The 57,671-nt window shown below is 74.0% G+C and carries 42 protein-coding genes, 1 tRNA gene and 1 pseudogene (1 of these 44 running past the window's edge); 30 read left to right on the top strand and 14 right to left on the bottom strand.

The annotated features are described in order from the left end of the window. Positions 1 to 1,623, top strand: partial view of a DNA repair protein RecN gene (recN, locus tag ABTZ03_RS30385; protein WP_350516327.1) — the 3' portion only. It extends 111 nt beyond the left edge of the window; the window shows 1,623 of its 1,734 coding nt (coding positions 112-1,734); its start codon lies off the left edge, out of view; it ends in the stop codon at positions 1,621 to 1,623. Between the two features lie 168 nt (positions 1,624 to 1,791). Beyond that, positions 1,792 to 2,970 (top strand): glycosyltransferase family 4 protein, encoded by a 1,179-nt coding sequence (locus ABTZ03_RS30380; protein ID WP_350516312.1) that lies wholly within the window; start codon positions 1,792 to 1,794, stop codon positions 2,968 to 2,970. Positions 2,971 to 3,030: 60 nt separating this feature from the next. On the opposite strand, the gene ABTZ03_RS30375 is transcribed toward ABTZ03_RS30380, so the two are convergent. After that, positions 3,031 to 5,025, bottom strand: coding sequence for a glycoside hydrolase family 15 protein (locus tag ABTZ03_RS30375; RefSeq protein WP_350516311.1), 1,995 nt, complete (start codon positions 5,023 to 5,025; stop codon positions 3,031 to 3,033). A gap of 720 nt (positions 5,026 to 5,745) precedes the next feature. Here ABTZ03_RS30375 and pyrG point away from each other — a divergent pair. From pyrG to ABTZ03_RS30325, 10 genes are all read left to right on the top strand, one after another. Beyond that, complete coding sequence (gene pyrG, locus ABTZ03_RS30370; RefSeq protein ID WP_350516310.1) at positions 5,746 to 7,425, top strand: CTP synthase; 1,680 nt, start codon at positions 5,746 to 5,748, stop codon at positions 7,423 to 7,425. A 124-nt stretch (positions 7,426 to 7,549) separates the two neighbouring features. Beyond that, positions 7,550 to 8,179 carry an NUDIX domain-containing protein gene (locus ABTZ03_RS30365; RefSeq protein WP_502894637.1) on the top strand — a complete coding sequence of 210 codons (630 nt, stop codon included), beginning with the start codon at positions 7,550 to 7,552 and terminating at the stop codon, positions 8,177 to 8,179. 156 nt (positions 8,180 to 8,335) lie between these two features. Then, the gene (locus ABTZ03_RS30360) at positions 8,336 to 10,453 is read left to right on the top strand and encodes a tetratricopeptide repeat protein (RefSeq protein ID WP_350516308.1); all 2,118 of its coding nucleotides are present in this window, start codon (positions 8,336 to 8,338) and stop codon (positions 10,451 to 10,453) included. Between the two features lie 261 nt (positions 10,454 to 10,714). Next, entirely contained in the window at positions 10,715 to 11,830 is a 1,116-nt protein-coding gene (gene ald, locus ABTZ03_RS30355) for an alanine dehydrogenase (protein ID WP_350516307.1), read from the top strand. A 435-nt stretch (positions 11,831 to 12,265) separates the two neighbouring features. Further along, positions 12,266 to 13,333: a ParA family protein gene (locus tag ABTZ03_RS30350; RefSeq protein ID WP_030245868.1), complete on the top strand. Its 1,068-nt coding sequence runs from the start codon at positions 12,266 to 12,268 to the stop codon at positions 13,331 to 13,333. 41 nt (positions 13,334 to 13,374) lie between these two features. Further along, entirely contained in the window at positions 13,375 to 13,908 is a 534-nt protein-coding gene (locus tag ABTZ03_RS30345; RefSeq protein WP_400923832.1) for a hypothetical protein, read from the top strand. A gap of 180 nt (positions 13,909 to 14,088) precedes the next feature. Next, entirely contained in the window at positions 14,089 to 15,000 is a 912-nt protein-coding gene (locus ABTZ03_RS30340; protein ID WP_350516305.1) for a segregation and condensation protein A, read from the top strand. A gap of 290 nt (positions 15,001 to 15,290) precedes the next feature. Continuing rightward, a complete protein-coding gene (scpB, locus tag ABTZ03_RS30335; RefSeq protein WP_350516326.1) occupies positions 15,291 to 15,884 on the top strand; it encodes an SMC-Scp complex subunit ScpB in 594 nt (197 codons plus the stop codon). Positions 15,885 to 15,946: 62 nt separating this feature from the next. After that, positions 15,947 to 17,323: a pseudouridine synthase gene (locus ABTZ03_RS30330; RefSeq protein ID WP_350516304.1), complete on the top strand. Its 1,377-nt coding sequence runs from the start codon at positions 15,947 to 15,949 to the stop codon at positions 17,321 to 17,323. Between the two features lie 224 nt (positions 17,324 to 17,547). Then, a complete protein-coding gene (locus tag ABTZ03_RS30325) occupies positions 17,548 to 18,555 on the top strand; it encodes a helix-turn-helix domain-containing protein (protein WP_350516303.1) in 1,008 nt (335 codons plus the stop codon). Between the two features lie 39 nt (positions 18,556 to 18,594). Here the strand turns inward: ABTZ03_RS30325 and ABTZ03_RS30320 are convergent, their stop codons facing one another. Genes ABTZ03_RS30320 through ABTZ03_RS30310 form a run of 3 tightly spaced genes read right to left on the bottom strand, consistent with a single transcriptional unit; the run spans position 18,595 to position 22,911 of the window. Continuing rightward, on the bottom strand, positions 18,595 to 18,957 hold the full coding sequence (locus ABTZ03_RS30320; protein ID WP_350516302.1) for a DUF952 domain-containing protein: 363 nt from the start codon (positions 18,955 to 18,957) through the stop codon (positions 18,595 to 18,597). 54 nt (positions 18,958 to 19,011) lie between these two features. Next, complete coding sequence (locus ABTZ03_RS30315) at positions 19,012 to 20,559, bottom strand: DUF4139 domain-containing protein (protein WP_350516301.1); 1,548 nt, start codon at positions 20,557 to 20,559, stop codon at positions 19,012 to 19,014. A 3-nt stretch (positions 20,560 to 20,562) separates the two neighbouring features. Further along, positions 20,563 to 22,911, bottom strand: a complete 2,349-nt coding sequence (locus tag ABTZ03_RS30310; RefSeq protein WP_350516300.1) for a DUF4139 domain-containing protein — start codon at positions 22,909 to 22,911, stop codon at positions 20,563 to 20,565. Between the two features lie 476 nt (positions 22,912 to 23,387). Between ABTZ03_RS30310 and ABTZ03_RS30305 the strand changes: the two genes are divergently transcribed. From ABTZ03_RS30305 to der, 5 genes are all read left to right on the top strand, one after another. Next, on the top strand, positions 23,388 to 24,473 hold the full coding sequence (locus ABTZ03_RS30305) for a prephenate dehydrogenase (RefSeq protein WP_350516299.1): 1,086 nt from the start codon (positions 23,388 to 23,390) through the stop codon (positions 24,471 to 24,473). A gap of 55 nt (positions 24,474 to 24,528) precedes the next feature. Beyond that, positions 24,529 to 25,776, top strand: coding sequence for a DUF4419 domain-containing protein (locus ABTZ03_RS30300; RefSeq protein WP_350516298.1), 1,248 nt, complete (start codon positions 24,529 to 24,531; stop codon positions 25,774 to 25,776). Then, entirely contained in the window at positions 25,773 to 27,155 is a 1,383-nt protein-coding gene (locus ABTZ03_RS30295; protein WP_350516297.1) for a DUF4419 domain-containing protein, read from the top strand. Before ABTZ03_RS30300 ends, ABTZ03_RS30295 begins: the two co-directional genes overlap by 4 nt. Before the next feature lie 121 nt (positions 27,156 to 27,276). Further along, the gene (cmk, locus tag ABTZ03_RS30290) at positions 27,277 to 27,990 is read left to right on the top strand and encodes a (d)CMP kinase (RefSeq protein WP_350516296.1); all 714 of its coding nucleotides are present in this window, start codon (positions 27,277 to 27,279) and stop codon (positions 27,988 to 27,990) included. Positions 27,991 to 28,158: 168 nt separating this feature from the next. After that, positions 28,159 to 29,613 (top strand): ribosome biogenesis GTPase Der, encoded by a 1,455-nt coding sequence (der, locus tag ABTZ03_RS30285; protein WP_350516295.1) that lies wholly within the window; start codon positions 28,159 to 28,161, stop codon positions 29,611 to 29,613. A gap of 115 nt (positions 29,614 to 29,728) precedes the next feature. Here der and ABTZ03_RS30280 read toward each other — a convergent pair whose 3' ends face one another. Beyond that, on the bottom strand, positions 29,729 to 30,430 hold the full coding sequence (locus ABTZ03_RS30280; protein ID WP_350516332.1) for a hypothetical protein: 702 nt from the start codon (positions 30,428 to 30,430) through the stop codon (positions 29,729 to 29,731). A gap of 197 nt (positions 30,431 to 30,627) precedes the next feature. Further along, positions 30,628 to 31,473: a DUF8842 C-terminal domain-containing protein gene (locus tag ABTZ03_RS30275; protein ID WP_350516294.1), complete on the bottom strand. Its 846-nt coding sequence runs from the start codon at positions 31,471 to 31,473 to the stop codon at positions 30,628 to 30,630. Between the two features lie 593 nt (positions 31,474 to 32,066). Here ABTZ03_RS30275 and ABTZ03_RS30270 point away from each other — a divergent pair. The 7 genes and pseudogenes from ABTZ03_RS30270 (at position 32,067) to ABTZ03_RS30240 (ending at position 38,071) form a co-directional block, all read left to right on the top strand. After that, entirely contained in the window at positions 32,067 to 32,864 is a 798-nt protein-coding gene (locus ABTZ03_RS30270) for a transglycosylase family protein (protein ID WP_350516293.1), read from the top strand. A 149-nt stretch (positions 32,865 to 33,013) separates the two neighbouring features. Further along, a pseudogene (locus tag ABTZ03_RS30265) lies at positions 33,014 to 33,415 on the top strand (transglycosylase family protein); the annotation flags it as partial. Positions 33,416 to 33,583: 168 nt separating this feature from the next. Beyond that, complete coding sequence (locus ABTZ03_RS30260) at positions 33,584 to 34,261, top strand: alpha-ketoglutarate-dependent dioxygenase AlkB family protein (protein ID WP_350516325.1); 678 nt, start codon at positions 33,584 to 33,586, stop codon at positions 34,259 to 34,261. Between the two features lie 168 nt (positions 34,262 to 34,429). Beyond that, a complete protein-coding gene (gene tesB / locus ABTZ03_RS30255; RefSeq protein WP_350516292.1) occupies positions 34,430 to 35,290 on the top strand; it encodes an acyl-CoA thioesterase II in 861 nt (286 codons plus the stop codon). Positions 35,291 to 35,475: 185 nt separating this feature from the next. Next, positions 35,476 to 36,273, top strand: a complete 798-nt coding sequence (locus ABTZ03_RS30250) for a DUF1684 domain-containing protein (protein ID WP_350516291.1) — start codon at positions 35,476 to 35,478, stop codon at positions 36,271 to 36,273. Between the two features lie 332 nt (positions 36,274 to 36,605). Continuing rightward, positions 36,606 to 37,850: an MFS transporter gene (locus tag ABTZ03_RS30245; RefSeq protein ID WP_350516324.1), complete on the top strand. Its 1,245-nt coding sequence runs from the start codon at positions 36,606 to 36,608 to the stop codon at positions 37,848 to 37,850. A 147-nt stretch (positions 37,851 to 37,997) separates the two neighbouring features. Next, positions 37,998 to 38,071 (top strand) — tRNA-Pro (locus ABTZ03_RS30240). A 72-nt stretch (positions 38,072 to 38,143) separates the two neighbouring features. On the opposite strand, the gene ABTZ03_RS30235 is transcribed toward ABTZ03_RS30240, so the two are convergent. Further along, entirely contained in the window at positions 38,144 to 38,419 is a 276-nt protein-coding gene (locus ABTZ03_RS30235; RefSeq protein ID WP_502894634.1) for a tyrosine-type recombinase/integrase, read from the bottom strand. Between the two features lie 12 nt (positions 38,420 to 38,431). Here ABTZ03_RS30235 and ABTZ03_RS30230 point away from each other — a divergent pair, with 12 nt between their 5' ends. Beyond that, complete coding sequence (locus ABTZ03_RS30230; protein WP_350516331.1) at positions 38,432 to 38,605, top strand: hypothetical protein; 174 nt, start codon at positions 38,432 to 38,434, stop codon at positions 38,603 to 38,605. A 329-nt stretch (positions 38,606 to 38,934) separates the two neighbouring features. Here the strand turns inward: ABTZ03_RS30230 and ABTZ03_RS30225 are convergent, their stop codons facing one another. The 4 genes from ABTZ03_RS30225 to ABTZ03_RS30210 form a co-directional block, all read right to left on the bottom strand. Further along, the gene (locus tag ABTZ03_RS30225) at positions 38,935 to 40,296 is read right to left on the bottom strand and encodes a serine hydrolase domain-containing protein (RefSeq protein WP_350516290.1); all 1,362 of its coding nucleotides are present in this window, start codon (positions 40,294 to 40,296) and stop codon (positions 38,935 to 38,937) included. A 128-nt stretch (positions 40,297 to 40,424) separates the two neighbouring features. Continuing rightward, a complete protein-coding gene (locus ABTZ03_RS30220) occupies positions 40,425 to 40,838 on the bottom strand; it encodes a hypothetical protein (RefSeq protein WP_350516289.1) in 414 nt (137 codons plus the stop codon). A 63-nt stretch (positions 40,839 to 40,901) separates the two neighbouring features. Then, positions 40,902 to 43,664, bottom strand: a complete 2,763-nt coding sequence (locus tag ABTZ03_RS30215) for an FtsX-like permease family protein (protein ID WP_350516288.1) — start codon at positions 43,662 to 43,664, stop codon at positions 40,902 to 40,904. A 2-nt stretch (positions 43,665 to 43,666) separates the two neighbouring features. Continuing rightward, complete coding sequence (locus ABTZ03_RS30210) at positions 43,667 to 44,476, bottom strand: ABC transporter ATP-binding protein (protein WP_502894636.1); 810 nt, start codon at positions 44,474 to 44,476, stop codon at positions 43,667 to 43,669. A 374-nt stretch (positions 44,477 to 44,850) separates the two neighbouring features. Between ABTZ03_RS30210 and ABTZ03_RS30205 the strand changes: the two genes are divergently transcribed. Continuing rightward, positions 44,851 to 45,990, top strand: coding sequence for a sensor histidine kinase (locus ABTZ03_RS30205; protein ID WP_350516322.1), 1,140 nt, complete (start codon positions 44,851 to 44,853; stop codon positions 45,988 to 45,990). Further along, on the top strand, positions 45,978 to 46,640 hold the full coding sequence (locus tag ABTZ03_RS30200; protein WP_350516287.1) for a LuxR C-terminal-related transcriptional regulator: 663 nt from the start codon (positions 45,978 to 45,980) through the stop codon (positions 46,638 to 46,640). The genes ABTZ03_RS30205 and ABTZ03_RS30200 overlap by 13 nt, the downstream gene beginning before the upstream one ends. A 144-nt stretch (positions 46,641 to 46,784) precedes the next feature. On the opposite strand, the gene ABTZ03_RS30195 is transcribed toward ABTZ03_RS30200, so the two are convergent. Beyond that, complete coding sequence (locus ABTZ03_RS30195; protein WP_350516286.1) at positions 46,785 to 47,225, bottom strand: DUF8711 family protein; 441 nt, start codon at positions 47,223 to 47,225, stop codon at positions 46,785 to 46,787. A 51-nt stretch (positions 47,226 to 47,276) separates the two neighbouring features. Then, positions 47,277 to 47,483, bottom strand: a complete 207-nt coding sequence (locus tag ABTZ03_RS30190) for a hypothetical protein (RefSeq protein WP_350516285.1) — start codon at positions 47,481 to 47,483, stop codon at positions 47,277 to 47,279. A 270-nt stretch (positions 47,484 to 47,753) separates the two neighbouring features. Here ABTZ03_RS30190 and ABTZ03_RS30185 point away from each other — a divergent pair, with 270 nt between their 5' ends. Continuing rightward, positions 47,754 to 49,067 (top strand): MFS transporter, encoded by a 1,314-nt coding sequence (locus ABTZ03_RS30185; RefSeq protein WP_350516284.1) that lies wholly within the window; start codon positions 47,754 to 47,756, stop codon positions 49,065 to 49,067. A 75-nt stretch (positions 49,068 to 49,142) separates the two neighbouring features. Next, the gene (locus tag ABTZ03_RS30180) at positions 49,143 to 49,901 is read left to right on the top strand and encodes a thioesterase II family protein (protein ID WP_350516283.1); all 759 of its coding nucleotides are present in this window, start codon (positions 49,143 to 49,145) and stop codon (positions 49,899 to 49,901) included. Here the strand turns inward: ABTZ03_RS30180 and ABTZ03_RS30175 are convergent. Beyond that, positions 49,864 to 50,508, bottom strand: coding sequence for an ATP-binding cassette domain-containing protein (locus ABTZ03_RS30175; protein ID WP_350516282.1), 645 nt, complete (start codon positions 50,506 to 50,508; stop codon positions 49,864 to 49,866). The genes ABTZ03_RS30180 and ABTZ03_RS30175 overlap by 38 nt on opposite strands. 585 nt (positions 50,509 to 51,093) lie before the next feature. Here ABTZ03_RS30175 and ABTZ03_RS30170 point away from each other — a divergent pair. Further along, positions 51,094 to 57,671 (top strand): non-ribosomal peptide synthetase (locus ABTZ03_RS30170; protein ID WP_350516281.1); only part of this gene is annotated, 6,578 nt, incomplete at its 3' end.

Here is a 57,671-nt window from a genome sequence, read left to right as displayed (position 1 = left end):
CTCGGCCTGCTGCTCGGCGGACGCGCCGACCCCGGCCTGGTGCGCCACGGCGCCGGACGCGCCGTGGTGGAGGGCCGGCTGGAACTGCCCGCGGACTCCCCGGTGGCGGCCCGCGCGGCCGAGGCCGGGGCGGAACTGGACGACGGCGCCCTGCTGGTCAGCCGGACCGTCTCCGCCGAGGGCCGGTCCCGGGCGTACGTCGGCGGGCGGGCCGTCCCGGTCGGGCTGCTCACCGAGCTCGGCGAGGACCTGATCGCCGTGCACGGCCAGACGGACCAGCAGCGGTTGCTGCGCCCGGCCCGCCAGCGCGGCGCGCTGGACCGCTACGCGGGTGAGGCGGTGGCCGAGCCGCTGGCCCGCTACCGGGAGACCTACCGCGCCCTGCGCGAGGTCGCGGCCACCCTGGAGGAGCTGACCACCCGGGCCCGCGAGCGCGCCCAGGAGGCCGACCTGCTGCGCTTCGGCCTGGACGAGATCGCCGCCGCCGAGCCGGTGGCCGGGGAGGACGTCGAGCTGGCCGCCGAGGCCGAGCGGCTCGGGCACGCCGACGCGCTGTCCTCCGCAGCGACCCTCGCCCACGCGGCGCTGGCCGGCGACCCGGCCGACCCGGAGGCGCTGGACGCGGGCACCCTGCTCGCCCAGTCCCGGCGGGCCCTGGACGCGGTGCGCCACCACGACGAGCGCCTCGCCGCGCTCGCCGACCGGCTGAACGAGGTCGGCTACCTGCTGGCCGACGTCGCCGGGGACCTGGCCGGCTACGCCGACGACCTGGACGCCGACCCGGTCCGGCTGGCCGCCGTCGAGGACCGCCGGGCCGTGCTGGCCCAGCTGCTGCGCAAGTACGGCGGCGGGGAGAACACCCTCGCCGAGGTGATCGCCTGGGCCGAGGCCGGCTCCGCCCGGCTCGCCGAACTCGACGGCGACGACGACCGGATCGACCAGCTCGGCGCCCAGGAGACCGAACTGCGGGCCGAGTTGGCCGAGCTGGCGGCCGAGGTCTCGGCCGCCCGGCAGGCCGCCGCCGGGCGCTTCGCCGAGGCCGTCTCCGCCGAGCTCGCCGAACTCGCCATGCCGCACGCCCGGGTGACCTTCGCGATCAGCCGGGTCGACGACCTGGCCGGCATCGAGCTGGACGGCCGCACCGTCGGGTACGGGCCGCACGGCGTGGACGAGGTCGAGGTGTTGCTCGCCCCGCACCCGGGCGCCCAGCCGCGCCCGATCGCCAAGGGCGCCTCGGGCGGTGAGCTGTCCCGGGTGATGCTCGCCGTCGAGGTGGTCTTCGCGGGCGCCGACCCCGTCCCCACCTACCTGTTCGACGAGGTGGACGCGGGCGTCGGCGGCAAGGCCGCGGTCGAGATCGGTCGCCGGCTGGCCAAACTGGCGGAATCCGCCCAGGTCGTGGTGGTCACCCACCTTCCGCAGGTCGCCGCGTTCGCGGACCGGCACCTGGTGGTGGAGAAGACCAACGACGGCACCGTGACCCGCTCGGGCGTCAAGGTGTTGAACGACGAGGAGCGGGTGCGCGAACTCTCCCGGATGCTGGCCGGCCTGGAGGACTCGGAGCTGGGCCGCGCCCACGCCGAGGAGCTGCTGGCCGCCGCCCGGGCCCCCCGCCACCGGTAGTCGGAACCGGCGGCCCTCCCCGGCAGGACGGCGACGCGCCCCCGTGGCGCCGACTGTCCAAGAGGGCCGCCGACCTGGCATGGTGGCCGCTGGACACTGGCTTTCCAGTCCCGAGCGCCGCCCGGCGGGCAATCCTCGCGAAGCGGTGCGCGAACCCGATCGAGTCGGATGCGAGACGACGTGGACCATTCCGCCGCCCGGGCCACCGCGGCCGCCCCGGAACCGGGGCAGCTGCACGTGGTGCTCGTCCTGGCCGCCAGCACCGGCGGCATCGGTGCGCATGTGCGTTCGCTGGCCCAGGGCCTGGTCGCGCACGGGGTGACCGTCACGGTCTGCGCGCCGGCGGGTACGGACGCGCTGTTCGGCTTCTCCCGGACGGGCGCGCGGTTCCACACCGTCGACATCACCCCCACCGCGGGCGCCCGCAGCGACGCCACCGCGATCGGCGAGCTGCGCCGGGCCTTCACCGGCGCTGACGTGGTGCACGCCCACGGGCTGCGCGCCGGGCTGCTGTCCGACCTCGCGCTGCGCACCGCCGGCCGCTTCCCGGGCCTGCGCCCGGAGACCCCGCTGGTGGTCACCTCGCACCACGCGCTGCTGGCCACCGGGATGGAGCGGCGGCTGCAGCGGCTGATGGAGCGCCGGGTGGCGCGCGCCGCCGACCTGGTCCTCGGCGCCTCCTCCGACCTGGTCGCCCGGGCCCGTGAACTGGGCGCCACCGACGCCCGGTTGGGCCCGGTGGCGGCCCCGCCGATGCCCGAGGGCCGGCTCGACCGCGGCGCGGCGCGGGCCGCGCTGCTCGGCGACGGCCCGGACCGTCCGCTGGTGCTGGCGGTCGGCCGGCTCGTCCCGCAGAAGGCCTTCGGGCTGCTGCTGGACGCCACCGCCGAGCTGTCCGGACTGGACCCGGAGCCGCTGCTGCTGCTCGCCGGGGACGGTCCGGAGGCGGGCCCGCTGCGCGAGCGGGTGGCCGCCGAGAAGCTGCCGGTGCTCCTGCTCGGCTACCGCACCGACGTGCCCGACCTGCTGGCCGCCGCCGACCTGGTGGTGGTCTCCAGTCGCTGGGAGGCCCGCTCGCTGGTGGTGCAGGAGGCGATGCGGGCCGGCGTGCCGGTGGTCGCCACCGCCGTCGGCGGCATCCCCGAACTGGTCGGTGACGCCGCCGTGCTGGTGCCCTCCGGCGATCCGGTGGCGATCGGCCGCGCGGTGCGCGGGCTGCTCGCCGACCCGGACCGCCGGGAGCGGCTGGCGGCGGCCGGCCGGCAGCAGGCCGAGACCTGGCCGGACGAGGCCGCCACCGTCGCCCAGGTGCTCAGCACCTACGACGAGTTGGTGCAGCGCGGTTAGGGCCTGTCCGGCGGATCCTGCCGGACAGGCCCAGGCCCAGGCCCCGTCCCGGACCCTCTCCTAGACCGTCGCGCGCTCGGCCCGGTCGGCGGCGGGGCCGTCCGGCTGGGCCGACAGGTAGGCGGCGCCGCAGGCGGTCAGCCGCAGGGCGGTGTCGATCAGCGGGACGTGGCTGAAGGCCTGCGGGAAGTTGCCGACCTGGCGCTTGAGCCGCGGGTCCCACTCCTCGGCGAGCAGGCCGAGGTCGTTGCGCAGCGACAGCAGCCGGTCGAACAGCTCGCGGGCCTCCTGCACCCGGCCGATCATGGCGAGGTCGTCGGCCAGCCAGAACGAGCAGGCCAGGAAGGCGCCCTCGTGGCCGGACAGCCCGTCGACGTTGTTGCCGGACTCGTCGTGGGTCGGGTAGCGCAGCACGAAGCCGTCCTCGGTGGACAGTTCGCGCTGGATCGCCTCGATGGTGCCGATCACCCGCTTGTCGTCCGGCGGGAGGAAGCCGACCTGGGGGATGAGCAGCAGCGAGGCGTCCAGTTCCTTGCCGCCGTAGTACTGGGTGAAGGTGTTGCGCTCCGGGTCGTAGCCCTTCTCGCAGACGTCCCGGTGGATGGTCTCGCGCAGTTCGCGCCAGCGCTCCAGGTGGCCGCCGGAGGGGGCGTCCTCGGGGGTCTGCTCCAGCAGCTTGATGGTGCGGTCGACGGCGACCCAGGCCATCACCTTGGAGTGGACGAAGTGCCGGCGCGGGCCGCGGACCTCCCAGATGCCCTCGTCCGGGTTCTGCCAGTGGTCCTCCAGGTACTCGATCAGCCGCAGCTGGAGGTGGTGGGCGTGGTCGTTGCGGACCAGGCCGGTCATGTGGGCCAGGTGCAGGGCCTCCACCACCTCGCCGTAGACGTCGAGTTGGAGCTGTCCGGCGGCGCCGTTGCCGACCCGGACGGGCAGCGAGCCCTCGTAGCCGGGCAGCCAGTCCAGCGAGGACTCGGTGAGCTCGCGCTCGCCCGCGATGCCGTACATGATCTGCAGGTTCTCCGGGTCGCCGGCGACCGCGCGCAGCAGCCACTCGCGCCAGGCCTTGGCCTCCTCGCGGTAGCCGGTGCGCAGCAGCGAGGAGAGGGTGATCGCGGCGTCGCGCAGCCAGGTGTAGCGGTAGTCCCAGTTGCGCTCGCCGCCGATGTCCTCCGGCAGGGAGGTGGTGGGGGCGGCGACGATCCCGCCGGTGGGGGCGTAGGTGAGGCCCTTGAGGGTGATCAGCGAGCGGATCACGGCCTCCCGGTAGGGGCCCTGGTAGGTGCACTGGTCGGCCCAGTCGTGCCAGAAGTCGGCGGTGGCGTCGAGCATCGCCTCGGCGTCCGGCACGGCCGGGGGGTCGAGGTGGGAGGCCTGCCAGGTGAGGGCGAAGGCGATCCGCTCGCCGGCCCGGACGGTGAAGTCGGCGTAGGTGGTGAGGTCGCGCCCGTAGGTCTCGGCCTCGCCGTCCAGCCAGACCGAGTCGGGCCCGGCGACGGCGACGGTGCGGTGGCCGCCGTCGGGCTGCTCGACCCGGTGCACCCAGGGGACGACCCGGCCGTACGAGAAGCGCATCCGCAGTGCCGAGCGCATCCGGACGGTCCCGGCCACGCCCTCGACGATCCGGATCACCTGGGGGACGGCGTCCCGGCCGGCCAGCGGGCGCGGCGGCATGAAGTCGATCACCCGGACGGTCCCGCCCTGGGAGTCCCACTCCTGCTCCAGGATCAGCGAGTCGCCCCGGTAGCGGCGCCGGTCGGCGGGCAGGGCGGGGGCGGCGGCGGTGGGCGGGGGGACGCGCAGGTCGGCGGTGTCGGCGAGGCGGGGCCGGCCGGCCGTGGCGGGCTCGGCGGTGGGGGAGGGGACCTCGGTCGCGACGGCCTCGGCCGGGCCGATCCGCCAGAAGCCGTGTTCATCGGTGCCCAGCAGGCCGGCGAACACCGCCGGCGAGTCGAAGCGGGGGAGGCAGAGCCAGTCCACCGCCCCGTCCCTGCTGACCAGGGCAGCGGTCTGCATGTCCCCGATGAGTGCGTAGTCCTCGATACGGCCGGCCACGTGGATCTCCAGTTCGCAATGTGGTCAGGGCATCGGCGAACCAGGGAGCGAGCGGTCTGCGGGGCCGGAGGTTCACCCCGGGACGTCCGGCCCGCCGGGGGGTGGTGGCGGGCCTTGCTGGAGTGTCCGCGCGGGGCTCTGTCGAGCCCCTGGGGGTGGGTGGGGAGGAGCTGTTTGACGGGGAGGTCCGGTCGCGCATCGGGGACCGGGAGTGTCCTGACGCTCCCACGCCCTCCGCGTGCTCGTGCTGTCGCGATGCGTCCGTGCAGCTTACGACGGACGAAAGGGGCGAAGCACGCGGACGCAGCCCCGTGTGGCGCCGCAATTCGGCGGAAATGCCGTGCATCGCGGGGACGCGGCGCAGGATGGTCCGGAAGGATCAGCTCCGGGTGGCCGTATCGGAGGGGTCGGTATGGCCCGGTCGGAGTACCCGGGCTGACCCGGTCCGGTGGGTGGTGCGACCGGTGTGACGTGTGCGGCGGATGATGCGCCGGTGGTGCGCCCGGCGCACGCTCCCCGGAGCGCCCCGCGCGGCCCGAAAGGCATCCGGCTCCGGTCACTGTTACCCTGGTATCCCGTGGACCGGCGGGATAAAACGCCCCGGACCAGCCGAACCGACGACCCCACGAGTGCCGAGCACCTGCCGGCCTCCCGTCGCCCGGCGACCCGAGAGCCTCCCGCCCACGTCACCTTCGACACGCGACCCACGGGAGCCCCCTCTTGGCACAGCCCCATTCCGGCAAGGCAGCGAACGGCCGCGCCGTGACGACCAAGCACCTCTTCGTCACCGGGGGTGTCGCCTCTTCGCTCGGCAAGGGGTTGACCGCCTCCAGCCTCGGCGCGCTGCTCAAGGCCCGCGGCCTGCGCGTGACGATGCAGAAGCTCGACCCCTACCTCAACGTGGACCCGGGCACCATGAACCCGTTCCAGCACGGTGAGGTGTTCGTCACGGACGACGGCGCCGAGACCGACCTGGACATCGGTCACTACGAGCGTTTCCTCGACACCAACCTGCACGGCTCGGCGAACGTCACCACCGGCCAGGTGTACTCGACGGTCATCGCCAAGGAGCGCCGCGGCGAGTACCTGGGCGACACCGTCCAGGTCATCCCGCACATCACCAACGAGATCAAGTCCCGGATCCGCCGGATGGCGACCGAGGGCGTCGACGTGGTGATCACCGAGGTCGGCGGGACCGTCGGCGACATCGAGTCGCTGCCGTTCCTGGAGGCCGTCCGCCAGGTCCGCCACGAGGTCGGCCGGGACAACGTCTTCTTCGTGCACGTCTCCCTGCTGCCGTACATCGGCCCCTCGGGCGAGCTCAAGACCAAGCCCACCCAGCACTCCGTCGCCGCGCTGCGCAACATCGGCATCCAGCCCGACGCCATCGTGCTGCGCGCCGACCGCGAGGTCCCGCAGGCGATCAAGCGCAAGATCTCGATGATGTGCGACGTGGACGAGGAGGCCGTGGTCGCGGCCATCGACGCCAAGTCGATCTACGACATCCCCAAGGTGCTGCACGGCGAGGGCCTGGACGCCTACGTGGTGCGCCGCCTGGACCTGCCGTTCCGCGACGTGGACTGGACCACCTGGGACGACCTGCTGCGCCGCGTGCACGAGCCGCAGCACATCGTCAAGGTCGCCCTGGTCGGCAAGTACATCGACCTGCCCGACGCCTACCTGTCGGTGACCGAGGCGCTCCGCGCCGGCGGCTTCGCCAACAACGCCCGGGTCGAGATCAAGTGGGTCACCTCGGACGACTGCGAGACCCCCGAGGGCGCCCAGGCGCAGCTCGGCGACGTCGACGCGATCTGCATCCCCGGCGGGTTCGGTGACCGCGGCGTGAACGGCAAGGTCGGCGCCATCACCTACGCCCGGGAGAACAAGGTCCCGCTGCTGGGCCTGTGCCTGGGTCTGCAGTGCGTGGTCATCGAGGCCGCCCGCAACCTGGCCGGCCTGCCCGAGGCCAACTCCACCGAGTTCGACGCCGCGGCCAAGCACCCGGTCGTCTCGACCATGGCCGAGCAGCTGGCGATCGTCGACGGCAAGGGCGACCTGGGCGGCACCATGCGCCTGGGCCTCTACCCGGCCAAGCTCGCCGAGGGCTCGATCGTCCGCGAGGTCTACAGCGGCGAGCAGTACGTCGAGGAGCGCCACCGCCACCGCTACGAGGTCAACAACGCCTACCGCGCGGACCTGGAGAAGACCGGCCTGCAGTTCTCCGGCCTCTCGCCCAAGGGCGACCTGGTCGAGTACGTCGAGTACCCGCGCGAGGTGCACCCGTACCTGGTGGCCACCCAGGCCCACCCGGAGCTGAAGTCCCGCCCGACCCGCCCGCACCCGCTGTTCGCGGGCCTGGTCAAGGCCGCGATCGAGATCAAGACGGCCGCGTCCGAGTAGTCCCCGCCTCCTCGGCCCGGCCCGTTCACCGGACGGCGGCCCCGCGATTCCCGCGGGGCCGCCGTTCGGCGTTAGATTGTGTCGTACTGACGAAAAGGGGAGAGCGATGGACGAGCAGAGCGACCTGGCGATCGCCGACGCGGCCGAGGAGTGGGAGGTCCGGAGCAGCACGACGCCGTTCCAGGGCAGGGTCACCGGCGTGCGCAGCGAGGAGGTCCGGATGCCCGACGGCAGCTGGGCCCGGCGCGACTACCAGACCCACCCCGGCTCGGTCTCGGTGCTCGCCCTGGACGACAAGCAGCGGGTGCTGGTGCTGCGGCAGTACCGCCACCCCGTCCGCCAGCGGCTCTGGGAGCTGCCGGCCGGCCTGCTGGACGTGCCGGGCGAGAACCCCTGGCACGCCGCGCAGCGCGAGCTCTACGAGGAGGCGCACTGCAAGGCCGACACCTGGCGGATCCTCGCCGACTACTACACCTCCCCGGGCGGCACCGACGAGGCGCTGCGGATGTTCCTGGCCACCGACCTCTCGGACGCCGGGCGCGAGCGCTACCTCGCGGAGGGGGAGGAGCAGGAGATCGAGGTCGCCTGGGTGCCGGTGCCCGAGCTGATCCGGCTGATCCACGCCGGGCGGCTGCACAACCCGACCCTGATCACCGGCACCCTCGCCGTGCACGCCGCGTTGACCTCCCCGGACGGTCCGGAGGGGCTGCGCCGCCCGGACGCGCCGTGGCCGGCCCGTCCCTTCGAGGCGTGACCCGGTTGATTCCTTGGGGTGATTTGCCGGTTCGTACGACCGGATGTCACCTCGGCTCAGCCGGACGGTCGAACTACGCTTCGCAGACAGGGCGTCCGTCGGTCGCCCGCTTTTGCGCCGGGCGCTGAGCGCGGGACGACGTCGGGAGTGGCACGGGTGGCGAGGAAGACGGCGACGATGGACCCCGGCCCCGACGCGCCCGCCGGCGCCGTCCCCGGGCTCGACCGCTTGCCCGCCGGGCCCGCGCTGTTCGCCGGCCGGCGCGCCGAGCTGGCCGCGCTGCGGGCCGGTGCCGCCCGCCGGGTGAACGGGCGCTGCCCGGTCCTGGTGCTGGCCGGGCGGCCCGGTTCGGGCCGCACCGCGCTGGCCGCCCGGTTCGCCCGGACCGTGGCCGCCGACTACCCCGACGGGGTGCTGTTCGCCCGGCTCTCCGCCCCCGACGGCGGCCGGGTGCCGCCCGGCCGGGCGGCCCGGCTGCTGCTGGAGCAGCTCGACCCGCAGGCCGCCGTGCCGTTGCCCGGGACGGTCGAGGACGGGCGCGACGAGCCGGGCGGCGTGGCACTGCGCGAGGCGCTGGCGGGGCGGCGGGTGCTGCTGGTGCTGGACGACGTGCGGGACGCCGGGCAGGTGTGGCCGCTGCTCGCCGACGAGCCCGGCTGCCTGGTGCTCGCCACCACGGCCGGGCCGCTCACCGGGATCGAGGACATCGACCCGGTGATCCTGGGCGGGCTGGACCGGCAGGCCTCCGGGGAGCTGCTGGCCGACCTGGTGGGCGGCACCCGGATCTCCTGCGACCCGGTCGGCGGGGCCGACCTCGCCGAGGCCTGCGCCGCCCGGCCGGCCACGCTGCGACTGATGGCGGGCTGGCTGCGCGCCGACCCGAAGATCGCGGTCACGGACGCGGCGCGCGAGCTCAACCGGGTGGTGGGGGAGCAGTCGCCGGCCGCGGTCGACGACGGTGACGAGGGCGGCCCGGCCACCAGGGGCGGCAAGGGTGGCAAGGGTGGCAAGGGCGCCAAGGGCGGCGGCAGGGCGGCGAAGGCCGGGAAGGGCGGGCGGCCGCCGGGCGCCGCGGGGGCCCCCGAGCAGAAGGAGGGCCCGCGGACGGCGGAGGACGGGGCCGCGGAGCCCGTGGCCGCACCCGAGCCGGCCGGCGACCCGTCGACCTGGGTCAAGCCGGGGCCCGAGCCGGCCGAGCCGGTGCCCGTCCCCGACAACGACCCGCTGCTGGGCGCCTTCACCCTGCTGTACCGGGGGCTGCCGGCCGCCCAGGCCCGGATGCTGCGCATCCTCACCCTGGCCCCGGCCCAGACCGCCGACCCGCGCACCGCCTCCGCCCTGGTCGGCTGCCCGGCGCCGGAGGCGGCCGCGACGCTGGCCGCGCTGGCCGAGCGGGAGCTGCTCGGGGTGGAGGCGCCGGCCGCCGACGGCACCGCGCGCTACCGGGTGCCGGGGCGGCTCTACCCCCGGCTGACCCGGCTGCGGGAGCAGGAGGACCGGCCGGCCGAGACCGAACTCGCCCGGGCCCGGCTGCTGGAGCGGCTGGTCCGGCTCACCGAGTCGGCCCGCGCCCTGCTCGACCCGGCCGCCGGGCCGGGCCCCGAGCCGCTGCCGGCCGCGCTGCGGCTGGGCTCGGCCGAGCAGGCCCGGGACTGGCTGCTCGGTGAGCGGGAGCTGCTGCTCGGCGCGGTGGCCGACGCGATCGGCCAGGGCGACCTGGACGGCTCGGCCGGCCGGCTGGTCACCGCGCTGCTGCGGGCGCTGCCGCTGACCGGTGCGGCCGCCCCGGCCGACCTCTACCGGCTGCACGAGCTGGTGCTCACCGTCGCCGAGCGCAACGGCCGCCCCCGTCGGGCCTCGGCCGCGCTGCTCAACCTGGGCGACCTCCAGATGGCGGCGGGCCGCTGGGAGCAGGCCGCCGCGCACTACCGGACGGCCCTGGAGCACGCCCGTGCGGTCGGCGACGAGCCGCTCTGCGCCCGGGCCCTGGAGGGCGCGGCGGGCTGCCACCGGGCGCTCGGCGACGCGGTGCGCGCCGCCGACTGGTACGGGCGGGCGCTCGGTCTGCGGCAGTCGCTGGGCGACCACGCGGCGGAGGCCAGGCTGCTGGCCCGGGTCGCCGAGGCGCACACCGCGCAGCGCCGCTTCGAGGAGGCCGACCGGGAGTACCGGGCCGCGCTGGCGGTGCTGCGGCGGATCGGCGACGAACGGGGCCGGGAGGCCGTCGGCACCGCCCTCGCGGACCTGCGGGAACGCGTCGACGGCGGGTGGTGAGGGCGGTTTCGGGGGTATCGTCGAAAGTGCCCGGTTGCGACACCTATGACAGGTAAGTTCCCGCGGAAGCCTACGAACCTGCCAATGTGTCCGGCGAAATTATTCGATTTGGAAGGCTGACAGGCCGCCTGGGCTTCATTACACTCGAACTCAGTCGCGCAGCGATCCCCGGCCCCGGCATGTCCGGAGGCTTCCCCACGTGCGCGTCGCCCACCGGTCTTCTCCGGTCGGGACCCCCATGGCAAGAGGACGTGTTCAGTCGTGAAGGTCGGCATCCCCCGCGAGGTCAAGAACCACGAGTACCGCGTGGCCATCACGCCCGCCGGCGTGCATGAGCTGGTCCGCAACGGACACGAGGTCTACATCGAGGACAACGCCGGTCTCGGCTCCTCGATCCCCAACGAGGAGTACGTGGCCGCCGGCGCCACCATCCTCCCCACCGCCGACGAGGTGTGGGTCACCGCCGACCTGCTGCTCAAGGTCAAGGAGCCCATCGCCTCCGAGTACCACCGGCTGCGGAAGGACCAGACCCTCTTCACCTACCTGCACCTGGCGGCCGACCGGGCCGGCACCGACGCGCTGATCGCCTCGGGCACCACCGCCATCGCGTACGAGACCGTGCAGCTGGGCAACGGCGCGCTGCCGCTGCTCGCCCCGATGTCCGAGGTCGCGGGCCGGCTGGCCCCGCAGGTCGGCTCCTACCACCTGATGCGTCCGGCCGGCGGCCGCGGCGTGCTGCCCGGTGGCGTGCCCGGCACCCACCCGGCCAAGGCCGTCGTCATCGGCGGTGGCGTCTCCGGCTGGCACGCGGCCACCATCGCCATCGGCATGGGCTACGACGTGACCCTGCTGGACCGCGACATCAACAAGCTGCGCGAGGCCGACCGCATCTTCGGCACCAAGATCAAGGCCATCATGTCCAACTCCTTCGAGCTGGAGAAGGCCGTCCTGGAGGCCGACCTGGTCATCGGCGCCGTGCTGATCCCGGGCGCCAAGGCCCCGAAGCTGGTCACCAACGAGCTGGTCTCCCGGATGAAGCAGGGCTCCGTGCTGGTCGACATCGCCATCGACCAGGGCGGCTGCTTCGAGGACTCGCACGCGACCACGCACGACGACCCGACCTTCACGGTCCACAACTCGGTCTTCTACTGCGTGGCCAACATGCCGGGCGCCGTCCCGAACACCTCCACCTACGCGCTGACCAACGCCACCATGCCGTACGTGCTGGAGCTGGCCAACCGCGGTTGGAAGGAGGCGCTGCGCCGTGACGAGGCCCTCGCCAAGGGCCTGAACGTGCACGAGGGCCAGATCACCTTCCCGGCCGTCGCCGAGGCCTTCGGCCTGGAGTCGGTCACCGTGGAGAGCGTGCTCGCCTGAACTCCCTGACCGCACGGCGGTCGTTCGCCCCCGACCCGATCCGTTCGGGTCGGGGGCTTCGCCGTGCCCGTGAACGGTGGTCGAGGTGGTCCGGTCGCTCTGTCGTCAATTTCCGACGGTCGCCTCACTCGACCCCGGCCGTCCGCAGAAACGTTAGGGTCATGGGCCTGCTCATCCCTTGACAGGAGCCCGCCCGATAGTCGACACATCGTGCCCACTACCGTGGATTGTGTTGCTGCGAACGCCTTGAACGGCCTAGAGTCGCAAACCGTCGGCATGCTGCCACGCTGACGAATCGACATAGAGTCCTGGATGCCCAAGGAGGTAAGACGACTTGTGAATGAGTCGACAATTGCTCCCGGGGGTGGTCAGCCAGGACTGGCGGAGCTCACCGCCGGCCAGCCGAGTGAGGAGCCCGGGGCCCGGCAGCCCTCCGTGGGCTCGGCCGAGGTCGGCTCGGTCGCACTCCGTACCTTCGAAGCACGCCAGAACACAGCACAGGTGACCACGGTGACCGATCACGACGCCGACTTGGCGGCCTACGGCCTGGCCTACGGCGAGTTCGCCTACGGCGCCTACGACGACCCGGACGCCGAGTACGAGCCGGACCCGGAGTACGCCGCCACGCTGGCCCCCGACGCCGCGCGCCAGCGCCGCGAGCGGGTCGGCCCGACCGGCCGGCCGCTGCCGTACTTCCCGATCCCGGCACCGGTCGCCGAGCACGGACCCGCCCAGATCATCGCCATGTGCAACCAGAAGGGCGGCGTCGGCAAGACCACGTCGACCATCAACCTGGGCGCGGCACTGGCCGAGTACGGCCGCCGGGTGCTGCTCGTCGACTTCGACCCGCAGGGCGCCCTCTCGGTCGGCCTCGGCGTCAACCCGATGGAGCTCGACGTCACCGTCTACAACCTGCTCATGGAGCGGGGACTGACGGCCGATGAGGTGCTGCTGAAGACGGCGGTCCCGGGCATGGACCTGCTGCCCTCCAACATCGACCTCTCGGCCGCCGAGGTGCAGCTGGTCAGCGAGGTGGCCCGGGAGTCCGCGCTGGCGCGCGCCCTGAAGCCGCTGCTGCCGGACTACGACTACGTCATCATCGACTGCCAGCCCTCGCTGGGCCTGCTGACGGTCAATGCGCTGACGGCCGCTCACAGCGTGATCGTCCCGCTGGAGTGCGAGTTCTTCGCGCTGCGCGGTGTCGCGCTGCTGACCGAGACCATCGAGAAGGTGTGCGAGCGGCTCAACCCCGAGCTGCGCCTGGACGGCATCCTCGCGACCATGTACGACTCGCGCACCGTGCACAGCCGTGAGGTGCTGGCGCGGGTCGTCGAGGCGTTCGGCGAGCACGTCTTCCACACCGTCATCGGGCGGACCGTGCGCTTCCCGGAGACCACCGTCGCCGGTGAGCCGATCACGACGTACGCGACCAACTCGGTCGGTGCCGCCGCCTACCGCCAGCTCGCCAGGGAGGTGCTCGACCGGTGCCGCCCCGCCGAGTGAGTCTCCCGGGTGCCGACGAGCTGTTCCGGACCACCGGCGGGATGGCGCTGTCGCCGTCCCTCGCGCCGCGTCCGGCCGCCGAGGCATCCAGACCGGAGACCGCGCGGACCGTCAACGGCACGGACGGCGCCGAGGGCGCCGAGGCCCCCCGGGGCGGCCAGGACGACCGGCAGGTGCCGCAGGAGCAGCAGTCCACCGCCGCGGTGCCCGCGCCCGCGCAGCCGCCCCTCCAGCGGGCGGCCGGGGCCCAGGGGGCCGCGCCGGGCGCCGCGCCGGCGGGCCGCACCCACACGGGGGCCGCCGAGGAGCAGGCCGGAGCCGCCGGGCGCGCCCGGCCGCGCGGCCGCGCGCCGCGCCGCCCGAGCGGGCGCGAGCGGCACGACGAGAAGATCACCGTGTACGTGTCCGCCGAGGAGCTCATGGACCTGGAGCACACCCGGCTGGTGCTGCGCGGTGAGCACGGCCTGGCCGTGGACCGCGGGCGGATCGTCCGGGAGGCCATCGCGGTCGTCCTGGCCGACCTGGAGCAGCGCGGTGAGGCCTCGATCCTGGTCCGACGGCTGCGCGGCCGGTAGGACGGGCCCCGCGGGGGCCGTGGCGGCCGGGGAGGCCGCTGCCGGGCTCCGGGGCGGGGAAGGGTCGGCTCCCGTCGGCCGGGGGGTCTTCCGGGGTGCCGGGGACGCCGGCCGGCCCGGGCGGCGTGTCGGCGGCCCCCGGACGGGACGGCCGGTGCGGGCGGGTGAAGATGGAACGTCATGCCGAGCACCGTGAAACCCGCCGCCAGCGCCGCGAAACCGGCCGTCAGGGCCGTGAACGCCCCCGTGAACGCCCCCGAGGAGGAGTCCCGGGGCGGCTTCCGGGTACGGCTGGACAACTTCGAGGGGCCCTTCGACCTGCTGCTCGGCCTGATCGCCAAGCACAAGCTGGACGTCACCGAAGTGGCGCTGGCCACCGTGACGGACGAGTTCCTGGCGCACATCCGGGCGATGGGCCCGGACTGGGACCTGGACGCGGCGACCGAGTTCCTGGTGGTGGCCGCCACCCTGCTCGACCTCAAGGCCGCCCGGCTGCTGCCGGTGGCGGAGGTGGAGGACGAGGCCGACCTGGCCCTGCTGGAGGCGCGTGACCTGCTGTTCGCGCGGTTGTTGCAGTACCGGGCCTACAAGCGGGCGGCGGCGCTGTTCGGCGAGCGCTGGGCGGCCGAGCTGCTGCGCCGGCCCCGGGCCGTCGGGCTGGAACCGCGGCACGCGGAGCTGCTGCCCGAGGTGGTCATCACCGTCGGGCCGGAGCGGCTGGCGCAGCTGGCGGCCAAGGCGATGGAGCCCAGGCCGAAACCGGTGGTGTACGTGGACCACATCCACACCCCGCCGGTGAGCGTGCGGGAGCAGGCCGCGCTGGTGGTCGGGCTGCTCGGCGGACTCGGCGAGGCCTCGTTCCAGCAGCTGGTCGCGGACGCGCCGGACACCCTGGTGGTGGTCGCCCGCTTCCTGGCGCTGCTGGAGCTGTACCGCGAGCGGGTGCTCGCCTTCGAGCAGCCGGAGGCGCTCGGCGAGCTGCGGGTGCGCTGGGTGGCCGAGGAGGGCCGCGGCGCGGTCGAGGTGACGGACGAGTTCGACCGGCCGGCGGGAGAGACCGGGCGGCCCCAGGAGGAGGACGGGCGGCGATGAGTGGCGGGAACGACGGCGGGCGCCCGGTGCGGCGCCCGCTCGGGCTGCCGGGGCGGCCGCGGGCCGAGGAGTGGCTGGAGCCGGTCTTCGCGCTGCTGCCGGAGCCGGACCCGGAGCCGGAGCCGGTGGCGGTGGCGGTGCCGGCGGTGCCGGAGCCGGGGGACGTCGAGCCGCGGGTGGTGCACCAGAAGTCGGCCCCGTCGACGTCCGGTGCGCCGGAGCCCGTCGGCCCGGAGCCTTCCGAGGAGCCCGACGGGCCGGGGCTGAAGGCCGAGCTGGAGGCGGTCCTGATGGTCGTCGACGAGCCGGTCGGCGAGGAGCGGCTGGCCGCGGTGCTGGAGCGGCCGCGGGCCGAGGTGGCCGGGGCGCTGCGCGAGCTGGCCGCCGAGTACGCCGCCCAGGGGCGCGGTTTCGACCTGCGGCTGGTGGCCGGCGGCTGGCGGTTCTACAGCCGGGAGACCTGCTCCGGGGCCGTCGACCGCTTCCTGCTGGACGGCCAGCAGGCCCGGCTGACCCAGGCCGCGCTGGAGACCCTGGCGGTGGTCGCCTACCGGCAGCCGGTGTCCAGATCGCGGGTCTCCGCCGTCCGCGGTGTGAACTGTGACGGCGTGATGCGTACCCTGGTACAGCGAGGACTGGTGGAAGAGGCCGGATCCGAGCCCGAAACAGGTGCGATCCTGTATCGGACGACGAACTACTTCCTGGAACGGATGGGGCTCCGCGGCTTGGACGAGCTGCCGGAGCTCGCTCCCTTCCTGCCCGAGGTCGACGACGTGGAAGCGGAGTCCCTGGAGGGCACGATGATCGCGGAGGCGGTCGCCGCCGCTGCCGCGCAGGCCGCGGACGGCAGTGGCGAGGCCGACCGGGCAACGCCCGATCGGTAGGGGGAGGTGAGGTCGGCCGAAACGACCGCACATCCCAGACGGAACGACGTACGGACACTTTGATGCGTAGCAGTGGCAACGGCAGGAACAGCAGCGGCGGCGGCAGCGGGCGCGGCGGACAGGGCGGGGGCCGGGGCGGCTCCTACGGCGGTTCGGGCTCCGGCTCGCGCGGCGGCTCCTACGGCGGCGGCAGCGGCAGTGGCGGCGGCCGTGGCGGTTCGTACGGCGGCGGTTCGGGCTCCGGCTCGCGCGGTGGTTCGTACGGCGGCGGCAGCGGCAGTGGCGGCGGCCGCGGTGGTTCGTACGGCGGCGGCAGTGGCAGCGGTGGCGGTCGCGGCGGTTCGTACGGCGGCGGTTCGGGCTCCGGCTCGCGCGGCGGCTCCTACGGGCGGGACGGCGGTTCGTACGGCCGTGACGGCGGCCGCCGGGACGACCGGCGCGACGACCGCCGTTTCCCGGACCGCCCGCTGCGGCCCGAGGAGCGCAAGTACGACCGCCCCGAGTTCGGCGGCGGTCCGAACGCCACCCCGGCCCGCGGCGGCTTCGCCGGCCGGCGCCCCGGCCCGGCCCCGCGTCCGCGCCGGGAGGGCCAGGGTGCCCCGGGCGACCCGCGTCGCCAGCCGCAGCGTTCGCGCGAGCTGCAGGCCAAGATCGAGGACGCCGTGCTGGCCCGGCACGACAAGCCGGCCGTCAAGCTGCCCAAGACCTTCGGCGAGCCCGAGGGCGAGCGCCTGCAGAAGGTGCTGGCCCGGGCCGGCGTCGGCAGCCGGCGGGCCTGCGAGGAGCTGATCGAGCAGGGTCGGGTCTCGGTCAACGGCAAGCAGGTCACCGAGCAGGGCAAGCGGGTCGACCCGGAGAAGGACGAGATCAAGGTGGACGGCCTGACCGTCGCCACCCAGTCCTACCTGTTCTTCGCGCTCAACAAGCCGGCCGGCGTGGTCTCCACCATGGAGGACCCGGACGGGCGCCAGTGCCTGGGCGACTACGTGACCAACCGGGAGACCCGGCTGTTCCACGTCGGTCGGCTGGACACCGAGACCGAGGGCATCATCCTGCTCACCAACCACGGCGAGCTGGCCCACCGCCTCACCCACCCCAAGTACGGCGTGACCAAGACCTACCTGGCCGCCATCCAGGGCCCGATCCCGCGGGACCTGGGCAAGCAGCTGGCCCAGGGCGTGGAGCTGGAGGACGGCTACGCGCGCGCCGACAGCTTCAAGGTGATCTCCAACGTCGGCAAGAACTACCTGGTCGAGGTGACCCTGCACGAGGGTCGCAAGCACATCGTCCGCCGGATGCTGTCCGAGGTCGGCTTCCCGGTCGAGAAGCTGGTGCGCACCCACTTCGGTCCGATCGCGCTCGGCGACCAGAAGTCCGGCTGGCTGCGCCGGCTGACCAACCCCGAGGTCGGCCAGCTGATGCGTGAGGTCGGCCTGTAGGACCCGGGCCCGCACCGGTCGTTCGTCGGAGGGTCCCCCGCCCGTGGTGGCGGGGGGCCCTTCCGCGTGGGTGTGAGCCGGGACGCAACCGCTGGTCACGGCCTTGTCAGCGCCATGATCCGTGGCCGAGGATGGCCACCGGACCACCGCCCCGCCGGATGGCGGGACTGCGCCAGGACGGGCGCCGGAGGGGTGGTCCGCGGCGAACAGGGGGAGACGGCGTCGTGTCCGATGCAGCACTGGGGCGGTCCGCCGGACACGCGCTCGGCCCGTTGGGACTGGCCGAGCCGGACGGGCAGGTGTACGCGGCGCTGGTCGCCAGTCCGCAGTCCACCGCGCAGGAACTGGCGGAGAGCTGCGGCCTGACGTTCCAGCAGAGCGTGCGCGCGCTGGACCGGCTGGCGCAGCAGGGGATGGCCACCCGGGCGCCGGTGGACCGGGAGCGCTACCTGCCGGTCGCCCCGGACGTGGCGATCGGGACCCTGATCGGCCACCGGGAGTCCGAACTGCGGCACGCCCGGGCCGAGATGCACCGGCTGATGGACGCCTTCCGGGAGGCCTCGCGCTACACCGACCCGGCGCACTCGGTGGAGGTGCTGACCGGCGGCGAGGCGATCGCCCAGCGGCTGGAGCACATCACCGAGTCCAGCCAGTACCAGGTGCGCGGCTTCGACCGCCCGCCGTACATCCAGGACCCGGTGGCGGGGATGCCGCTGCAGCGGCGGCGGCTGCGGGAGGGGCTGAGGTTCCGGACCGTCTACGACCGGGAGGCGGTGGCCTGGCCGGGACGGCTGGAGAAGAACATCCTGGTCGGCGTGGCGGACGGCGAGGAGGCGCGGGTGAGGCCGACGCTGCCGATGAAGATGATCATCTCGGACGACCGGATGGCGATCATCCCGATCAGCGTCGGCGACAGCGTGCTGGACGCGGCCTACGTGATCCACCCCTCGGCGCTGCTCCAGGCGCTGGACACGCTGTTCGAGGCGGAGTGGGAACGGGCCGTGCAGCTGCAGGCCGCGATCGGCACCGGGGACGCGTCGCCGGAGCCGGAGGCCGACCACCGCAAGCTGCTCGGCCTGCTGGCGGCCGGGCTGACCGACGAGTCGATCGCCCGCTCGCTGGGCTGGAGCGCCCGGACCACCCAGCGGCGGCTGCAGGCCCTGATGCGCTCGCTGGGCGCCACCACCCGCTTCCAGGCCGGGATGGCGGCCCGGGAGCGGGGGTGGCTGTAGCGGGGACGGTTGCGGCCCGGACGGCTGTGGCGCGGGCGCTCAGCTCCAGGGGCTGAGCGAGACCCAGCGGCCGTCCGGGCCGCGCTCGACCTTCTCCAGGCCGACCACGGCGGTGCGGTTCAGCCGCCCGTAGATGTGCGGGAACAGCACGCCGGGGGTGGCGCCGGCCGGCGGGGCGCCGTGGGCGGCCTCCCACTTGACCATCGGCTCCACCAGTGACTCCTCGATCAGCAGCACCATCAGCGGGTCCGGAGTGTCGGCGAAGAAGGCGTTGGCCACCGCGAGCGCCGTCTGCTCGTCCGCGGAGCAGTGGATGAACCCGTCGGTGAGCAGCGACGCGGTGGCGTACGGGCGGCCCGGGTCGGCCAGCCAGTCGTCCAGGGGGGCGAGGTGGAGGATCATGTTCCTTTTGTACCCGCTTTCCGGTCCTGAGCGGTCGTCACGAGCCCTGCTGCGTCACAGCCCGGCCACCTTGGCCGAGGCGGCGACCTCGTACACCAGGGTGAGGCTGCGCCGGGCCCCCGGGCCGAGCGGCACGTCCCAGCGGACGATGCCCTCGGCGTCGAAGGAGTCCGGCGCCGGGGAGCACTGCTCCTTGCGCAGCCGCACCTCGACCGCCGCGACCTCGGAGACCGGCACCCGCTCGCGCACCGTGACCAGCTGCTCGTCCCGCTCCTCCGGGCCGGAGAAGCGGGACAGGTGCAGGCGGACGGTGCGGGTGGTGGTCTGCCGACCGCTCAGCGCGGCGGTGCTCCGCTGCTCCTCGGCCTCGCGGACCACCCGGTAGTCGTCCGTGCTGCCGAAGGACAGCTCGGCGTCGGCGCCCGCCGCGGTGAACCGCAGCTCGCCGCGGCCGGTGAAGCCGCTGCCGCGCACCAGCTCGACCGGGCCGGCCAGCAGCGGGTGCCCGGCCGTGTTGCGGAACCGGACCACCCGGGTGACCAGCGGGGACAGCTCGGGGGCGCAGGCGTACTCGCTGCTCGCCGGGCCGGTGAAGGCGCCCAGCGGGACCCGGTGCGCCCGGCCGTCGGACGGGACGGTGGCCGGGACGGGGGCGGACAGCACCCGCACCTCGCCGCCGTCGTCCAGGCCGGGGACGGCGGCGTCCGGGCCGAGGGTGCCGATCCGCTCCTCGCGCAGCTCGACCTCGACCGTGCGGCGTTCCTCGTCGGTGCGCTCGCGCAGGGTCAGCCGGTCCTCGGTGAGCGCGGGCGGGTCGGTGGCGAGGGCGGAGCGGGCGGTGGAGAAGGTCAGCCGGGTGCCGGTCCAGTCCTCGCCGGTGCGCTGCCAGACCACCGCCTCGGACTCCAGCCGCAGGCTGCCGCCGTCCAGGACGGCGCGGTAGGAGGGGCGCCACAGGGCGCAGGGCACCAGGTGGTGGACGGTCAGGCCGACCGGGCCGGGCCGCTCGGCCTCGACCGTGAGCTCCAGGTGGGCGAGCAGCTCGGCGGGCTCCTCCTCGGCCCGGTCCAGGGCCAGCAGGGCCTGGGAGCGCTCCTGCTCCAGGCGGTGCAGCCGGGAGTGGGCGGTGCGCAGCTCCTCGCCGTGGCGCTCGCGCTCGGCGTCCACCCGGTTCAGCTCGCGGGCCCAGCGGGTGCGCTCGATCTCGCCGACGCCGGCGCCCTCGCCGACCTCGCGGAGCAGGTCCGCGGAGAGCTGGGCGAGCAGGGCGAGGCGGGCCTCCAGCCGGGCCCGGGTCTGCTCCGTCAGGCGCGACTCGACCTCCAGGCCGTGCAGCCGGTGGCGCAGCGCGGAGTCCTCCGGGCCGGGCGGCAGCGGGGCGCGCGGGGCCCAGGTGCGCACCAGCCGGGCCTCCAGCACCCGGGTGCCGGGGGCGGTGGCCTCGGCGCGCAGGGTGCGGTCGACGGCCAGGGCGGTGAGCGGACCGAGCCGCAGCCGCTGGACGCCCGCGGCGAGTTCGACGGTCACCGTGCGTTCGACGTGGGCGCGGTCCTCCAGGCAGGTGACGGCGGTGACGGGGAGGGGGAGGGTCGTATCGGTCATCTGTCAGTTCCTCCGGTTTCCGCCGACGATGGCCTTTCCGGCCGGGATCTTGATCTGGAAGCCGCCGTCCAGCTCGGCCCGGCCGCCCGGCGGCAGTTCGACCCGCCAGAGCCGGGTGCCGGCGGGGTGCTCCGGGTGGGCCGGGCCGCCCGGGTGGGTCGGGCCTCCCGGGCCTTCCGGGCCGGTGGTGGCGGGGGCGTGCCAGTCGGCGTGTTCCTCGATCCGGATCTCGGCGTCGGAGGCGACCGGCACGCGCTCGCGGACCTCGACCGTGACGGCGCGGCCGAGCCGGTTCGCCAACCGGACGTGCACCCGGTGGTCGAGCACGGTGCTGTTGCCCTTCAGCATGCCGGTGGCGGACTCCCGCAGCTCGGTGCGGCGCGCCACCTCGACGCTCTCGGTGACGCCGATGCCCAGGCTCCGGGTGCCGCCCGGGGCGAGCGTCGGCAGGGCCGCGGTGAGCAGGAACTCGTCGTCCACGGTGACCTCGACCGGGCCGGCCAGCACGGCGCGGTCGGTGCGGTTGGCGAGCACCAGGGTCGCGTACACCTTCTCCTCGACGGCGGGGACGGTGACGTACTCGGGGCTGACGGCGAGCGGGACCTCGTCCACCGTGACGGTGTGCCAGGTGCCGTCGGAGGGGACGTCGGCGCGGGCGGCGGCGTCGAATCGGTGGTCGAAGGAGCCGGCCGACTCGCGGGGCGGGACGGCGTGGCGGGGGAGGGCGAGCCGGGCCAGGCGGGAGCCGTCGCCGCCGCCGGGCTGGAACCGCTGGTGTCCGTCGCGCTCGATCCGCTCGATCCGCTCGATCCGTTCGGGGCCGGGGCGCAGGGTGCCGCGGTGGCCGGTGGGGTCGTCGGGGCCGGCCAGCCGGAGGTCGGGGTAGTCGAGCAGGACGGCCTCGGGGACGGGGCCGGTGGTGGGCGGCGGGGGCGCGTGGTGGCCGCGGCGCAGGGCCCGGTGCGGCTCCTCCGGTGCGAAGCCGCCGAAGGCCTGCGGCATCGGGGCCGCCGCGGCGACGGGGGCCGGGGTGGGGGCGGGGGCGCCGGGCGCGAGGGGGGTGCCGTAGCCGGCGAAGCCGGGCGGCGGGGGTGTGGGGGACGGCCCGTGGACGCCCGGTTCGACGCTCGGCTCGTGGAGGTCGAGCGTGCCGCCGCCGTACGGGCCGGCGGGCGGTGCCTCGTCCGGGAGGAACTCGGGGCGGGCGCCCCTCGCTCTGGCCGCGAGACGGTGCGGGGCCTTCGGTGCCGGGGGCGGGACGGCGGCGCCGACGGGTACCGGGTGCCCGGGGTGACGGGGGGTGGGGCGGTCGGCGGCGGCCGTGTCGTAGGCCGTGTCGTAGCCGGTGAAGAGGTCGGCCAGACCGGCCGGGGGTTCGCGCCAGCCGGAGGGCGGCGGGGCGGGCTGGCTGCGGCCGATCCGCAGCGAGGCGAGCCGGGGCAGGTCGGTGCGGCGGTCGAGGTCGGCGGTGGACAGGGCGAGTCGTACGCCCGTCCAGTCCTCGCCGGTGTGCTGGGCGACGGCGGCGCGCAGGACCAGGTGGGCGGTGTCGGAGCCGGTGCGGTGGCTGAGGCGGTAGGTGGGCACCCAGCGGGCGGTGGGGACGCCGTACTCCAGCTCCAGCTCGACCTGTTCGGCCGGTTCGGTGTGGTCCTGGGCGCGGTGCTCGGCGTGGTCCCCGGTGTGGTTCTCGGTGTGGTCCTCGGTGGTCAGGGTGAGCAGGACGGTTTCGGTGGTCCCGACCGGCTCGGTCCGTCCGGCGGTGGACGCCCGGTCCAGCCGGTCGGCGGCCAACTCGCGCTCGTGGTCGGCGAGTTCGATCTCCCGGGTGAGCTGCTCGGCGCGCTCCTGGAGGTGGGACAGCCGTTCGTCGACGAAGTCGGCCAGCTCCAGCCAGGCGTCGGCCGGGGTGCGGCGCAGCGGCTCGTCGCGACGGCGCTGCGGCGGGACGGCGCGCAGCGCGGCGGTCTCGGCGATCGCCGACCGGACCAGCCGGTGGCGTTCGTTCAGCGCGCCCTGGCGCTCCATGGCCTCCTCCAACTCCCTTCGCAGCTCCGGGAGTTCATCGGGCTCGTGGAGTTCGACCAGGGTTTCCAGGCGGGCTTCGACGACCGCCGTCCCGGTCGGCCCGGAGAGCACCCGGGCGCGCAGCGAGTCGGCGCGCAGGGAGTCGGGCAGGCCGGTCAGCCGCAGCCGTCCGTCGGGCGGGAGCGGCACGGTGGCCCGGCGCCGGCACACCGCACCCTCGGCGTACACCACGACGGCGTCCAGGACCGACGGGTGGGCCGGTACGGCCGGTGGTTCGGTCGGCCCGGTGTGACCGTGGTGCCGGTCCGCCAGCTGATCGTCCATGCGCATCCCCTTCGTTCGCGTCCCGCTCGTTCGCGTCCGGCTTGTTCGTGTCCGGTGTGCCGCGGCTCGCCCCGCCGTCCGCCCGGGCGGCCAGTCTGCCCCGCCCGGGTGCGGGCGTCGCCGGATTTCCCGGGGCGCGGCGTGTGAACCACGGGCCGGGCGCGGCCCGTGCACTGTGGGGGACGGGAGGACGGGGCGCCGTGGTTGCCGGGGGGGTCCGGGCGGCCGGCCGGGGCCGGCGGGTGCCGGTGGGAGCCGCCGGGACGGCGGGGGCCGATGAGCTTGCCGGGGGCGGGGGTTTCGGGGGCCCGTCGGGTGGGAGGATGGGCGCGGGTGCTCCCGGTCGACTCCGGTACCCGTCGTGCTCCCGGCACCTGGCGCGACACCGGCACCTGTCGAGTACCGCCACCGGGACCCAGTGGGACCCGGTGGGACACCGTCCAGTCGAGAACCGTGATCGAGGAGAGCCACCCGCCATGCGCACTGCCGTCGTCGTCGGCACCGGACTGATCGGCACCTCCGCCGCCCTGGCCATGGCCGCCCGCGGGCTGACCGTCCATCTGGAGGACGCGGACCCGGACGCCGCCCGCACCGCCGAGTCGCTCGGGGCCGGCATCACCGAACCGGCCGAGGGCCCGGTCGACCTGGCGATCATCGCCGTCCCGCCGGCCCTGGTCGGCAAGGTGCTCGCGGACTGCCAGCGCCGCAACCTGGCGCACTGGTACACCGACGTGGCCAGTGTGAAGTCCGGTCCGGGCAGCGAGATCGCCGCGCTCGGCCTGGACACCGTGCACTACATCGGCAGTCACCCGATGGCGGGCCGCGAGCGGTCCGGGCCGCTGGCCGCCCGCGCCGACCTGTTCGAGGGCCGTCCCTGGGTGCTCACCCCGACCGCCGACACCGACACCGACACCCTCAACGCCGCGCTGGAGCTGGTCGCGCTGTGCGGGGCGGTGCCGATCGTGATGGACGCGGTCGCGCACGACCGGGCCGTGGCCCTGGTCTCGCACGCCCCGCAGCTGGTCTCCTCACTGGTCGCCGCCCGCCTGGAGCACGCCGACGAGACGGCCATAAGGCTCTCCGGCCAGGGTGTGCGCGACGTGACCCGGATCGCCGCCTCCAACCCCGGGATGTGGGTCGACATCCTGTCCGCCAACGCGGGCGCGGTCGCCGATGTGCTGGAGGACGTCGCCAACGACCTCGGCGACACCGTCACCGCGCTGCGCGCCTTGGCCGCGGAGGGCGAGGGCGAGCGCCGCTCCGGCGCCGAGGGCATCGAGGCGGTGATGCGGCGCGGCAACACCGGCCAGGCCCGGATCCCCGGCAAGCACGGCGCCCCGCCGACCCGGTACGAGACGGTCGCGGTGGTGCTCGGCGACCAGCCGGGCGAGCTGGGCCGGCTGTTCGGGGAGGTCGGCGAGGCCGGGGTCAACATCGAGGACGTCCTGATCGAGCACTCGGACGGGCAGCAGGTCGGCTTCGTCCAGCTGTCGGTGGCGCCGATGTCGGTCAAGCGGCTCACGGCGGCGCTGCGCGCGAGCGGGTGGAGCGTCCGGGACTGATCGCCCGGCGTCGGGGATTCACCGCTCGTCGGGCGGTGCCGGAGGGGGAGTGGGCGTGATCATCGAGTTGCCGCTGGGGGAGACCCGGCGCGGGGTCGAGGGTGAGCCGGTCGACCTCGGGAACGAGCGGTTCCTGCGGGCGGTGGTGGGCGGGGGGTTCCGGATCCGCCACCGCAGTGTGGCGGCGATGGTCGAGCGGCCACGGCCTGCCCGGTCGGATTTCGCCGGTGTCGGCGGTGTCGGCGGGGTCGATGATGCGGGCGGTGTCGGCGCGGACGTCGAGTCCGAGCCGAGCTGCAGCCTGCTGCTGCGCGGCGCCCACGCGGCCTTCGCCGACCACCTGCCGCTGAGCCTGTCGCCCGACGTGCTCTGGTACGCGGTCGTGCACGAGATCGCGGTGCACGTCCGGATGTACCCGCCGCGCTACCGGGCGCTGTTCGGCGGGGCGGACCGGTCGCGGACGCTGGTGGTGCGGGACGACTCGCTGGCGGGACCGGACCTTGCGTCGACGGGGCCGGACGTCGCGTGGGCCGGGCCGGACGTCGCGTGGGCGGGGCCGGACCCGACGGCTGCGGGGCCGGAGTGGGCCCCGGAGTGGGCCCCGGAGTGGGCTCCGGACTGGGCGCGGTCGATCCGGCTGATCCGGGGGCCGCTGACGGCGGCGCTGGGCCCGGAGCCGGTCGAGCTGTTCCGGCCCTCGTTCTCGACCACCACGGCGGACGACGAGGCCTCGGTGCTGGTCACGCTGATGGACGTGGTCAGCCCGTACTACGACTTCCGCTGGGAGACCCGCTGCGGCATCCCGCGGGTGCGGCTGGAGGGCACGGCCGCGGACTGGGCGCTGCTGGCGGACCGGGTCGGCGCGCTGGCCGAGCGCTTCGACTGGCTGGCGCCCTGGTTCGCCGAGCTGCGCCCCGTGCTGGCGGAGATCGCGGCGACCGCGGCGGGCGGGCCGGTGGACGAACGCTTCTGGCGCTCGCTGTACAAGTGGGAGTCGGTGTCCGGCGGCCCCCGGGTGACCGGCTGGCTGACCGCCTTCTTCGCCCACACCCAGACCCCGGACGGCCCCCGGCTGCGGCAGACCTTCGGCTGGCGGGAGGCGGCGGAGTCGGCGTACCACCGGGATGCCTTCGCGGTGAACGACTTCCCCTCGCACCTTTCCGTGGTGCCTTTCGTGTGGGATCGTCTGGGCTTCGAGCGGTCGATGATCTTCGTCGCCGGGGTGCTCGGGATCGAGCGGGACGGCGAGTTCCTGCGGCCCCGGCTCGGCCACGCGGTATTGGAGAACGGGGGTGGGCTGTGATCGTCGAGGTCGAGCTCGGGGACGGGCGGGAGCCGGGCGACGCGGCGGAGCTGGAGGTCGCCGGGAACGACGCCTTCCTGGCGGCGGTGGTCGGCGGGGAGTTCACCGTCCTCCACCGCAGTGCGGGGACGCTGCTGGTGGCCCCGAAGGAGTACGAGCCGCCGGTGGCGGAGGCGGAGCCGACCTGGAGCCTGCTGCTGCGCGCCGCGCACATCGCCTTCGCGCGGCACCTGCCGCTGAGCCTGTCGCCGGACGTGCTCTGGTACGCGGTCGTGCACGAGGTCGCGGTGCACGTGCGGCTTGACGCGGAGCGGTACGAGGGGCTGTTCAGCGCCACTCCCGGGCGGAAGCGGACCATCCAGGTCAGGGACGACAGCCTGCTGAGCGCCGACGCGGACTGGGCGCGGTCGATCCGGCTGGTCCGCGAACCGCTGGCGAAGGAGATCGGGCCGGAGCTGGTGGAGCTGTTCCAGCCCGCGTTCTCGACCACCACGCCGGACGACGTGTCCTCGGTGCTGGTGGCGCTGATGGACGTGGTCAGCCCGTACTACGAATTCCTCTGGATCACGATGTGCGGCATCCCGCGGGTCCGGCTGGAGGGCACGGCCGCGGACTGGGCGCTGCTGGCGGAGCGGGTCGGGGAACTGGCGGAGTGGTTCGAGCCGCTCGGGCCGTGGTTCGCCGCGCTGCGGACGGTGCTGGACGAGATCGCGGCGACGGCGGCGGGCGGGCCGGTGGACCAGGAGTTCTGGCGCTCGCTGTACAAGTGGGAGTCGGAGTCGGGCGGGGACTTCGTCTCCGGCTGGATCACCGCCTTCTTCGCCCATACCCAGACGCTCGCGGGGCCGGTGCCGCGGACGGACTTCCGGTGGCTGGACGGGCGGGCGCGGTTCACCGAGAACGCCTTCCCGTCGCACGTGTCGAAGGTGCCCTTCCAGTGGCGGACCCCGGCCGGGACCCGGTCGATGGCCTTCCTCGGCGGGGTGCTCGGGATCGAGCGGGACGGCGAGTACGTGCGGCCCCGGCTCGGGAACGCGGTGCTGGCGGTGGAGCGGGAGCCCGTGGGCCCGGAGGCCGAGCAGGCCGCACTGGCGGCGGAGCAACTGCCGCAGGGGTGGACGATCGAGCGGGTGCGGGAGGTCAGCGGGTCCCCGTGGGCCAAGCTGGTGCCGACGGACGGTGCCACCGTCCGGCAGGTGGCGGGCGGGCCCGCGGGCCGGGCCGTCGCGCTCATCCGCTTCGGCCTCTTCTGCCTGGTCCGCTGCGCGGGCGACGACGACTGGTACTTCGGCCTGCCGCTGTCGGACGGCACGGTGCAGCCGGAGGGCTCGCGCGGGCCGGACCTGGCGGGCGCATTGGCCGGGGCGGAGCACTGGTGACCCGGCCGGGGCGGGGTTCGGCGGCGGTCCATTAACCTTGAGGGAGACAATCCCCGGCCGTCCGCCCGCGCAGGCGTCCGGCTCCCATGCTCTCAGCATGCTCAGAGAGAGGTTCGCCCCCGTGGACACTGCCGACCGAGCGCACGCCCCGGTCGTCGTCGCCATCGACGGACCCTCCGGCTCCGGCAAGTCGACCGTCTCGCGGGCGGTCGCCGCCCGGCTGGGCCTGAGCTTCCTGGACACCGGCGCCATGTACCGGGCGATGACCTGGTGGATGCTGGCCAACGACGTGGACGTGGACGACCCGGAGGCGGTGGCCGTCGCGTGCGGCAAGCCCGTCATCGTGTCGGGTACGGACGCCGACGGGCCGACCATCACCGTGGACGGGCAGGACGTCTCCGGCCCGATCCGCGGCCCCGAGGTGACGGCGCAGGTCAGCGCCGTCTCCGCGGTGCCGGCGGTGCGGACCCGGCTGGTGGAGCTGCAGCGCGGCTGCGCCGAGGTCGCCGAGCGCGGCATCGTCGCCGAGGGCCGGGACATGGGGACCGTGGTGTTCCCGCGGGCCACCGTCAAGGTGTTCCTGACCGCCTCCGAGGCGGCCCGGGCCGAGCGCCGGGCGGCCGAGCTGCGGGCCAAGGGCGTGGACGAGGCGACCATCACCGCGATGGCCGCCGACCTCGCGCGCCGCGACGCCGCCGACTCCTCCCGGGAGACGGCGCCGCTGACCCAGGCCGCGGACGCGGTGCTGGTGGACACCAGTGAGCTCACCCTGGAGCAGGTGATCGACCGGATCACCGCCCTGGTGGAGGAGCGGGCCGGACTGTCCTCGGTCTGACCTTCCGGTCGGACCCCTCGGTCGGACCTTCCAGTCTGATCAACTGACCAATGCACGATCCGCGGGCCGTCGAGGCGTTGCGGAGGAAACCATCGCGCTGCCCCAGCGGGGCAGGTACGCACGGCACGCCCCTGGGAAGGGCCGGGCCGGGAAACGGAACAGACGAACATGACCGCAGAGCACTCCGCCACCGGCCCCGGTGAGCTGGACGCCGCCGACTACGCCGAGTACATGGCCCTCGCGGCCGAAGAGGGCTTCGACCTCGACGGCTTCGACGGCGAGGACGGCGCCGCGCACGTCCGACTGCCGGTGCTGGCCGTCGTCGGCCGCCCGAACGTCGGCAAGTCGACCCTGGTGAACCGCATCATCGGCCGCCGTGAGGCCGTCGTCGAGGACAAGCCCGGCGTCACCCGCGACCGGGTCACCTACGAGGCCAGCTGGAACGGCCGGCGCTTCAAGGTCGTCGACACCGGCGGCTGGGAGATCGACGTCCTCGGCATCGACGCCATGGTCGCCGCCCAGGCCGAGCTGGGCATCGAGCAGGCCGACGCGGTGCTGTTCGTGGTGGACGCCAAGGTCGGTGCCACCGACACCGACGAGGCCCTGATCAAGCTCATCCGCCGGGCGGGCAAGCCGACCGTCCTGTGCGCCAACAAGGTCGACGGCCCGGCCACCGAGGCCGAGGCCGCCTACCTGTGGTCGCTGGGCCTGGGCGAGCCGTTCCCGGTCTCCGCCCTGCACGGCCGCGGCTCCGGCGACCTGCTGGACGCCGTCATGGACGCGCTGCCCGAGGCCCCGCCGCAGACCTTCGGCGACGCCGCCCCCGGCGGCCCGCGCCGGATCGCGCTGATCGGCCGACCCAACGTCGGCAAGTCCAGCCTGCTGAACAAGGTCGCCGGCGAGGAGCGGGTGGTCGTCAACGAGCTGGCCGGCACCACCCGTGACCCGGTCGACGAGATGATCGAACTCGGCGGCAAGACCTGGAAGTTCGTGGACACCGCCGGTATCCGCCGCCGCGTCCACCTGACCGCCGGCGCCGACTTCTACGCCTCGCTGCGCACCTCCGCCGCCCTGGAGAAGGCCGAGGTCGCGGTCGTCCTGGTCGACGCCAGCGAGACCCTCGCCGAGCAGGACACCCGGATCATCTCGATGGCCGTCGAGGCCGGGCGCGCCGTCGTCATCGCCTACAACAAGTGGGACCAGCTCGACGAGGAGCGCCGCTACTACCTGGAGCGCGAGATCGAGCGCGACCTCGTCCAGGTGCAGTGGGCCCCGCGCGTCAACGTCTCGGCCAAGACCGGCCGGCACATGGAGAAGCTCGTCCCGGCGATCGAGACCGCGTTGGCTGGCTGGGAGACCCGCGTCACCACCGCGCGCCTGAACGCCTTCCTCGGTGAGCTGGTCGCCGCCCACCCGCACCCGATCCGGGGCGGCAAGCAGCCGCGCATCCTGTTCGGCACCCAGGCGGGCATCCGGCCGCCGCGCTTCGTGCTGTTCGCCTCGGGCTTCCTGGAGGCGGGCTACCGGCGCTTCATCGAGCGTCGGCTGCGCGAGGAGTTCGGCTTCACGGGGACGCCGATCTCGATCTCGGTGCGGGTCCGGGAGAAGCGGAAGAGGAAGTAGCGGTAGCGGTCGCGGTCGCGACGGCTGGGACCAGGTAGTACGAGCTGGAGGGCTCCGTCACGGTGGTGGCGGGGCCCTCGGGCGTTTCCGGGGGCGTGGGGGTGGCGCATGTGGGTCAGTGGCTGCCGGTGCGGCCTGGGGGGAGCGAGAGCATCTGGCGGTGCCGGCCACCGGTGGGCGGCGGGGCGGTGGCGAGGCCGGTGGCGGTGCCCAGCACGGGGGACGGGGCCGGCGGCGGTGCGGGCACCGCGTGCGGGGCGGCGCCGAGGTAGCCGGCGGCGACCCAGCCCTGGCCGTTGGTGAACTGGGGGGAGGGGGGTGCGGCCTGGTCGTGGCCGTGGCCGTCGCTGGCGGCGGCGGTGGGCTCGGGGTGGCCGGTGTGGTGGGCGGCGGCGTGGTGTCCGGTGGTGTGGTGGCCGCTGTGGTGGCCGGGCGGGGAGTGCTGCGACTGCGCCGGCATGAACTGGGGGAGGCCGGAGGGCTGGCCCCCGTAGGAGTGGAAGGCCTGGTGCTGCGGCGGGTACTGGCGCTGCTCGCCGAGCAGGGGGTAGCCACCGAGGATGCCGTCGCGAACGCCGTCCCGAAGGCCGTCGCGAACGCCGTCGCGGATCGCGAAGCCGGTGAACCTCAGGTCCTCCTCGCCCGAGCGGTCGCCGGGCAGGGCGCGGAACAGTCGTCGGTACTCGGAGTACAGCTCGTCGTAGATCGGGGTCGTCGAGTGCGGGTGCTCCGCGTCGTACGACGGGCGCATGCCCGGGATCGAGCGGGGGGCGGTGGCCGACCGTCCGGCGGGTGCGGAGACGTCGTAGCTGTACACGTAGGGGCCAACGAGTGAGAGGCGACGGGGATGCGGGGCGTTCGGGCGCGCAGGGCGCTCGCGCGTGCGCGGTGCTCGGGCACGGTGCTCAGGGGGGTGAGGCTCCTCGGCGGCCGACGCGCGGGGCGGCCGCGCACCGGACGGTGGCCGCTGCCCGGGGCGACAGCGGCCACCGCCCGGTGCGCCGGGGCGGCGGATCAGGTGCCGGCCAGCGGGAGGGAGGCGGCGACGACCTGGCCGAGGGCGACGGCCCGCTCCAGCGCCTGGCGCAGCAGGTCCTCGCGGGGCTGGCGGCCGACCATCCCGGCCGGGACCGCGTACATGGTCACCTCGGAGAGCTGGCTGGCCGCCATCCGCCAGGCGTCGGTGACCTGGAGCGGCTGGTGGGCCTGCCACCAGCCGGTGCTGCCGCCGGCCGCGGCCGGCTGCAGGATCGCGTGCAGCTTGCCCATCGCGACCAGGACCGACCAGCCGGGCAGCTGCTCCGGCGTCTCGTCGAGGTCGGCGACCGGCTGGAAGCCGGCGTCCTGGAGCAGGTCGAGGAACTCGTCCTCGCCGGAGGTGCTGCCGGGGCGGCCGACCGGCCCGGTGGGCTCGACCACCAGGGAGGCGTGTCCGACCTTGCCGTGCAGGACGAGCCCGCAGGTGATGCCGAGGATGGCGGCCTGGCCGGGGGCGGTGGGCTGGGCCGGCGCGTCGGCGGGGGAGGCCGGGGCGGGGAGGGTGAGGTTCGGGGCGGGAACGGTGGCGTCCGGGGCGGCGGGCCGGGTCTGGTTGATGCTGCGGACGGCGCCGACCAGCTGCTCCTCGGCGACCGGCACCACCTGGGACGGGATGCAGCGGGCGTGGGCGAAGGCCAGCACGGCGGTCTCGTCGCCGACGAACAGCACGGTGCTGGTGGGCTCCACGTGGGTGTCACCGGGGGTGCGGCAGGAGGTGCATTCGTAGCTGTCGGGGGCGCGGTCGCCGCCGAGCAGGCGGTCGGCCTCGTCGTCGCCGATCTCGGACCGGACCTCGTCGCTGACGTCGAGCATGCGCGGCACAGGGTCTCCTCGGATGGGTGCGGGTGGGTCATGGGGGCGGACTAGGGGAGGTCGGCATGCCCAACGGGCCCTTGTGTCAGGCGTCACGGGTGCCCGGCGAGGGTGACGGGAATTGCTCCGGATCCGACCGCGCAACGTGTTCTCGTGGTCGCAATCTGTCGATGTCGGTGCCGGGACTGCCGGATTGAAACTGTGGGGTGGGTCACGCCGCCGCGATGTTTGATCTAGGAATCGATGGTCAAATCAGACATTTCGGGCATGAATCCACGGCCATTACCGGCGGTAACCCCTCGCTGAGCTGGGCAGACCGGTGGAGTTTTGGTTTCACCGCCTACCGGCTCGTAGCTTCTTTGGCGGCGCAACGAGCGCCACCCGGGCTCACCCCCGACGCACCGCCCCCCGGCCCCGGCCGGACGCGGCAGGTGCCCGCCGACACGATCGCTCGAACAGGTCGTCGGCGAGCGGCTGGGTGGCCAGGGCGGCAAGCGGCACGTCCGACACGTGCACGGCCGTCCGACGGACGCGGCAAGCGAACGCGGCCCTCTTGAGGGTCTGGTTCCGCATGCCCGCCCGGGGCTGTCGAGAGGAACCCCATGACCTTCCGTAACGAGAACGCCGCTGCCACCACCACCGCCGCCACCAAGCGCAACCGCGTTCGGATGGCCGTCGTGGCGGGCGCCGCTGTCGCGGCCCTGCCGGTGGCCGGCCTCGTCACGGCCACCTCGGCCTCCGCCGCCCCGGTCTCCACCTGGGACTCCGTCGCCCAGTGCGAGAGCGGCGGCAACTGGGCCATCAACACCGGCAACGGTTTCTACGGCGGTCTGCAGTTCACCTCCAGCACCTGGGCCGCCTTCGGCGGCACCGCCTACGCCTCGCAGGCCAACCAGGCCACCAAGGCGCAGCAGATCGCCGTCGCCGAGAAGGTCCTCGCCTCCCAGGGCCCCGGCGCCTGGCCGGTCTGCTCCGTCAAGGCGGGCCTGACCAAGGGCGGCGCCCCGGCCGCCGTCGACACCTCGGCCGGCACCTCCGCCGCCAAGCCGGCGCAGACCCCCGCGCCGAAGACCGCCACCCCGAAGGCCGCCGCCCCCAAGGCCGCTGCCGCGCCGAAGGCTGACGCCGCGCCGAAGGCCGCCGCGCCCAAGGCTGACGCCGCGAAGCCCGACGCCGCGTCGAAGAAGGACGCCGCCAAGTCCTGGAACGGCGCCAAGTCCTGGACCGGCTCCAACGACGCCAAGCCGGCCAAGGGCAACTACACCGTCAAGTCCGGTGACACCCTGAGCTCCATCGCCGCCGCGCAGGGCCTGGACTGGCACGACCTGTACAAGAACAACGCCAAGGTCATCGGTGGCAACCCCGACCTGATCTTCCCGGGTCAGACCCTGAGCGTCTGAGCTCCTGCGTTCTTGAGCTCTTGAGCTCCTGAACAGCTGGGCGCCTGAGGCCCGATGAGCTGACCCCTGGTCGCTCGGGCCGGCGCCGCCGCTCCCCGGCCACGGCCGCTCCTCCGCCACGCGGGGGAGCGGCCGTCGGCGTTTCCGGTGTGTCGGGGGCGGAGCGGCCCGGTGGGGACCCGGAGTCCCTAGGGTCGGCTGCCGTGCCGTACCCGTATGACGAGCGGACAGGTCGGGTCGTGGCCCGGGCGGGTGTGGCCGTGGCGGTGGCGGTGCTGGCGGCGGCTGTGCCGGCCGTGGTCCCGGGTGGCGCGCGGGTCGGGGCGTCGGTGCGGGTCGCGGATCTCGTCTGGGACGAACTCGCCGACTGCGAGAGCGGCGGCGACTGGCGGGCCGACACCGGCAACGGCTACTACGGCGGCCTGCAGATCCACCCGACCACCTGGGCGGAGACCGGCGGCCTGCACTTCGCCGACCGGCCGGACCACGCGAGCCGGCGCGAGCAGACCACCGTCGGGGAGGAGATCCTGCGGCGGCAGGGCTGGGAGGCCTGGCCGTCCTGCGCGCGGGAGCTGGGGATGATCGGCCAGGACGCCGAGGACCGGCTCCCCGGCCCGTCGGCGGGGGCGGTGCGGGAGGGCGCGGTGGAGGAGCGCGCGGTACGGGAGGGCTCGGTGCGGGAGGATGGTGGGGTGATCCAGGGCGAGCTGTTCGACGACCTGCCCGGGGACCGGTCCGGCCGCGCCCGGGTGCGGACCGAGCCCGCTCCCGGCGCCGTCCTGCTGCCCGACTGGCTGGACCGGGCCGCGCAGCGGCGCCTGGTCGCGGCCTGCCGGGAGTGGGCCCTGCCACCGGCCGGGCTGCACAGCGTGCGGATGCCCACCGGCGGGGTGATGTCGGTGCGGATGGTGAGCCTCGGCTGGCACTGGTACCCGTACGGCTACGCGCGGGTCGCCGAGGACGGCGCCCCCGTCAAGCCGTTCCCGCCGCTGCTCGGGGAGCTCGCCCGGCGGGCGGTGGCGGACGCCTACGGGGAGCACGCCGGTGGGATCGCGGGTGCGGTCGGCTACGAACCGGACACCGCGATCGTGAACCACTACCCGCACGGCGCGAAGATGGGTCTGCACCAGGACCGCGACGAGCGCGTGGACGCGCCGGTGGTCTCGATCTCGTTGGGTGACGACTGCGTCTTCCGGCTCGGGAACACCGAGACCAGGACCCGGCCGTGGACCGACCTGGAACTGCGCAGCGGGGACCTCCTGGTGTTCGGCGGGCCGTCCCGGTTCGCGTACCACGGGGTGGTGCGGACACTGCCGGGGACGGCGGACCGGGCGTTCGAACCGGAGCTGGTGGGGCGGCTCAACATCACGGTGCGGCAGTCGGGGCTGGGGGCGTAGCGGGGGAGGGGCGGTCGGCCCGGTGAGGGGGAGGGGCGGTCGCCCCGGTGAGCGGGAATGTCCCGGGTCGCCGGAGAATTCGAGTGAGCTGGAGAACTCGACCGAAATCACGAGAACTCGACCGGGATCACGAGAACTCGATCGGAACCACGAGAGGGAGGCGCGCCCATGGGTACCCCCGTCGACGACCTCGTCGATCTGCTCGACCTGGAGCAGATCGAACTGAACATCTTCCGCGGGCGCAGTCCCGAGGAGGCGCTGCAGCGCACCTTCGGCGGCCAGGTCGCCGGGCAGGCGCTGGTCGCGGCGGGGCGCACGGTCGAGGGCGAGCGCCCCGTCCACTCGCTGCACGCGTACTTCCTGCGCCCCGGCGTCCCCGGCCTGCCGATCGTCTACCAGGTCGACCGGATCCGCGACGGCCGTTCCTTCACCACCCGCCGGGTGCTCGCCATCCAGGGCGGCCGGTCGATCTTCTCGCTCACCGCCGACTTCCACAGACCGGAGGAGGGCAGCATCGAGCACCAGTACCCGATGCCGGAGGTCCCGGCGCCCGAGGAACTGCCCAGTGCGTTGGACGAGGTCGGCTCCCGGCTCGGCGAACTGCCCCCGTTCATCAGCCGCCGCCAGCCCTTCGACATCCGCTACGTCGAGCGGCTGCGCTGGCACAAGCACGAGCTGGTCGACGTCGAGGCGCGCAGCGGCGTCTGGCTGCGCACCAACGGTCCGCTGCCGGACGATCCGCTGATCCACGTCTGCGCGCTCACCTACGCCAGCGACATGACGCTGCTGGACGCCGTGCGCGCCCCCGTCGAGCCGCTGTGGGGCCGCCGGCACTTCGACATGGCCTCGCTCGACCACGCGATGTGGTTCCACCGGCCGTTCCGCGCCGACGACTGGCTGCTCTACCAGCAGGAGTCGCCGATCGCCCACGGCGCGCGCGGCCTGGCCCGCGGGCAGATCTACGACCGGAGCGGGCAGCTGGTGGTGTCGGTGGTGCAGGAGGGCCTCTTCCGGCCGCTGCAGGACTGACCACCGCGTCCCGGTTGCGGTCCCGGCCGCCGTGTGTTGCCGCCGCATTGCAGTCTCCTTACGGGGGCGGCGGCTTGCCGGGGTCGGGGAATGATCCGTACCGACGGACGACGTTGTGCAGGATGACCGATACGGACGGCTCGAACGGCGGGCCGTCCGCGGGACCGGACCGGGAGGGTTGACCGATGACGGCGACGGCCGCGGAGGACTGGAAGCACTGGAGTGACGGGCGGGCGGCGTCGGTGAGCGCGCCGCACGGCCAGCTCGCACTCACCGGCACGCACTGGCTGGCGCCCGAGCCGGCCGAGGTCCCGGGCCTGCCCGGGCTCTGGTGGGCCGACCCCGAGGGCGTCCGGGTGCGGGCCGCCGCGGCCGACGGCATCACGGTCGACGGCGCCGACCGTGCCGACGGACCGGTGGACGGCGAGGTGCTGCTGCGCCCGGACACCGATCCGGCCGCCGACACCGCCACCCAGGGCGAGCTGCTGCTCGTCCCGATCGAGCGGGAGGGCGAGCTCGCCCTGCGGGTCTTCGACCCGGCCGCGCCCCGCCGGGTCGGCTTCGCGGGCATCTCCGCCTACCCGTACGCGCCGGAGTGGGCGGTGCCCGCCGTCTACACCCCCTTCGAGGAGGAGGGGCAGTCGGTCGTCGTCCCGAACGCGGACGGCAAGGACCGCCCGCTGGCCGTCACCGGACGGATCGAGTTCACGGTGGCCGGCGAGCACCGCACCCTGACCGTCGGCCGTTCCGGCCAGCGCCTCACCGGCGTCATCGCGGACGCCACCAGCGGTGTCGACACCTACCGTTTCCGCTTCATCACCCTGCCCGCACCGGACGCGGACGGCCGGACGGTCCTCGACCTCAACCGGGCCTACCTGCCGCCCTGCGCCTTCGCGGACCACTTCATCTGCCCGTTCCCGCCGCCGGGGAACCGGCTGGACTTCGCGGTGGAGGCGGGGGAGAAGCAGGTGCTCACCCGGTAGTCGGCGGGGCGTGCTGCACCGGCTGTCGGGGGCGACTCCGGCGGTCGGTGGGGGGCGGTGCGGGGCGGCGATGGATCGGTGGCGGTCGGTCGACGTTCGGTGGCCGTTCGGTGGCGGTTCGGTGGCGGTTCGGCGTGCGGGGGCCGGAGGGAGCCCCCCGGTGTCGGGGGCGGCGCGGGCCGGGGCAACCATGGACGGTTGTGACGACCAAGCAACCCCCTGATACCTCGACCGCCGCCACCCCCACCGCCACCCCCACCGGGGTCCCCGCCGCCGCGGACTCACCCGCGGCCTCCTCCGAGACCCCGGACCCTCCCGGGACGCCGGGCGGGATACCGGCCCTCCCCTGGTACCGCAGGGCCTTCGCCGACCTCAGCCCGCTGCGCGAGCACCCCGACTACCGCCGGGTCTGGTCCGGTCAGGCGGTGTCCTCGATCGGCCAGCAGATGACCGCCGTGGCCGTCTCCGTCCAGGTCTACGACCTGACCGGCTCCGCCTTCGCGACCGGCCTGGTGGGTCTGTTCTCCCTCGTCCCGCTGGTCGCCTTCGGCCTGTACGGCGGCGCCATCGCCGACACCGTGGACCGCCGAAAGCTCGGCCTGATCGGCTCGGCCGGCCTGGCCGCCGTCTCCGCCCTGCTCGCCGCCCAGGCCCTCGCCGGGTTCCACGCGGTGGCCGTCCTCTACGCCGCCGTCGCCGTCCAGGCGGGGTTCTTCGCACTCAGCTCGCCCGCCCGCTCGGCGATGATCCCCCGGCTGGTCCCCGCCCACCGGCTCCCGGCGGCGAACGCCCTGAACACCGTCAGCATGAACCTCGGCCTCACCGTCGGCCCGATGCTCGGCGGCGTCCTGATCGGCGCCTTCGGCGTCCAGTCCGCCTACCTGGTCGACACCGTCGCCTTCACCGCCACCCTGTACGCCATGTGGCGACTGCCCGCCATGCGGCCACTGGGCGAGCGCAAGGGCCGCGCCTCCGTCCTCGACGGCCTGCGTTTCCTGCGCGAGCAGCCCAACCTGCGCACCAGCTTCCTCGCCGACCTGGCCGCGATGATCTTCGGGATGCCCCGCGCCCTCTTCCCCGCGATCGCCGCCACCTTCTACGCCGGCGACGCCCGCACCGTCGGCCTGCTGGTCTCCGCCCCGGCCGTCGGCGCCCTGATCGGCGCGCTCTTCTCCGGCTGGGTCGGCCGGGTCCACCGCCAGGGCGTCGCGATCCTCGCCGCCGTCTCCGCCTGGGGCCTCGCCATCGCCGCCTTCGGCGCCCTCCACAACCTCTGGCTGGGCCTCCTGCTGCTCGCGGTGGCCGGCTGCGCGGACACCGTCAGCATGATCTTCCGCAACACGATGATGCAGGTCGCCGCCCCCGACGAGATGCGCGGCCGCCTCCAGGGGATCTTCATCGTCGTCGTGGCCGGCGGCCCCCGCCTCGGCGACTTCGAGTCCGGCGCCGTCGCCGCCCTCAGCAACCCCGCCACCTCCGTCATCACCGGCGGCCTCGCCTGCGTCGCCTGCGTCCTCCTCCTCGCCGCCCGCCGCCCCGCCTTCCTCCGCTACGACGCCCGCCACCCGACCCCCTGAACCCACCGACCCCACCCGCTCCCGGAATCTGGCAGCGAGCACCCCCCGACGTGCTGTATTGTTTTCCACGTCGCCGGGACACCGGAGACAAGGTCGAAAAGCCAACCGGCAAAGCCCCCCCAGGCCCCGCCGCACGGCACGAGACCACGGGACGTGGCGCAGCTTGGTAGCGCACTTGACTGGGGGTCAAGGGGTCGCAGGTTCAAATCCTGTCGTCCCGACAGTGATGTCGGAGCCCCGCTGACTGGACGGAAGTCCAGGCCAGCGGGGCTTTTGCCGTTTTTGAGGGTAGGTCAGCGCACTAGCCGCAGGTGGCGCCCGGGAGTCTCCGGCGGGGTCACTTCGGGACCAGGGGCCTCGCGCGGCCCGCGCAGGTGCGTGCTCAGGGCCTCGCCGGCCAGCTCGATCGAGCGCCGGTCGGGGTGGAGGTACCACTGCGTGGTCGTGGGCGAGCCGTGTCCGGCGATCTTCCGCAGGACGTGCAGCGGCACCCCGGCGTCGGCCATCCACGTCAGCCCGGTGTGCCGGAGGTCGTGGCGGCGCAGGTCCTCGAAGCCGAGCCCCACCACGACCTCGTCCCAGTGCGTCGCGTCGCGCAGGACGGCGATGGTGATCCGCCCGCCCCGCGGCCCGGTGAACAGTGCTGCGGGGCCGAAGGGGTCCTGTTCGAGGAGGTGGTCGGCGCCGGCGACCTGGACGGGGGAGGCGCCTTCGCGGCTGAGGAGGACGGCCTGGCGGGCGCGGCCGGCCGGTGAGGTCGCCGAGTTCGGCGTTCTCCACGGCGGCGAGCTCGATGGCGGTCTCGGCGGGGAAGGCGTCGGTGAGGTCCGCGCTGCCGATGGAGTGCAGGGCGCGGCCGGCGCGGTGAGCGGATTCGGCCAGGGGGCTGTAGTCGAGGTCGAGCATGCCGTCCTGGGGGAGGTTGGGCCGGGTGATGGCGCCGGGGACCTCGTTGAATGCCTTGCGTTCCTGCTCGCGGCGCCGGACAGAGATGCGGTTTCCAACGCGGCACCCCTGTCCCGACCGCGGGGGCGGTTGTTTCGCGCTTGGGGTCTTCAGTGCGGTCCGGCCCGCGCCGGTCCGTTCACGTGACGGGGGCGGCGCGGGTGAGGGTGCGACCGTTGTACTGCAGGACTACGGGGGAGTGCGGGCTGCGCAGGAAGCGGCCGACGAAGGGGGTGCTGTGACCTGGGGGCAGGGCGGAAAAGGTGAGGTCCGCGCGCGGGGTGGCGGGGTAGGCGGCGCCGCCCGGGAGGGCGAGGATGAGGTCGCCGGCGTCCAGGCGCGCGGTGATGCCGAGTTCCCCGTTGCGGTACTCGCCGAGGCAGGGGGTGAAGTCCTCGACCGGTGCCTCGGGCGGGAGTTGGGGGCGGTGGACGCCGACGGGCAGGCCCGCGTCGGCGAGTTCGCGCAGGACGGCGTCCCACAGCTGCTGGCCGGTGGTGGAGTTGGTGGTGAGCGCTACCACGGTGCCGGACGCGGAATCCAGACGCAGGTGGCAGGTGGTGCCGTCGTGGGTGCCGTCGTGGCCCCACCAGGCGGTGCCGGGCGTACCGAAGCGGCCGAGGCCCAGGCCCCAGCCGTCGGCGAGGCCGAACGGTTCGGCGCCGTCGACCGGGGTGGTCATCTCCTGCAGGACCTGCGGGTCGCAGAGGTCCGGCCCGTTCCCGAGGGCCAGCCGGGCCAGTGCGACCAGGTCGGTCGCGGTGCCGGCCAGGCCGCCGGCCGCGAGCGAGTCGGAGTCCGTGGTGCACGCGATGGCTGAGACGGTGCGGGCCTCGTGGCCGGTGGCCGGGGGCCGGATGTGGTGGCCGTGGACGGTCAGGGCCGGGGCGGTGCGCGGGCGCGGGCCCGGAAGAAAGCCGGCCCGGGTGTCGAGGGGGCTGAGCAGGTAGGTGTCGAGGGTCTCCGGCCAGCTCAGGCCGGTGGCATCGGCCACCAGCTGGGAGAGCAGGTGGTAGCCGACGTTGGAGTAGGAGAACGTGCCCGGGGCGGGCCAGGCGGTCCGGGCCGGGGGCGGCACGGCGGCGAGCAGGGCCCGTAGGCGGCGGGCCGGCGGATCGCCACCCGCATCGTGCGACTCGTGGTCGGACGGCAGGCCGGCGGTGTGGCTGAGCAGTTGCCGTACGGTCGCGTCCAGGGCCGGGTCGGCGCCGCCCACCCAGCGGCGGATCGGGTCATCCAGGGTCAGCAGGCCGTCGGAGACCAGCTGGAGCGCGCAGACGGCAGTGAAGGTCTTGGAGGTGGACCCGTACGCGAAGGCCGAACCGGAGTGGACCTCGGAGCCGCCGTCGACCTCGCGGCCGAACTCCCGGGTGTGCAGCGAACCGTGCGCGTGCACCGCGAGCTGGGCGCCCACCACCGCGCAGTCCCGGGCGAGTTGGCCGAAGCGCTCCAGCGCGGTGGCGAGCGTTGCTCTCGATGGTGCCGCCGATGTGCCGTCCACCTCAGGTCCCTTCCCGTCGAACGCTGCTCAAGGGAGAGTCTTCAAGGCCGGGCACGGCTACGGCAGATGGTTAAGTCGTGGCTGAAACATCCACGCTGGAGGGCCGGCTGACGCGGGCGGCCGCGCGGTCAGGCGCGCCTGGGGGGCAGCACCGCCACGGCGATCAGCAGCAGCAGGACACCGCCGTAGGCGTTCCACAGGCCGGTGTGCAGGTCGGTGATGTCGAAGGAGACCGGCGCCACCTCAAGGGCCTTCTGGACCGTCCACAGCACGCAGGTGGCCAGGGCGAGCAGCCCGGCCAGGAGCATCACCAGCCGAGAGCGCACCAGCAGGGCGAGGGCCGCGATCGCCGCGCCGGCGGCCAGCGGGATCATCATGGACGTGCCGGTCGTGGCGGTGCGGTCGGGGGAGAAGCCCTGGAAGAGGTCTGCGATCGGTACCGACCGAGGATCGCTCTTCTCGTACCAGGGCTGGAAGGCGCTGAGGACCAGCGCGGCCGCTCCGGCCAGGGCCAGCAGACTTGCTACGGCGACGCGACGCATCGGGTGGAGTTCCTCGTTTCTTTCTCTGCCTACTACTGCCTGCCCCTGCTGCCGGAACGGGTGTCACACGCGCCGTAGTTCGGCCGGATGCCGCCTACGCCGGAAGGAGCGGCCCGGCAGTAGGTAGCCGGCCAGCGTGGTGACTACGACGGTCGAGACGATCAACAGCACCTGCATTCCCGGCAGATAGGGCAGTGAACCGGCAAGTGACCAACTGAAGGCGGCCAAGGGAATGAGGGCCGCCAGGGCGCCGATCACCAGGCCGACCGTCATGACGATCAACGCCTCCACCTGGAGCATGCCACGGACCTGCCGCCGGCCGGCGCCGACCAGTCGCAGAAGGGCGAGTTCCGGCCGCCGTCCGGTGACGATCAGGGTCAGGGTGCTCAGCACCGCGATCACGGTGAAGCTGCCGATCGCGGTCACGGCGACCGTGGTGATCACCTGGCCGACGCCGCGGTCCTCCTCGCGCAGGTGCTCGGGGGACGGCTGGTCGGTCACTGTGGCACCGGGCGCTGCGCCGGCCAACTCCCGCTCCACGGCGGCCCGCACGGCCCGGTGGTCGGAGCCCGGGGCGACCGCCAGCAGCGCCCGCCCGTTCGCCGGGGCGGCGGTGTGCGCGGCCAGTTCGTCGTGGGCGAAGAGGAACTCGCCGAGCGCCAGCTGCCGCTCGTAGAGCGCGACCACGCGCAGCGGCACGGCCGCGCCGTCGCCGTAGCGGATCGTCACTGTGGAGCCGACCGACAGGCTCAGATCGCGGGCGCGCTCGGTGCCGACCGCGACCGTGCCGCGGCCGAGCATGCCGAGGTCACCGGCGGTCACCTTGGGGTCGAGGGTGGCGGGCAGGGCCTGCGGGGTGATGCCGAGCACCGGGAACCGGTCGAGCTTGGGATCGCCGACCTCGCGGTGCGCCAGCACGACGGTGCTGTACAGCACGCCGGTGGCCGCGCTCACGCCGTTCGTCCGGGCGAGCCGCTGCACCACCTCCTCGGGGATGCCCGCGCCACCGGCGGTGACCGACAGGTCGGCCCGCATGGCGCTGCCGGCCTGCCGGCCGCCCTCGCGGTCCAGCGTGGCGCCGGCCGAGAGCTGGACCCCGACGAAGGCCACCACCAGCACGATCGGGGTGATCGCCGCGCCCAGGCGCCGGGAGTTCGCCCGGGTGGCGGCGTCGGCGAGGTAGCCGCCGGCCCCACCGAGGCGGCGAACCGTGCCGCCGACGAGATGGATCGCGAGCCGGGCGATCCACGGGCCGAGCAGCGCGCACGCGATGACCAGGGCCATCGCGGCCGAACTGGCGGCCGCGGCGGCGGTCTCGCCGCGCTGCAGCGAGGCCGTGCCAGCCGCGCTGACCCCGGTGAAGAGCAGGATGACGCCGGTGATCGTGCGTCCTTTGCCGGGCTGCTCGGGCTCGGTCTGGGCCTCGCCCATCGCTGCGGCCGGCTTCAGCTTGGCCGTCCGCCCGCAGGCGAGCGCGGCCGCGACCCGGGCCACCAGCAGGGTCAGCGCCCCGGTGAGGACCACCGAGGCCAGCATCATCGGCGGGATGGACAGGTCGAGGCCGACGGGGATCGCGCCGCGCCGTTCCAGCATGGCGACGAGTTCCAGGTAGACGGGGACGGCGCCGGCCGCGCCCAGCAGGGCGGCGGTGACGGCGACCATCGCGGCCTCGTGCCCCACGGTGACCCGCAACTGGCGGGGGGTCGCCCCGACTGCCCGGAGCAGCGCGAACTCCCGGGCCCGCTGGTGGACGGCCTGCGCCACGGTGCTGGAGACCACCAACACGGCGATCATGGTGACCACCACGCAGACCGTGGCCAGCAGCATCAGCAGCCCGATCCGGCTGGGCGCGGCTTGGAGGAACTCCGCGTTCCCGCGGGCGTTGCCGGTCAGCACCCGCAGGGCCGAGGAGTCCTGCGGCGCCCGCTCGCCGACGGCGTCGCGGACCGCGGTGCCGCCGTCCAGGGCGGCGCGCAGCGCCGGGTAGAGGGTGTGGACGGTTGTGCCGTCCTCCGCGAGGACGCCGATCGCGTCCACCTGGCCGGGGTGGCCCGCCAGGTCGCGGGCCTTCTGGTCGCTGAGGAAGACCGTGCCCTGGTGGGCCAGGCCGGTGCCGTCGCCACCGCCCTGGGGTGCGGCGATGCCCGCCACCCGGTAGCGCACGGGCAGGCCGACCGGCGACTGGAGGCCGACCTCGTCGCCGACCTTGGCCCCGGCACGGGCGGCCAGGGCGCCGTCCAGGACCACTTCCTGCGGGCCGTTCGGTTGGTGGCCCGAGCGCAGCGTGAAGGGAGCCAACGCGGCGGTGGCCCAGCCGTGCGCGTAGACGGGGGAGACCCCGGACTCCGAGTCCGGCCCCGGGACGGCGGTGGTGCCGTCGGCCGCGGTCAGGGTGATCGGGACAACGCTGTCCGGGATCGCCGCCGCGACGCCGGGGACGGCGGAGAGCCGGGCGACGGCCGACTCCGGGACGCGCACCCGCTCGGTGAGCGCGGCCGTGACGGACTTCGGCTTGCTGGCGAACGGGGTGGCCTCGTAGGTGGTGGTCTGATTGCCGCCGACGACCGCGACGGTCGCCGCGTAGCGCTCCACCCGGGCGTGCCCGGCGAAGGCGGACAGCGTGGCCAGGGCGAACGAGCCGAGCAGCAGGGAGGTCAGCAGCAGCGCGGCGAAGACCGCGCTCCACGCCTTGAGGTGCATCCGGACCGCGCGGACGGCCAGGAAGTGCGCCGTGCGGGCGGTCGCCTGGCCCTCGCCGCGGCTCGGGCCGTACGGGCTCCGCAGGGCCCGGGCCGCGGCGCGGGGGACGGTGCGGGTCGCGGACATGGTCAGCAGCCCCCGAGCTCGGCCATGACCTGGACGACGTCGGCGGTCTGCGGCCGGACCATGTTGGTGACGATCCGTCCCTTCGCCAGGAAGACCGCCTCGTCGGCCCAGCTCGCGGCGACCGGGTCGTGGGTGACCATCACCACGGTGTGCCCGGTGTCGTCCACGGCCCGGCGCAGCAGCGTGAAGACGTCGTTGGCGGTGGAGGGGTCGAGTGCCCCGGTCGGCTCGTCGGCGAAGATCACCGCCGGGTCGGTGACCAGGGCGCGGGCGATGGCGACCCGCTGCTGCTGGCCGCCGGACAGGTGCAGCGGGGAGTCGTCCGCGCGGTCTGCCAGCCCGACCGACTCCAGGACGCGCATCGCCCGCTCCACGGCCTGCGGGCTGTCCGGCCGCTCGCCGCCCAGCAGCAGCGGCAGCGTGACGTTCTCCCGCACGGTCAGCGACGGCACCAGGTTGAGCGACTGGAACACGAAGCCGATCCGGTCCCGGCGCAGCCGGGTCAGCGCCGCCTCGCTCAGCGAGCCGAGGTCGGTGTTCCCGATCCGCACGGTGCCGGAGGTCGGCCGGTCCAGGCCGGCGGCGCACTGCAGGAAGGTCGTCTTGCCGGACCCGGAGCGGCCCATCACGGCGACGAACCGCCCCTGGGGGATCTCCAGGCTCACGTCGTCCAGGGCGTTCACCGGCTGGCCGCCGCGAAGGTAACGACGGGTCACCGACCGCATGGTCAGGGCGACCGGGCCGATCGGGTGGCCCTGCTCCTGCTCGACGGCTGAATCCGCCGCGTCCGTCCGTCCGATGCGCTGCCTGATCACCGGTGAACCCTCCCGGGCGTGCTTCCTGGCCGGCCCGGCCGACACTGCGGTGGGCCGGCGTGGCCGCGGGTCACCCGCGGCCACGCAACTGACCCTAGGGTTTCCGCCGAGGGCGCCGCGATGACCCTTCCACCCGTCTCGGGGTTCAGCCAGCACACCCATGTGCTGGGGTGACAGAGACACCGCACGGTGCGCTTCCGGTTCGTTACGGTGGGACGCGACGCCGTGGTGCGGCGGTCGCCGCAGTGCAACGCCGACCCCAGGAGGCCCTACCGGTGCCAGAGTTCGAGCCTCAGCCGGACACCGAGGAGGACACGTCGAGACTCGGCGCGGCCGTCCGCGACGCCCGGGACGCCAGCGCCTTCCTGTACATGGGCCTGCCGATGGCAGTGGTCTGCTTCTTCGGCTGCTTCGTCGTCCCGGCCTCGCTGTTCTTCACCGTGTTCCTGATCGGCGCCCCCGCCTGGCCGGAGGTGGTGCGGGCGCTGCGCCGCCTGGCGGGGCACGAACGGGTACGCGCGGGCGCCTTCCTGGGCACCACGGTGCCGGAGCAGTACCTGCCGCTGGACGGCTCGCTCTCGGACCGGTTCCGGCTGGCGATGACCGACCCCGGCACCTGGCGCGACGCCCTGTGGTTGCCGGTGCAGACCCTGAGCGTGATGCTGCTCAGCCTGCTGACCCTGCTGCTGTGGCTGGTCGGCCTGCCGCTGGACGGCGTACGACTGGGCGTCGCCGACGCGGTGGCCCGGCGCCGAGGCGTCCCGTCGCGGGCCGAGCCGCTGGTGCTCAACCTGCAGAGGTTCCTGGCGGAGCGTCAGGCGAGCTGGACGGTGAACCTGTTGCGCCCGTCCGAGTCGTCCCGGCTGGCCGAGCGGGTGGCGGAGCTGTCGGAGAGCCGGGCCGGCGCCGTCGAGGCGCACAGCGCCGAACTGCGTCGCATCGAACGGGACCTCCACGACGGCGTCCAGGCGCAGCTGGTCGCCCTGTCGCTGCGGATCGGGCTGGCCAAGCAGCAGTTGGCGAAGGACCCGGAGGCGACCAGAGCGCGGCTGGACGAGGCGCAGGAGGGCATCGAGCGGGTCCTGGCCGACCTGCGCCACGTCGTACGGACGGTCTACCCGCCGGTGCTGACGGACCGTGGACTCGCCGGTGCCGTCCGGGCGTTGGCAGCCGGCTCGTCGATTCCGGTGGACCTGCAGGTGAGCGTGGTCGAGAGCGGCCACCGGCTGCCCGCGTCGGTGGAGGCGGCGGCCTACTTCGTGATCGCCGAGGGGCTGACCAACATCAGGAAGCACAGCCGGGCGACCAAGTCCTCGGTACGCTTCCAGCGCAGCGACGGACAGCTGACCATCACGGTCACCGACGACGGACGCGGGGGTGCCGACGAACACGCCGGCTCCGGTCTGGTCGGCATCCGCCGCCGGGTGGCCGCGCTGGACGGTACGGCGACCCTCACCAGCCCTGTCGGAGGGCCTACGGAGCTGAAAGTGGAGCTGCCATGCGGATCGTGATCGCGGAGGACAACGCCCTGCTACGGGAGGGGATGGTCCTGCTGCTCAGCAGCAACGGCCACTCGGTGGAGGCGTCGGTCGGCGCGGGACCGGAGATTCTGCCCGCGCTGCGCAACCACCGGCCCGACCTGGCGGTCCTCGACGTCCGGCTGCCGCCGTCATTCCGGGACGAGGGGCTGCGGGCGGCGCTCGCCGCCCGGCGCGAACTGCCGGACCTGCCGGTCCTGGTGCTCTCCCAGTACGTTGAGGAGACGTACGCGGCCGAGCTGCTGGCGCACGGGGCTAAGGGGGTGGGCTACCTGCTGAAGGACCGGGTGGGGCGGGTGGACCAGTTCCTGGAGGCGCTGGAGACGGTCGCCGGCGGCGGTACCGTGCTCGACCCGGAGGTGGTCACCCAACTGCTCAGCCGGCAGGTCGCGGCCAGGCCGATGCGCAATCTGAGTCCGCGCGAGCAGGAGGTGCTGGAGCTGATGGCGCAGGGCAAGGCCAACAACGCGATCTCGGAACAACTGGTGATCACCGAGCGGGCGGTGAGCAAGCACATCCGGAACATCTTCGACAAGTTCAACCTGCCGCCGGAGGGCGGCAGTGTGCACCGCCGGGTGCTGGCTGTGCTGACCTATCTGGGGCACGACATCCAGGAGTCCTAGCAGGAATCGGCGTTTGTCGCGGGCCCGGAAACGGAAAGCACCGGGTGCCCGGGGCGGGGGGCCCCGGGCACCCGGTGAGGGAGGTCGGAGTGAGCAGGCGGGGGTCCCGCCACCCGCGGCCTCCGGTCCATGGGTGGCGGTGCGTCAGCCCGCCATGTCACCGGCGCTGGTGCAGGTGGAGCGCAGCGACTCAAGCCGCTTGTTCTGGCCCGTGACATACACGGAGACGCTGCCGGGGTCGCGGTCCTTGAGCTTGGTGCTGCGCAGCTCGTTGGCGGTGTCGCTGGCGGCCTTCTTCAGGTTGTCGTCCTTGGCCTTCTTCGCCAGCTCGTCGATCTTGTCCGCGCGGTCGTTGACGTCCTTGACCGCGGCGTCGGCGTCCACGGGGTGCGGGTTGAACAGCGCCAGGTCGGTGATCTTCAGGCACATGTCGGCCCGATCGAGCACCTGCTGGGGCGAGTTGCAGGCGGCGAGGCCGAAGACGGCCCCGATCGCGATGGTGGCGGCGACCGCCCGCAGGCCCAGGCTCCGCTGGTAGGCGCGGGCGGTCCGCCGGGCCGGGTCGGCCGGGATCGGTGTGGTCATGGTCGGGTGCTCCTGGTCGCAGGACGGGACGGCCGGGTCACGGTCAAGGGGTCACTCACCGTTGCTCGCCTTGCGCCAGCGGGCGACGCCCCAGACCAGGGCGATCGCGTCCAGGACGAACCCGCCGATCATGACGGTGGTGTGGGTGCTGCCCGTCACGCCGTGGGAGACCACGGAGGTGAGCATGGCACCGATGAAGAACAGCACCAGCGGAAGGACCACCCAGCCCGATCCGGGCTTTCCGGCAGAACCGGCCATGAGAAGACTCCTCGAAACCCTTGTGAGACGCGGCCTCAACCGCGCCGCTGTACGTTTCCAAGTCTGTCCGCCCGGAGCGTTCCGGTAAGTACACCGCACACCCGAAGGGGGGTGTTGCCTGCACTACTCTTTCGAGTTCCGGGCGGCGCCGGCGCGATCCGATCGGACGTTCGACCAGCGTTGTTCCGTCCTCGCTTAAAGATCTCCCGGTTGCGGTGGGCCGGTGGCAGCATGCGCAGGTCGGAACAGGGCGGGCGGAGGGATCTCAGGGTGCCGGACGTCGAACAGTCGCAGATTCCAAGGCCATTGGCGCGCAACCGCAACTACAACGTGGTGCTGATCAGTCAGCTGTTCTCCGAAATCGGTGGCCAGGTATCGCTGTTCGCGATCCCGCTGGTAGTGCTCGCGCTGACCGGATCCGCCGTCACCGCGGGCGCGGCCGGCACCGTGAACGCGATGGCCCGGCTGCTGGTGCTGATCCCGGCCGGCGCGCTGGTGGACCGGTGGAACCGCAAGCGGGTGCTGATCGCCTGTGAGCTGGTGCGCATCCCCGCCCTCGCCGCGCTCGTGCTGGCGCTGTGGCGGGGGGACGAGGGCCTGGGCCCGGTGTTCCTGGTGGCCGCCGTGGACGGCGCGGCGGCGGCGCTGTTCACCCCGGCGGAGGAGGCGTTGCTGCCCCAGCTCGTCCACCCGAGCCAGCTGCCGGAGGCGGTCTCGCGCAACGCGGCCCGCAGCTACCTGGCGACGCTGGTCGGCCCGGGGCTCGGCGGTCTGCTGCTGGCCGCGCACGAGTGGCTGCCGTTCGCCGTCAACGCGGTCACCTTCGCCGCCTCCTTCGTGCTGCTGCTGTTCCTGCGGCTGCCGGCCGCCGTCGCGGCCCCCGCCCGGCAGGGCGGCTCGCTGGCCGGGGACCTCAAGGTCGGCGTGCGCTTCATCCGGGAGCGCCCGGTGCTGCGCAGCGCCCTGCTGGTGGCGGTGGCGGTGAGCATCGCGTTCAACGCGCTCTACCTGCTGGTGGTGACCCTCGCGAAGCGGTCGGGGGTGCCGGCCGACGAGATCGGCGTGATCGGGGCCATGACGGGCGTCGGAGGCCTGCTCGGCGCCGTGGTGGCGCCGGTGCTGCAGCGGCTCATCGCGCCGCGGGTCGCGATCTCCGGCCTCGGCCTGGTCGGCGCCGCGGTCACCCCGCTGCTCGCGCTCGGCACCAGCGCCTACCTCTTCGGAGCCGTGCTCGCGGCGATCGCCTTCTGCGCGCCGACCGTGCACGCCACCGTGGTGGTGTACCAGATGAGAGTCACCCCGGACGGCCTGCGCGGCCGGGTCGGGGCGGCGATGGCGCTCACCGGCGGCGTCGCGGGGGTGGCCGGCCCGCTGTTCGGCGGCGTGCTCGCCGATACGGCCGGGCGCGGGACGGCGGTCGCGGTCTTCGTCGGCCTCCTGCTGCTCGCCGCGGTGGCAGCCGGCCTCAGCCGTACGCTGCGGGCGTTTCCGGATGTCCGCAGCGCCCTGCCCGCTGCCGGTTCCACCCCCGAACCCACCAGGTCGGCCGAACCCGCCGAGAACATCGGCGACCCCGTGCCCTGACCGTGTCCGCTCCGCCTCCTGCCCCCGGAGGCCCCGGGTGGCGTCCCCTTCGGAAAGCTCCGGAAAGGCAGTCCTGTGGAACCCACCAAGTCCCGTAGCCCGCGCTGGGTGGTCACCCGGCCCCAGCGCCCGGCGGCCAGGGTGCGGCTGTTCTGCTTCCCGTACGCGGGTGGCGGCACCAGCGTGTTCCGGTCCTGGCACGAGTTCCTGGACCCGTCCGTCGAGGTGTGCCCGGTGCTGCTGCCCGGCCGGGAGGAGCGGATCAGCGAGCCGCCGGTGACCGTGATGGCGGACCTGGTGGTGCGGCTGGCCGAGCACCTGGAGCCGTGGACGGACAAGCCGTTCGCCTTCTTCGGGCACAGCATGGGCGGTCAGATCGCCTTCGCGCTGACCCGGCTGCTGGCCGAGCGCGGGGCGCGGACACCGACCTGGCTGTTCCTGGGCGGCTGCGTGCCGCAGCGCACCGCGATGCGCCGGCACCTGCTGCCGGACGCCGAACTGACCGAGGAGATCCGGCAGATGAACGGGATGCCGACCGCGGTGCTGAACGCCCCGGAGATCCTCGCGCTGCTGTTGCCGGTCCTGCGGGCCGATTTCGCGCTCACCGAGACGTACCTGACCGAACCGGGCGTCACCGTGCCCGTCCCGATGACGACCTTCGCCGGGGTGGACGACGCGGAGGCGCGGCCCGCCGACATGAAGGAGTGGGCCCGGCACTGCGCGGGCCCGAGCGAATCCCTGGAACTGCCCGGCGACCACTTCTTCCTCAACGAGCCCGGGGCGCTGCTCGATCTGGTCAATCGCAGGCTGCGGACTGTTGCCGCTCGATCCTGAGCAGGCACTCGGCGAGCTCGGCCGGGTCGGCGCCGGCCACCGCGTCGACGACCTGCCCGCGGTGGAGGAAGACCGTGGCGCTGGCGAGCGCGGCGGCGACCGGGTCTCGTACGGCCATCACGGTCGCGACGTCGAACCGCGCGCTCGCGCGCCGCAGGACGGTGGCCCGGGCGCGTTCGGCGCCGGATCGGGCGTCCGGGCCGGGCTCGTCGGCCAGCAGCAGTCGCGGGGCCCGGGCCAGCGCCCGGGCGACCGCCAGGCGTTGGCGGCTGGAGGCGGACAGCTCCCGGACCGGCCGCTCCGGGCTGCGGCCCAGCAGGGTCGCCCGGAGGACCCGGTCCAGGTCGACCCGGCCGACCGGGCCCGCCGACCGGACGGACTCGGCCACCGAGCCGGCCGGGTGGTCCGGCTGCCGCTCGTCCAGGGACGGTTCCTCCAGGAGCAGTTCGACGGGGACCGGCTGGGCCGGGTCCGGCCCCGGGGCCCACCTCGTCGAACCGGACGTCGGAGGGACGAGCCCGGCCAGGCAGCGCAGCAGCGTGGTCTTTCCGGCGCCTGCCGGGCCCATCACGGCCAGAAAGCAACCGGAGCGGATTCCGAGGTTCACGTCTTTCAGCGCGAAACGCGGCCCAGCGGCACTCGGGAGTGCGACGGAAACCGCGTTGAGCGAGGCCACCACCTCGCCGGGCCGGGCCGGCGGTGGAACGGTTCGATATCGCCGCATTGACGCCCCTGTGACTGCCTGTGGGTGTGTGACTTCCCACCCCGTTTGACCGATGGTCCGCACCATACCGAGACATGGTGGCGACGCACTATGCCGTCCGCAGGATGGATTCGGGTTCAGCTGGCACTCCCCCCGGGGGTGGGGTGCGGTAGATGCCCACGTGGAGTGGTGGCTGACTCCCTGTGGTACCGCCTCCGGAGTGGGTGTTTGCGACAGGGCTAAAACTCCTGTTCGAGCAAATTCCGACGTTGAAGAATGTTTCCCGAGGCATCGCTGTGCAGTCGGGGTGGCGGGCCGGACCGACGCGTTCCGATACGTCGTCGGCCCCGGGGGCAATTCGGATCGAACCCGGGGAAGAACATCGGGCCGCATCGACGGAAACACGCTCCGGCCGGGGCGGATGACGAGCCGTGCGCTCGACGGTCACAGGCGTTCACGAACAATTCCTCAGCGATTTGGGATACCGGCATGAAGTCTGGCATGTACTCGTCGTTCAACCGGTCGGCCGTCGCCGGCACCACGCTCCACGGGCTGTTCGAGGCACAGGCCGCCCGCCGGCCGGGCCACCCCGCGGTGGAGCAGGCCGGCGTCAGCCTCTCCTACGGTGAGGTCGACCGGCGGGCCAACCTGCTGGCCCGCCGACTGGTGGCCGAGGGAGTGCGGCCCGAGAGCAGGGTCGGCGTCTTCGTCGAACGCGGCCCGCACCTGATCACCGGACTGCTCGCCGTCCTCAAGGCCGGCGGCGCCTACGTCCCGCTCGACCCCAAGTACCCGGCCGAGCGCCTCGCCTTCATGGTCGCCGACTCCGACATCAACCTCGTCCTCACCGGGGACCCCGGCGAACACGTTTTCGGCGCCACCGCCCGGACCCTGCGGATCGACCGGCCCGACCAGGACGGCCCGGACACCGCCCCCGACGTGCCGGTGCTGCTGGACAACACCGCGTACGTCATCTACACCTCGGGCTCCACCGGCACCCCCAAGGGCGTGGCCGTCACCCACCGCGGCGTCGAGGCCCTCGGCGCCGCCCACGTCGACGCCCTCGCCATCGACCAGGACAGCCGCGTCCTCCAACTGGTCTCGCCCAACTTCGACGTCGCCATCGCCGACCTCGTCCAGACCTGGTACGCCGGGGCCACCCTGATCCTGCCCTCCGCCGACACCCAGACCGTCGGCGAGGGCATCGCCGAACTCCTGTCCACCACCTCCGTCACCCACGCGATGATCCCGCCGTCGGTGCTCGCCACCATCCCCCCGGTGGAACTGCCCGACCTGCGCAGCCTCGCCACCGGCGGCGAGCCCTGCCCGCCCGACCTGGTCGCCCGCTGGGCCCGCAACCGGCGCATGTTCAACGCCTACGGCCCCACCGAGGCCACCGTCACCACCACCGTCAACGGCCCCCTGCCCCCCGAACTCGGCGAGGTCCCCGGCATCGGCCGTGCCGTGCCCGGCGTCCGGGTCATGGTGCTCGACGACAGCCTGCGCCCCGTGCCCGAGGGCGGCGTCGGCGAACTGTGCATCGCCGGCGACGCACTGGCCCGCGGCTACGTCAACCGGGCCTCGCTCACCGCCGAGCGCTTCGTCGCCGACCCCAACGCCGACGACGGCTCCCGGATGTACCGCACCGGCGACCGGGTACGCCGACTCGGCGGCGAGCAGTACGAGTTCGTCGGCCGCACCGACCACCAGGTGAAGATCCGCGGACTGCGCGTCGAACTCGGCGAGATCGAGGCCGCCCTCAGCGAGTACGAGGGCGTGCTCCAGTGCGTCGTCGTCGCCCAGGGCGCCGAGCCGCGCCGCCTCGTCGCCCATGTCGTCCCCCGCCTGCCCGAGGCCGTCCCCTCCGCCGCCGAACTGCGCGACCACCTCGCCGGACGACTCCCCGCCCACATGGTGCCCACCGCCTTCGGCTTCCTGGACAGCTTCCCCCTCACCCCCAACGGCAAGGTCGACCGCGCCGCCCTGCCCGCACCCGGCCACACCGCCGGACCCGCCCACACCCCGCCGCGCACCGAACTGGAGCGCCGCCTCGCCGAGATCTGGACCGAGGTCCTCGGCGTCGAGCGGATCGGCGCCGACGACGACTTCTTCGCCCGCGGCGGAGACTCCATCGCCGGCCTGCGGATGGCCTTCCAGGTGGAACGCCGCCTCGGCCACCGCCCCGCCCCCGCTGACCTGTTCGACCACTCCACCCTGGCCCGGTACGCCGCCCGCCTGGAGCACCTGGAACAGCGCCCCGCCCAGACCGCCGCCGAACCGATCCCCGCCCTGGAGCGCGGCCGGCCACTGGGACTCTCCCCGGCGCAGCGCCGGCTGTGGTTCCTCGACCAGCACGAACCCGGCGGCTCCGCCTACAACTGCGCCACCGGACTGCACCTCACCGGCCACCTCGACCACCCGGCGCTGCAGCGCGCCCTGGCCGCCCTCGTCGCCCGCCACGAGCCGCTGCGCACCGCCTTCACCGACGTCGACGGCGCACCCGTCCAGGTGATCGGCAAACCCGCCGCCCTGCCACTGCCGGTGGCCGAACCGGCCGTCCTCGCCGGCCCCGCCCGGGACGCCGCCGTCCAGGAACTGCTGCGGGCCGAGGTGTCCGCCCCCTTCGACCTGCGCTCCGGACGCCCCCTGCGGGCACTCCTGGTGCGCACCGCGCCCCAGGACCACCTGCTGGTCCTCACCGCGCACCACATCGTCGCCGACGCCTGGTCGATGGACGTCATCGCCCACGACCTCGGCCTGCTCTACCGCGCGGCACTGACCACCACCGACCCGGACACCACCGCCGAGACACTGACCCGCCAGGCCGGGCTCGAACCCCTCGCCCTCCAGCACGCCGACGTCGCCGACTGGCAGCAGAACCAGGCGGACAACCCCCGCATCGCCGGCCAACTCGCCTACTGGCAGCGGAAACTCGACGGCGTCACCGCCCTCGAACTGCCCACCGACAGGCCCCGCCCGGCCCTGCGCAGCTCCGCCGGCGCCCGCCACCTGTTCACCCTCGCACCGAACACCGTCGAACGGCTCACCGCCCTCGGCCGCGAACACGGCACCACCCTGTTCACCACCCTCGCCGCCGGCACCCAACTCCTGCTCTCCCGCTGGTCCGGACGCCGCGACATCGCGCTCGGCACCGTGGACACCGGCCGCGACCGCCTCGAACTCGCCGAACTGGTCGGCTTCTTCGTCAACACCCTGGTGCTGCGCGCGGACGTCGACGAGACCCTCAGCTTCGCCGACTTCGTCGACCGCACCCGCTCCGACATCCTGGACGCACTGGCCAACGACGACGTGCCCTTCGACCGCGTGGTCGACGCAGTGGTGGCCGAACGTGACCCCAGCCGCCCCCCGCTGGTCCAGGCCATGCTCGTGCTGCAGAACGCCCCGGTCCGCCTGCCCGAACTGCCCGGACTCACCGTCACCGAGACCGTACTGCCACGCGAGGCCGCACTCTTCGACGTCACCCTGGAGTTCTGGCAGAACCTCGACGGCGGCCTCACCGGCTCCCTGGAGTACAGCACCGACCTCTTCGACGAGCACACCGCGATGCGCCTCGCCGACCAGCTCGGCGTCCTGCTCACCGGCCTCGCCGCCCGGCCGCAGCGCCCGATGGCCGAGGCACCGCTGCTCACCGGCGCCGAGACCGAGCGCCTCCTGCACACCTGGAACGACACCGCGCGCAGTGCCACCGCGGGCACGCTGCCCGAGCTGTTCGCCGCCCAGGTGGCACGCACCCCCGAGGCCGTCGCCCTGCGCGCCGAAGGCGTCCGCCTGGACTACGCCGGACTGGACAGGTGCTCCAACCGGCTCGCCCACCATCTGATCGCCCTCGGCGTCAAGCCCGGCGATCGGATCGGCATCCACCTGGAACGCGGCGCCGAACTGATCACCGCCGTGCTCGCCGTGGTCAAGGCCGGCGCCGTCTACGTGCCGCTCGACCCGTCCTACCCGCACAGCCGGCTGGACTTCATGGTCGAGGATGCCGGCCTCTCCCTGCTGCTCACCGACGAGGCCGCCGCCGCCCGCTGGACCCCGGACGGGCCGGGGCTGGTCCTCCTCGACCGGGACCGCGCGGCCGTCATGGCCTGCCCGGCCGAGTGCCCGCAGGTGGCGCTCACCCCGGGCAGCGCCGCGTACGTCGTCTACACCTCCGGCTCGACCGGCCGCCCCAAGGGCGTCGAGGCCACGCACCGCGGCGTCGAGCGGGTCGTCCGGGACAACGGCTACCTCGAACTCGGCGGCCAGGACGTGGTCGCGCAGCTGGCCTCGGTCTCCTTCGACGCGGCCACCTTCGAGATCTGGGGCGCGCTGCTGAACGGTGCCACCCTGGCCGTCCCCGCGCCCGGCGTGCTGGACACCCGCGAGCTGGGTGCCTTCGTGGCCGAGTACGGGGTGACGACGCTCTGGCTGACCGCCGGCCTGTTCCACGAGGTCGTCGACTCCGGCATCGAGGCGCTCGGCGGGGTGCGCCGGCTGCTCGCCGGCGGCGACACGCTGTCGCCGCGGCACTGCCGGGCTGTACTGGAGCGCTTCCCCTCGCTCACCCTGCTGAACGGCTACGGGCCCACCGAGACCACCACCTTCGCCGCGGTCTGCCGGATCACCCCGGCCCACCTCGACGGCGACACGGTGCCGATCGGTCGGCCGACCGGCGACACCCGGGTGTACGTGCTGGACGGCTGGCTGCGGCCGGTGCCGCCTGGTGTGGTGGGTGAGCTGTACGTCGCCGGCGCGGGGCTCGCGCAGGGCTACGTGGGTCGGCCGGGTTTGACGGCGGAGCGGTTCGTCGCGGACCCGTTCGGTTCGGGTGGTCGGTTGTACCGCACCGGTGACGCGGTGCGCTGGACGGCCGGTGGTGAGCTGGAGTTCGTCGGCCGGGTCGACGACCAGGTGAAGGTGCGCGGCCACCGGGTGGAGCTCGGTGAGGTGGAGTCGGTGCTGGCGTCGGCTCCGGGGGTGTCGCAGGCCGTGGTCGTGGCACCGGTCGGTCCGACGGGCGGTCGCCGGCTGGTTGCCTACGTGGTGGCCGAAGGGATCGGCGGGTTGCGGGAGTTCATGGCCGGGGTGTTGCCGGACTACCTGGTGCCGTCGGTGTTCGTGGCGCTGGAGGCGTTGCCGTTGACGCCGAACGGGAAGGTGGACCGGCGGGCTCTGCCGGAGCCCGAAGTGGTCGGTTCCGGTGAGGAGTTCACCGCGCCGGTGGGCGCGGTGGAGGAGGTGCTGGCCGGGGTCTGGTCGCAGGTGCTGGGTGTCGGGCGGGTCGGGGTCGAGGACAATTTCTTCGACCTGGGCGGCGACTCGATCCTCAGCATCCAGGTCGTCGCCCGCGCCCGCAAGGCCGGACTCACCCTCACCTCGCGGGACATCTTCCAGCACCAGACGGTCGCCTCGCTCGCCGCCGCCCTCGGCGGCCCCGCGGCCTCCGCCGCCCCCGTCCGGGACCAGCCGCCTGTGGAGGGCCCCGTGGTGCTCACCCCCATCCAGCGGTGGTTCTTCCGCACCCACCGCACGGCCCCGCAGCACTTCAACATGGCCGTCCAGCTGGAACTCGCCCAGGCCGTCGACCACACCGCGCTCACCCGGGCGGTGGCGGCCCTGGTCGCCCACCACGACGGCCTGCGGCTGCGCTTCGAGCGCACCGGTGCGGGCTGGCGCCAGCGCAACCTCGCCGAGGACCGGCCCGTACCGGTCGAGCACCACGACCTGTCCGCGCTCGCCGAGGACGAGCGGCAGAGCGCACTCGACACCATCACCGACGAGATGCAGCACGGCTTCGACCTCGCCGACGGCCCGCTGATCCGCTTCGCCCTGATCGATCTCGGTGCGGGTGGGGTGCGGTTGGTGGTGGTGGCGCACCACCTGGTGGTGGACGGGGTGTCGTGGCGGGTGCTGCTGGAGGATCTGGCGGTGGCGTACGGGCAGGTGGTGTCCGGTGTCGCGGTGGATCTGGGCGTGAAGTCGGCGTCGTTCCAGGAGTGGGCGTATCGGCTGCGGGAGTTGGTGGAGTCGGGTGGTTTCGACTCCGAGTTGGCGTACTGGTCCGGTGTGGGCCAGGGGGTTGAGCCGGGTTTGCCGGTGGAGGGTGTGGCGGCGCGGCCCGGTGGTTTGCGGGTGGTGTCGGGCGGGTTGTCGGTGGAGGCGACGCGGGCGTTGTTGCAGCGGGTGCCGGGGGTGTACCGGACCCGTGTGAACGAGGTGCTGTTGGCGGTGCTGGCCCGGGTGCTGGGGGAGTGGACCGGTCGGGACCGGGTGCTGGTGGATGTCGAGGGCCACGGCCGTGAGGAGTTGTTCGCGGGCGTGGACGTCTCGCGGACGGTGGGCTGGTTCACCTCGGTGTTCCCGCTGGAACTGCCGGCCGGCGGTGACTGGGACGTGCTGGTCAAGGCGGTCAAGGAGCGGATCCGTACGGTGCCGGGCCGCGGGGTCGGCCACGGTGCCCTGCGCTACCTCGGCGATCAGGATTCCGCGGCCGGGGAACTGGGCGCGATCCGCCCGCAGGTGAGCTTCAACTACCTCGGCCAGTTCGACGGCCTGACCGGAGACGGCGACTTCTACCGGGCCATGCTGCCCAGCCCCGCCGGCGAGCACAGCCCGCTGGACCCCCGCTCCCACGTCCTGGACGTGGTGGGCCGGGTGGTGGAGGGCCGGTTGTTGGTGGAGTGGGGCTGGCAGGAGGGTGTGTTCTCGGCTGCGGTGGTCGAGGGGTTGTCGGCGGGTTTCGTTGCCGCGTTGGAGGAGTTCGTGGCGCACTGCGAGGTGCCGGGGGTGGGTGGGTCGACGCCGTCGGACTTCCCGTTGTCGGGGCTGGACCAGGCGGGTGTGGACCTGGTGGTCGGAGACGGCCGGGGGGTGGAGGAGGTGCTGCCGTTGTCGCCGATGCAGAGCGGCATGCTGTTCCACTCGCTGGTGGAGGCCGATTCTCCCGCGTATTTCGAGCAGTTGATGTTCACCGCCGATGGTGTGTCGGACGTGGGTGGGTTCGCCGCGTCGTGGCAGCGGGTGGTGGACGAGGTGCAGGCGCTGCGGGTGGGTGTCGTGTGGGAGGGCGT

This window comes from Kitasatospora sp. NPDC096077 (assembly GCF_040303245.1).
GTDB lineage: Bacteria > Actinomycetota > Actinomycetes > Streptomycetales > Streptomycetaceae > Kitasatospora.
Note: the sequence above shows the minus strand (reverse complement) of the source record. Positions and strands in the feature narration are given on the sequence as shown.

What these genes read in the sequence shown, in the direction of transcription:
- ABTZ03_RS30380 (WP_350516312.1), top strand. Translation starts at nt 1,792, where the DNA reads ATGCGAGACGACGTGGACCATTCCGCCGCCCGGGCCACCGCGGCCGCC.
- ABTZ03_RS30345 (WP_400923832.1), top strand. Translation starts at nt 13,375, where the DNA reads ATGGCGCTGTCGCCGTCCCTCGCGCCGCGTCCGGCCGCCGAGGCATCC.
- ABTZ03_RS30340 (WP_350516305.1), top strand. Translation starts at nt 14,089, where the DNA reads ATGCCGAGCACCGTGAAACCCGCCGCCAGCGCCGCGAAACCGGCCGTC.
- scpB (WP_350516326.1), top strand. Translation starts at nt 15,291, where the DNA reads ATGGTCGTCGACGAGCCGGTCGGCGAGGAGCGGCTGGCCGCGGTGCTG.
- ABTZ03_RS30330 (WP_350516304.1), top strand. Translation starts at nt 15,947, where the DNA reads ATGCGTAGCAGTGGCAACGGCAGGAACAGCAGCGGCGGCGGCAGCGGG.
- ABTZ03_RS30320 (WP_350516302.1), bottom strand. Translation starts at nt 18,957, where the DNA reads ATGATCCTCCACCTCGCCCCCCTGGACGACTGGCTGGCCGACCCGGGC.
- ABTZ03_RS30315 (WP_350516301.1), bottom strand. Translation starts at nt 20,559, where the DNA reads ATGACCGATACGACCCTCCCCCTCCCCGTCACCGCCGTCACCTGCCTG.
- ABTZ03_RS30310 (WP_350516300.1), bottom strand. Translation starts at nt 22,911, where the DNA reads ATGGACGATCAGCTGGCGGACCGGCACCACGGTCACACCGGGCCGACC.
- ABTZ03_RS30305 (WP_350516299.1), top strand. Translation starts at nt 23,388, where the DNA reads ATGCGCACTGCCGTCGTCGTCGGCACCGGACTGATCGGCACCTCCGCC.
- der (WP_350516295.1), top strand. Translation starts at nt 28,159, where the DNA reads ATGACCGCAGAGCACTCCGCCACCGGCCCCGGTGAGCTGGACGCCGCC.
- ABTZ03_RS30270 (WP_350516293.1), top strand. Translation starts at nt 32,067, where the DNA reads ATGACCTTCCGTAACGAGAACGCCGCTGCCACCACCACCGCCGCCACC.
- tesB (WP_350516292.1), top strand. Translation starts at nt 34,430, where the DNA reads ATGGGTACCCCCGTCGACGACCTCGTCGATCTGCTCGACCTGGAGCAG.
- ABTZ03_RS30250 (WP_350516291.1), top strand. Translation starts at nt 35,476, where the DNA reads ATGACGGCGACGGCCGCGGAGGACTGGAAGCACTGGAGTGACGGGCGG.
- ABTZ03_RS30220 (WP_350516289.1), bottom strand. Translation starts at nt 40,838, where the DNA reads ATGCGTCGCGTCGCCGTAGCAAGTCTGCTGGCCCTGGCCGGAGCGGCC.
- ABTZ03_RS30215 (WP_350516288.1), bottom strand. Translation starts at nt 43,664, where the DNA reads ATGTCCGCGACCCGCACCGTCCCCCGCGCCGCGGCCCGGGCCCTGCGG.
- ABTZ03_RS30205 (WP_350516322.1), top strand. Translation starts at nt 44,851, where the DNA reads ATGGGCCTGCCGATGGCAGTGGTCTGCTTCTTCGGCTGCTTCGTCGTC.
- ABTZ03_RS30200 (WP_350516287.1), top strand. Translation starts at nt 45,978, where the DNA reads ATGCGGATCGTGATCGCGGAGGACAACGCCCTGCTACGGGAGGGGATG.
- ABTZ03_RS30195 (WP_350516286.1), bottom strand. Translation starts at nt 47,225, where the DNA reads ATGACCACACCGATCCCGGCCGACCCGGCCCGGCGGACCGCCCGCGCC.
- ABTZ03_RS30190 (WP_350516285.1), bottom strand. Translation starts at nt 47,483, where the DNA reads ATGGCCGGTTCTGCCGGAAAGCCCGGATCGGGCTGGGTGGTCCTTCCG.